At 45.2% G+C, this 56,069-nt stretch carries 66 protein-coding genes (2 of these 66 only partly in view); 17 read left to right on the forward strand and 49 right to left on the reverse strand.

The genetic code is table 11. From position 1 onward, the window contains the following. On the reverse strand, positions 1–365 hold the start of the coding sequence (locus FD975_RS07820) for a 3-hydroxyacyl-CoA dehydrogenase family protein (RefSeq protein ID WP_215301647.1). 577 nt of this gene lie to the left of the window's left edge; only the first 365 of its 942 coding nucleotides appear in the window; its start codon is at positions 363–365; its stop codon lies off the left edge, out of view. A gap of 85 nt (positions 366–450) precedes the next feature. Here FD975_RS07820 and FD975_RS07825 point away from each other — a divergent pair, with 85 nt between their 5' ends. From FD975_RS07825 to FD975_RS07840, 4 genes are all read left to right on the forward strand, one after another. Beyond that, entirely contained in the window at positions 451–1,380 is a 930-nt protein-coding gene (locus FD975_RS07825; protein WP_215301648.1) for a 2-hydroxyacid dehydrogenase, read from the forward strand. Between the two features lie 12 nt (positions 1,381–1,392). After that, positions 1,393–2,319 (forward strand): dihydrodipicolinate synthase family protein, encoded by a 927-nt coding sequence (locus tag FD975_RS07830; protein WP_215301650.1) that lies wholly within the window; start codon positions 1,393–1,395, stop codon positions 2,317–2,319. 29 nt (positions 2,320–2,348) lie between these two features. Then, positions 2,349–3,299, forward strand: a complete 951-nt coding sequence (locus tag FD975_RS07835) for a TAXI family TRAP transporter solute-binding subunit (RefSeq protein WP_215301652.1) — start codon at positions 2,349–2,351, stop codon at positions 3,297–3,299. A gap of 69 nt (positions 3,300–3,368) precedes the next feature. Further along, the gene (locus tag FD975_RS07840; protein ID WP_215301654.1) at positions 3,369–5,381 is read left to right on the forward strand and encodes a TRAP transporter fused permease subunit; all 2,013 of its coding nucleotides are present in this window, start codon (positions 3,369–3,371) and stop codon (positions 5,379–5,381) included. Positions 5,382–5,458: 77 nt separating this feature from the next. On the opposite strand, the gene FD975_RS07845 is transcribed toward FD975_RS07840, so the two are convergent. Further along, positions 5,459–6,592 (reverse strand): mandelate racemase/muconate lactonizing enzyme family protein, encoded by a 1,134-nt coding sequence (locus FD975_RS07845; RefSeq protein ID WP_215301655.1) that lies wholly within the window; start codon positions 6,590–6,592, stop codon positions 5,459–5,461. Between the two features lie 116 nt (positions 6,593–6,708). Between FD975_RS07845 and FD975_RS07850 the strand changes: the two genes are divergently transcribed. Both FD975_RS07850 and FD975_RS07855 read left to right on the forward strand, forming a co-directional pair. Further along, entirely contained in the window at positions 6,709–7,635 is a 927-nt protein-coding gene (locus FD975_RS07850) for a 3-hydroxyacyl-CoA dehydrogenase NAD-binding domain-containing protein (protein ID WP_215301656.1), read from the forward strand. A gap of 70 nt (positions 7,636–7,705) precedes the next feature. Continuing rightward, the gene (locus tag FD975_RS07855; protein ID WP_251371177.1) at positions 7,706–9,166 is read left to right on the forward strand and encodes a M23 family metallopeptidase; all 1,461 of its coding nucleotides are present in this window, start codon (positions 7,706–7,708) and stop codon (positions 9,164–9,166) included. A gap of 83 nt (positions 9,167–9,249) precedes the next feature. Here the strand turns inward: FD975_RS07855 and FD975_RS07860 are convergent, their stop codons facing one another. Beyond that, positions 9,250–9,690, reverse strand: coding sequence for a universal stress protein (locus tag FD975_RS07860; RefSeq protein ID WP_215301658.1), 441 nt, complete (start codon positions 9,688–9,690; stop codon positions 9,250–9,252). A gap of 88 nt (positions 9,691–9,778) precedes the next feature. On the opposite strand from FD975_RS07860, the gene FD975_RS07865 reads away from it, so the two are divergent. Together FD975_RS07865 and FD975_RS07870 are read left to right on the forward strand one after the other, a co-directional pair. After that, positions 9,779–10,180: a DUF2177 family protein gene (locus FD975_RS07865; RefSeq protein WP_215301659.1), complete on the forward strand. Its 402-nt coding sequence runs from the start codon at positions 9,779–9,781 to the stop codon at positions 10,178–10,180. A 13-nt stretch (positions 10,181–10,193) separates the two neighbouring features. After that, entirely contained in the window at positions 10,194–11,831 is a 1,638-nt protein-coding gene (locus tag FD975_RS07870; RefSeq protein ID WP_215301661.1) for a SulP family inorganic anion transporter, read from the forward strand. On the opposite strand, the gene FD975_RS07875 is transcribed toward FD975_RS07870, so the two are convergent. Further along, positions 11,828–12,556, reverse strand: a complete 729-nt coding sequence (locus FD975_RS07875) for a sulfite exporter TauE/SafE family protein (RefSeq protein ID WP_215301663.1) — start codon at positions 12,554–12,556, stop codon at positions 11,828–11,830. The two genes, FD975_RS07870 and FD975_RS07875, sit on opposite strands and share 4 nt — an antisense overlap. An 81-nt stretch (positions 12,557–12,637) precedes the next feature. Between FD975_RS07875 and FD975_RS07880 the strand changes: the two genes are divergently transcribed. Then, the gene (locus FD975_RS07880) at positions 12,638–13,405 is read left to right on the forward strand and encodes a helix-turn-helix domain-containing protein (RefSeq protein ID WP_215301665.1); all 768 of its coding nucleotides are present in this window, start codon (positions 12,638–12,640) and stop codon (positions 13,403–13,405) included. Here the strand turns inward: FD975_RS07880 and FD975_RS07885 are convergent. The 12 genes from FD975_RS07885 to FD975_RS07940 all read right to left on the reverse strand — a co-directional run bounded on the left by FD975_RS07885 (position 13,402) and on the right by FD975_RS07940 (position 24,717). Then, positions 13,402–13,662 carry a hypothetical protein gene (locus FD975_RS07885; RefSeq protein WP_215301669.1) on the reverse strand — a complete coding sequence of 87 codons (261 nt, stop codon included), beginning with the start codon at positions 13,660–13,662 and terminating at the stop codon, positions 13,402–13,404. The genes FD975_RS07880 and FD975_RS07885 overlap by 4 nt on opposite strands. Then, a complete protein-coding gene (locus tag FD975_RS07890; protein ID WP_215301670.1) occupies positions 13,659–13,862 on the reverse strand; it encodes a FixH family protein in 204 nt (67 codons plus the stop codon). Before FD975_RS07890 ends, FD975_RS07885 begins: the two co-directional genes overlap by 4 nt. Positions 13,863–13,892: 30 nt before the next feature. Then, entirely contained in the window at positions 13,893–15,350 is a 1,458-nt protein-coding gene (gene ccoG / locus FD975_RS07895) for a cytochrome c oxidase accessory protein CcoG (protein ID WP_215301672.1), read from the reverse strand. A 3-nt stretch (positions 15,351–15,353) separates the two neighbouring features. Further along, a complete protein-coding gene (gene ccoP / locus FD975_RS07900) occupies positions 15,354–16,277 on the reverse strand; it encodes a cytochrome-c oxidase, cbb3-type subunit III (protein ID WP_215301674.1) in 924 nt (307 codons plus the stop codon). Then, entirely contained in the window at positions 16,274–16,441 is a 168-nt protein-coding gene (locus FD975_RS07905; protein WP_215301675.1) for a cbb3-type cytochrome c oxidase subunit 3, read from the reverse strand. Before FD975_RS07905 ends, ccoP begins: the two co-directional genes overlap by 4 nt. A 32-nt stretch (positions 16,442–16,473) precedes the next feature. Next, on the reverse strand, positions 16,474–17,124 hold the full coding sequence (gene ccoO, locus FD975_RS07910) for a cytochrome-c oxidase, cbb3-type subunit II (protein ID WP_215301677.1): 651 nt from the start codon (positions 17,122–17,124) through the stop codon (positions 16,474–16,476). Between the two features lie 12 nt (positions 17,125–17,136). Then, positions 17,137–18,576 (reverse strand): cytochrome-c oxidase, cbb3-type subunit I, encoded by a 1,440-nt coding sequence (gene ccoN / locus FD975_RS07915; RefSeq protein ID WP_215301678.1) that lies wholly within the window; start codon positions 18,574–18,576, stop codon positions 17,137–17,139. 178 nt (positions 18,577–18,754) lie between these two features. Beyond that, positions 18,755–18,925 carry a cbb3-type cytochrome oxidase assembly protein CcoS gene (gene ccoS / locus FD975_RS07920; protein ID WP_215301686.1) on the reverse strand — a complete coding sequence of 57 codons (171 nt, stop codon included), beginning with the start codon at positions 18,923–18,925 and terminating at the stop codon, positions 18,755–18,757. Positions 18,926–18,934: 9 nt separating this feature from the next. After that, on the reverse strand, positions 18,935–21,373 hold the full coding sequence (locus FD975_RS07925) for a heavy metal translocating P-type ATPase (protein WP_251371178.1): 2,439 nt from the start codon (positions 21,371–21,373) through the stop codon (positions 18,935–18,937). A 10-nt stretch (positions 21,374–21,383) separates the two neighbouring features. Next, positions 21,384–22,625 (reverse strand): nitrate/nitrite transporter, encoded by a 1,242-nt coding sequence (locus FD975_RS07930; protein ID WP_215301688.1) that lies wholly within the window; start codon positions 22,623–22,625, stop codon positions 21,384–21,386. A gap of 5 nt (positions 22,626–22,630) precedes the next feature. Beyond that, entirely contained in the window at positions 22,631–23,386 is a 756-nt protein-coding gene (locus FD975_RS07935; protein WP_215301689.1) for a 2OG-Fe dioxygenase family protein, read from the reverse strand. A gap of 29 nt (positions 23,387–23,415) precedes the next feature. Next, positions 23,416–24,717 (reverse strand): TAXI family TRAP transporter solute-binding subunit, encoded by a 1,302-nt coding sequence (locus FD975_RS07940; protein ID WP_215301691.1) that lies wholly within the window; start codon positions 24,715–24,717, stop codon positions 23,416–23,418. A 116-nt stretch (positions 24,718–24,833) separates the two neighbouring features. Here FD975_RS07940 and FD975_RS07945 point away from each other — a divergent pair, with 116 nt between their 5' ends. After that, the gene (locus FD975_RS07945) at positions 24,834–25,595 is read left to right on the forward strand and encodes an SDR family oxidoreductase (protein ID WP_215301693.1); all 762 of its coding nucleotides are present in this window, start codon (positions 24,834–24,836) and stop codon (positions 25,593–25,595) included. Here FD975_RS07945 and ccmI read toward each other — a convergent pair whose 3' ends face one another. The 17 genes from ccmI to FD975_RS08030 all read right to left on the reverse strand — a co-directional run bounded on the left by ccmI (position 25,596) and on the right by FD975_RS08030 (position 38,026). Beyond that, a complete protein-coding gene (gene ccmI, locus FD975_RS07950) occupies positions 25,596–26,786 on the reverse strand; it encodes a c-type cytochrome biogenesis protein CcmI (protein ID WP_215301695.1) in 1,191 nt (396 codons plus the stop codon). Then, positions 26,779–27,279: a cytochrome c-type biogenesis protein gene (locus FD975_RS07955; protein WP_215301697.1), complete on the reverse strand. Its 501-nt coding sequence runs from the start codon at positions 27,277–27,279 to the stop codon at positions 26,779–26,781. Before FD975_RS07955 ends, ccmI begins: the two co-directional genes overlap by 8 nt. Beyond that, complete coding sequence (locus FD975_RS07960) at positions 27,279–27,803, reverse strand: DsbE family thiol:disulfide interchange protein (protein ID WP_215301698.1); 525 nt, start codon at positions 27,801–27,803, stop codon at positions 27,279–27,281. Before FD975_RS07960 ends, FD975_RS07955 begins: the two co-directional genes overlap by 1 nt. Further along, a complete protein-coding gene (locus FD975_RS07965) occupies positions 27,800–29,719 on the reverse strand; it encodes a heme lyase CcmF/NrfE family subunit (RefSeq protein WP_215301700.1) in 1,920 nt (639 codons plus the stop codon). Before FD975_RS07965 ends, FD975_RS07960 begins: the two co-directional genes overlap by 4 nt. Beyond that, complete coding sequence (gene ccmE / locus FD975_RS07970) at positions 29,716–30,150, reverse strand: cytochrome c maturation protein CcmE (protein WP_215301701.1); 435 nt, start codon at positions 30,148–30,150, stop codon at positions 29,716–29,718. The genes FD975_RS07965 and ccmE overlap by 4 nt, the downstream gene beginning before the upstream one ends. Beyond that, positions 30,147–30,335 carry a heme exporter protein CcmD gene (gene ccmD, locus FD975_RS07975; protein WP_215301703.1) on the reverse strand — a complete coding sequence of 63 codons (189 nt, stop codon included), beginning with the start codon at positions 30,333–30,335 and terminating at the stop codon, positions 30,147–30,149. The genes ccmE and ccmD overlap by 4 nt, the downstream gene beginning before the upstream one ends. Next, complete coding sequence (gene ccmC, locus FD975_RS07980) at positions 30,335–31,105, reverse strand: heme ABC transporter permease CcmC (RefSeq protein WP_174221125.1); 771 nt, start codon at positions 31,103–31,105, stop codon at positions 30,335–30,337. Before ccmC ends, ccmD begins: the two co-directional genes overlap by 1 nt. After that, entirely contained in the window at positions 31,102–31,767 is a 666-nt protein-coding gene (ccmB, locus tag FD975_RS07985) for a heme exporter protein CcmB (RefSeq protein WP_215301704.1), read from the reverse strand. The genes ccmC and ccmB overlap by 4 nt, the downstream gene beginning before the upstream one ends. After that, on the reverse strand, positions 31,764–32,411 hold the full coding sequence (ccmA, locus tag FD975_RS07990) for a cytochrome c biogenesis heme-transporting ATPase CcmA (RefSeq protein ID WP_215301705.1): 648 nt from the start codon (positions 32,409–32,411) through the stop codon (positions 31,764–31,766). Before ccmA ends, ccmB begins: the two co-directional genes overlap by 4 nt. Before the next feature lie 183 nt (positions 32,412–32,594). Continuing rightward, a complete protein-coding gene (locus FD975_RS07995; RefSeq protein ID WP_215301707.1) occupies positions 32,595–33,005 on the reverse strand; it encodes a carboxypeptidase-like regulatory domain-containing protein in 411 nt (136 codons plus the stop codon). Between the two features lie 150 nt (positions 33,006–33,155). Further along, positions 33,156–34,136, reverse strand: a complete 981-nt coding sequence (locus tag FD975_RS08000; protein ID WP_215301709.1) for a quinone oxidoreductase — start codon at positions 34,134–34,136, stop codon at positions 33,156–33,158. Between the two features lie 29 nt (positions 34,137–34,165). Further along, positions 34,166–34,618, reverse strand: a complete 453-nt coding sequence (locus tag FD975_RS08005; protein WP_215301710.1) for a DUF2452 domain-containing protein — start codon at positions 34,616–34,618, stop codon at positions 34,166–34,168. An 86-nt stretch (positions 34,619–34,704) separates the two neighbouring features. Continuing rightward, positions 34,705–36,231: a cryptochrome/photolyase family protein gene (locus FD975_RS08010; protein ID WP_251371179.1), complete on the reverse strand. Its 1,527-nt coding sequence runs from the start codon at positions 36,229–36,231 to the stop codon at positions 34,705–34,707. Between the two features lie 26 nt (positions 36,232–36,257). Then, positions 36,258–36,812 carry a DUF3833 domain-containing protein gene (locus FD975_RS08015; protein ID WP_215301713.1) on the reverse strand — a complete coding sequence of 185 codons (555 nt, stop codon included), beginning with the start codon at positions 36,810–36,812 and terminating at the stop codon, positions 36,258–36,260. Beyond that, positions 36,812–37,360: a chalcone isomerase family protein gene (locus tag FD975_RS08020; RefSeq protein ID WP_215301714.1), complete on the reverse strand. Its 549-nt coding sequence runs from the start codon at positions 37,358–37,360 to the stop codon at positions 36,812–36,814. The genes FD975_RS08015 and FD975_RS08020 overlap by 1 nt, the downstream gene beginning before the upstream one ends. A 4-nt stretch (positions 37,361–37,364) precedes the next feature. After that, positions 37,365–37,751 (reverse strand): thiol-disulfide oxidoreductase DCC family protein, encoded by a 387-nt coding sequence (locus FD975_RS08025; protein ID WP_215301716.1) that lies wholly within the window; start codon positions 37,749–37,751, stop codon positions 37,365–37,367. Continuing rightward, positions 37,748–38,026 carry a TIGR03643 family protein gene (locus FD975_RS08030; protein ID WP_215301718.1) on the reverse strand — a complete coding sequence of 93 codons (279 nt, stop codon included), beginning with the start codon at positions 38,024–38,026 and terminating at the stop codon, positions 37,748–37,750. The genes FD975_RS08025 and FD975_RS08030 overlap by 4 nt, the downstream gene beginning before the upstream one ends. 59 nt (positions 38,027–38,085) lie before the next feature. Here FD975_RS08030 and FD975_RS08035 point away from each other — a divergent pair, with 59 nt between their 5' ends. From FD975_RS08035 to FD975_RS08045, 3 genes are read left to right on the forward strand one after another with little or no spacing between them, the layout of a single operon-like run. Next, the gene (locus FD975_RS08035) at positions 38,086–38,781 is read left to right on the forward strand and encodes an SDR family NAD(P)-dependent oxidoreductase (protein ID WP_215301719.1); all 696 of its coding nucleotides are present in this window, start codon (positions 38,086–38,088) and stop codon (positions 38,779–38,781) included. A gap of 13 nt (positions 38,782–38,794) precedes the next feature. Further along, entirely contained in the window at positions 38,795–39,370 is a 576-nt protein-coding gene (locus FD975_RS08040; protein ID WP_215301721.1) for a histidine phosphatase family protein, read from the forward strand. A gap of 45 nt (positions 39,371–39,415) precedes the next feature. Continuing rightward, positions 39,416–39,793, forward strand: coding sequence for a DUF2237 family protein (locus FD975_RS08045; protein ID WP_215301723.1), 378 nt, complete (start codon positions 39,416–39,418; stop codon positions 39,791–39,793). A 7-nt stretch (positions 39,794–39,800) separates the two neighbouring features. On the opposite strand, the gene FD975_RS08050 is transcribed toward FD975_RS08045, so the two are convergent. Both FD975_RS08050 and FD975_RS10540 read right to left on the reverse strand, forming a co-directional pair. Next, entirely contained in the window at positions 39,801–41,054 is a 1,254-nt protein-coding gene (locus tag FD975_RS08050; RefSeq protein ID WP_215301725.1) for a DASH family cryptochrome, read from the reverse strand. A 3-nt stretch (positions 41,055–41,057) separates the two neighbouring features. After that, positions 41,058–41,237, reverse strand: a complete 180-nt coding sequence (locus tag FD975_RS10540; RefSeq protein WP_114653853.1) for a DUF2256 domain-containing protein — start codon at positions 41,235–41,237, stop codon at positions 41,058–41,060. 66 nt (positions 41,238–41,303) lie between these two features. On the opposite strand from FD975_RS10540, the gene FD975_RS08060 reads away from it, so the two are divergent. Then, positions 41,304–42,200 (forward strand): histone deacetylase, encoded by an 897-nt coding sequence (locus FD975_RS08060; protein ID WP_215301727.1) that lies wholly within the window; start codon positions 41,304–41,306, stop codon positions 42,198–42,200. Here the strand turns inward: FD975_RS08060 and FD975_RS08065 are convergent. Beyond that, positions 42,187–42,819: a hypothetical protein gene (locus tag FD975_RS08065; protein WP_215301728.1), complete on the reverse strand. Its 633-nt coding sequence runs from the start codon at positions 42,817–42,819 to the stop codon at positions 42,187–42,189. The two genes, FD975_RS08060 and FD975_RS08065, sit on opposite strands and share 14 nt — an antisense overlap. Before the next feature lie 110 nt (positions 42,820–42,929). On the opposite strand from FD975_RS08065, the gene FD975_RS08070 reads away from it, so the two are divergent. Next, a complete protein-coding gene (locus tag FD975_RS08070; RefSeq protein ID WP_215301730.1) occupies positions 42,930–43,808 on the forward strand; it encodes a transporter in 879 nt (292 codons plus the stop codon). Positions 43,809–43,810: 2 nt separating this feature from the next. Here FD975_RS08070 and FD975_RS08075 read toward each other — a convergent pair whose 3' ends face one another. Genes FD975_RS08075 through FD975_RS08090 form a run of 4 tightly spaced genes read right to left on the reverse strand, consistent with a single transcriptional unit; the run spans position 43,811 to position 45,866 of the window. After that, a complete protein-coding gene (locus FD975_RS08075; RefSeq protein ID WP_371743374.1) occupies positions 43,811–44,608 on the reverse strand; it encodes an ion transporter in 798 nt (265 codons plus the stop codon). A gap of 35 nt (positions 44,609–44,643) precedes the next feature. Further along, the gene (locus tag FD975_RS08080; protein ID WP_215301734.1) at positions 44,644–45,102 is read right to left on the reverse strand and encodes an ion channel; all 459 of its coding nucleotides are present in this window, start codon (positions 45,100–45,102) and stop codon (positions 44,644–44,646) included. Between the two features lie 37 nt (positions 45,103–45,139). Then, positions 45,140–45,544 (reverse strand): translational machinery protein, encoded by a 405-nt coding sequence (locus tag FD975_RS08085; protein WP_215301736.1) that lies wholly within the window; start codon positions 45,542–45,544, stop codon positions 45,140–45,142. A 55-nt stretch (positions 45,545–45,599) separates the two neighbouring features. Next, on the reverse strand, positions 45,600–45,866 hold the full coding sequence (locus FD975_RS08090; protein ID WP_215301738.1) for a DUF1488 family protein: 267 nt from the start codon (positions 45,864–45,866) through the stop codon (positions 45,600–45,602). Between the two features lie 534 nt (positions 45,867–46,400). Between FD975_RS08090 and FD975_RS08095 the strand changes: the two genes are divergently transcribed. Further along, complete coding sequence (locus FD975_RS08095; RefSeq protein WP_215301740.1) at positions 46,401–46,793, forward strand: dihydroneopterin aldolase; 393 nt, start codon at positions 46,401–46,403, stop codon at positions 46,791–46,793. Here FD975_RS08095 and FD975_RS08100 read toward each other — a convergent pair. The 6 genes from FD975_RS08100 to FD975_RS08125 all read right to left on the reverse strand — a co-directional run bounded on the left by FD975_RS08100 (position 46,790) and on the right by FD975_RS08125 (position 52,843). Further along, entirely contained in the window at positions 46,790–47,152 is a 363-nt protein-coding gene (locus FD975_RS08100) for a hypothetical protein (RefSeq protein ID WP_215301741.1), read from the reverse strand. The genes FD975_RS08095 and FD975_RS08100 overlap by 4 nt on opposite strands. A 24-nt stretch (positions 47,153–47,176) precedes the next feature. Then, on the reverse strand, positions 47,177–47,383 hold the full coding sequence (locus tag FD975_RS10545) for a glycosyltransferase (protein ID WP_371743406.1): 207 nt from the start codon (positions 47,381–47,383) through the stop codon (positions 47,177–47,179). 154 nt (positions 47,384–47,537) lie between these two features. Beyond that, a complete protein-coding gene (locus FD975_RS08110) occupies positions 47,538–49,331 on the reverse strand; it encodes an amidohydrolase (protein ID WP_215301746.1) in 1,794 nt (597 codons plus the stop codon). 111 nt (positions 49,332–49,442) lie between these two features. Further along, positions 49,443–51,149 (reverse strand): amidohydrolase, encoded by a 1,707-nt coding sequence (locus FD975_RS08115; protein WP_215301748.1) that lies wholly within the window; start codon positions 51,147–51,149, stop codon positions 49,443–49,445. Between the two features lie 25 nt (positions 51,150–51,174). Next, on the reverse strand, positions 51,175–52,032 hold the full coding sequence (locus tag FD975_RS08120) for a hypothetical protein (RefSeq protein ID WP_215301749.1): 858 nt from the start codon (positions 52,030–52,032) through the stop codon (positions 51,175–51,177). Between the two features lie 19 nt (positions 52,033–52,051). Next, positions 52,052–52,843 carry a hypothetical protein gene (locus FD975_RS08125; protein ID WP_215301751.1) on the reverse strand — a complete coding sequence of 264 codons (792 nt, stop codon included), beginning with the start codon at positions 52,841–52,843 and terminating at the stop codon, positions 52,052–52,054. A gap of 173 nt (positions 52,844–53,016) precedes the next feature. On the opposite strand from FD975_RS08125, the gene FD975_RS08130 reads away from it, so the two are divergent. After that, on the forward strand, positions 53,017–53,652 hold the full coding sequence (locus FD975_RS08130; RefSeq protein WP_215301753.1) for an NAD(P)H-dependent oxidoreductase: 636 nt from the start codon (positions 53,017–53,019) through the stop codon (positions 53,650–53,652). Between the two features lie 23 nt (positions 53,653–53,675). Here the strand turns inward: FD975_RS08130 and FD975_RS08135 are convergent, their stop codons facing one another. From FD975_RS08135 to FD975_RS08145, 3 genes are all read right to left on the reverse strand, one after another. Beyond that, positions 53,676–54,326, reverse strand: a complete 651-nt coding sequence (locus FD975_RS08135; RefSeq protein ID WP_215301754.1) for a cupin domain-containing protein — start codon at positions 54,324–54,326, stop codon at positions 53,676–53,678. A 114-nt stretch (positions 54,327–54,440) separates the two neighbouring features. Then, entirely contained in the window at positions 54,441–55,745 is a 1,305-nt protein-coding gene (locus FD975_RS08140; RefSeq protein WP_215301756.1) for a lipase family protein, read from the reverse strand. 59 nt (positions 55,746–55,804) lie between these two features. After that, positions 55,805–56,069, reverse strand: partial view of an amidohydrolase gene (locus FD975_RS08145; protein WP_215301758.1) — the final stretch only. 1,424 nt of this gene lie beyond the right edge of the window; 265 of the gene's 1,689 nt are visible here — the last part of the coding sequence; its start codon lies beyond the right edge, outside the window; the stop codon is at positions 55,805–55,807.

Consider the following 56,069-nt stretch of genomic DNA (forward strand, 5'->3'; position numbering starts at 1 on the left):
TCACTGATTGGAAAGCTAGTACTGTTACTTGCCAAGACTGCTTCCGGTTTTGCGTACTGCTCCAGTTTGGCAAATAACTCTTGCTTAATATCCAAGCGCTCGGGGACGCACTCAATCACCAAATCAATCTCGGACCAATCTATTTCCTCCAAGGAGCCAGCAGTTGTTAGCAAATGGAGACGATGCTCATAACCCAGATCTATCATGGTGTTAGCAAAGTAGTCTGGCAAAAGTGCTCGACGCTCCGTAGTAGGCTCCAGCACCTGAACAGCACAACCCCCGCGTGCGCATACGGCCGCTACATCAGCGCCCATAGTGCCGCCACCAACGATGACGACCTTTGTTTCAGACGGGGTAAACAGCATCTCAATTTCTCCTTCGGGGGGCAAGATAAGGATTACAAATCCTCTTACAATACCTTCATTATTCCAATAAAAAAGTAAGTGAGACATGATCCCAGTCAATTCAGTACTGCAGGTCGGACAATTTCCTGAGGTAATGCAAAAGGCAATTGACCAACGCATTACCCCGGTTCGCTACCCTGACCTCAACGCCAAGCTCCCCCCAGGCTCTTACGAGAGCATTTTGATTCGCTCAAACACTCAACTACCCGTCGCATTACTCGAGAAACTCCCCCTATTAAAGATGGTTGCCACTTGTGGGGTAGGCTACGATAACCTTCCCCTAGGCTACCTCAAGGCCAAGGGAATCAAAGCTAGCAATACCCCAGGCGTTTTAAATGACGCTGTTTGTGAGCTGGCGGTTGGCATGATGTTTGGACTACTGCGTCGCATACCCCAAGCGCATGAATTTGTTAAAAGTGCAGCTTGGTCAAAAGGTTTATTTACAGTTACCACTACTCTTGCCGGTAAGTGCGTCGGCATTGCGGGAATGGGTCGCATCGGACAAGACCTGGCTAAACGCCTAGAGGCATTCAAAGTCAAGATTGCCTACACTGGCCCAAGCCGTAAAGAGGTTCCTTATGAGTACTTTCCCGATATCCATTCTTTAGCAAAGGCATCCGATGTTCTTTTCTTGGCCTGCCCTGCTACCCCAGAAACAGAGAAAATGGTTAACGCTGAAGTCCTATCGGCCTTAGGCACTAAGGGCTTCCTCATCAATATTGCACGTGGAAGCGTGGTGGATGAGACCGCACTTTTAGTTGCACTGCAGCAAAATATCATTGCTGGTGCAGCACTCGATGTATTTGAAAATGAACCAAATCCAAACATCGGGTTTCTAAATCTTGATAATGTCTTATTAACACCGCATATTGGAAGTGCTACTTCTGAAACGCGACAATTGATGACAAATTTAGCAATAGATAATTTAGAAGCTTTCTATAATAAAAAAACACTTCTGACGGAAGTAAAAAATTAAAACGGAGTAAGTATGACAATTTCCCTACACCCTTCCACACTACCTGCAGTGCTCTCACCTGTATTGACTCCATTTAAAGAGGACGGTAGTCCCGATGCGCAAAAATTACTGAAGCAATGCCAATGGCTTGAGGCTAATGGTGTTGGTCAAGCGATCTTCGGCACGAACTCTGAAGCCAACTCTATGTCTGCCCGCCAAAAGATGGCGACCTTAACCTCACTAGTAGAGGGCGGCTTAAACCCAGCACACATGATGCCTGGTACGGGTGCCACATCTATTGATGCCGCGGTCAATATGACTCGTCATGCGCTTGAACATAAGTGCGCCGGCGTATTGATGCTGCCACCGTTCTACTACAAAGATATTACTGATGATGGTCTCTTTGCTTACTTCTCAGAAGTGATTCAAAAGGTTGGCAACGCAGCATTGCAAATTTACATTTACAACATCCCTCCTGTTACCAAGATCAACCTTAGCCTTTCTTTGCTGGAGCGCTTAGCGAAGGAATACCCCAAAACTGTTGTCGGCATGAAAGACAGTTCTGGTGATTGGGCCTACACAGAATCTGTTATCAAGCTGTTAGCACCATCAGGATTCCGTGTTTACGCAGGCAGTGAAACCTTCCTCATGCGCGCCCTTCGTGCTGGCGGAGTTGGCTGTATCTCTGCAACTGCTAACGTAAACCCTAGGGCTATTGCTGAATTAGCAGCCCATTGGAGAGAATCTGACGCAGATCAACGTCAAGCCGCCTTAGATCAAGTACGCTCTGTATTTGCTCAGTATCAAATGATTGCCGGTATGAAAACTGCAGTTGCCCATTTCAGTAAAGATCCAGAGTGGTTACGCGTACGCCCACCACTCATGCAACTCAGCGCAGACCAGCAAGCAAAGTTACTCAGCGAGCTACAAAAAATCAATTTCAGCATGCCAGGCCTTTAATGACATAGAAGTAAAACAGGAGACAAAAAATGAAGCTTATTAAAGTAATAGCAGTATCACTCACCATGTTGTTCGGTTCAGCACAAGCACAGAACCTCTCAATCGCAACCGGCGGTACTGGTGGCGTTTACTACCCTATGGGTGGTGGCTTAGCCTCAGTACTTTCTAGCAAAGTACCAGGCATGTCTGCGACTGCTGAAGTTACTGGCGGATCAGTTGACAACTTGAACCTAGTTGGCTCTGGGAAACCTTATGTTGGCTTCTCAATGGCCGATGCCGCTAAAGATGCTGAAGCCGGCCAGGGGAAATTCAAGGGTAGGCCAATCGATTTGAGCACGCTACTCGTTCTCTACCCAAATCTCATGCACGTTGTCACAGTGGAATCAACTGGCATCAAATCCATGAAAGACCTCAAAGGTAAGCGCGTTAGTACTGGCTCACCAGGTAGCGCTACTGAAGTAATGGCATTTCGCCTACTCGAAGCCGCTGGACTAGACAAAGACAAAGATGTTCAACGTGAGCGTTTAGGTGCAGCAGAGTCTGTTAATGCGATGAAAGACCGTAAGATTGATGCCTTTTTCTGGGTGGGTGGCTTACCAACCTCTGCTGTGACAGACTTGGCTAATAGCCCCGGCATGAATCTTGTCATGGTTGACAATGCTGATGAAGTAGCCGCTATGAACAAAAAATATGGCAATCTCTACTTCAAAGCAGTAATTCCTAAAACTACCTACAAAGGTATGGCTAAGGACAATCAGGCTGCCGGTGTTGCCAACATTTTGGTTGTTAACGCAAAAATGCCAGATGACGAAGCTTACAAAATTGTTAAAGCGATATTTGATAACAAAATTGATCTAGTTCGTACTCACAAGGAATACATTAACGTAACCCTTGAAAATCAGAAGCAGAGCTCCTCTCCAGTGCAGTATCACCCTGGCGCTTTAAAGTACTTCAAAGAAAAAAATATTAACGTAAATTAATGCAGTTAAAAAGAGCGAGGCATGCCTCGCTCTTTTTTTTGCAACCCCAAAAAAAATATAAGTAGAGACATGACTCAAAACGCAATAGACAACGAAACTCAAGCCAAGCTAGATGCCTTCATTAAAGAAGAAGAAGGTGACTCCAATGACTACAAAGGATTGCTAGCAAAATTTATTACTCTGGTGGCGGTGGGAATGTCACTCTTTCATCTCTATGCAGCATACTCAATTGTTCCAACCCAAGAATTACGCGTTATTCACGTTGCTCTTGTACTCTTTTTGATTTTCTTAAGTTTCCCTATTGCATCTCGCTTTAAGAACCGACTCATGTGGTGGGATGTCATATTTGCAGTTGGCTCGCTGTTAATTGCGTATTACATGCTGAGTAATGCAGATGACTTGTTTGACAGAAATACGTTTCCAACCCAATTTGATGTTTTTGTGGGGATTTGCCTAATCCTCATGATTCTCGAAGCAGTCCGAAGAACCAATGGCTTAATTCTAGTCACGGTAACCGTTCTCTTCCTCTTGTACGCTTTATACGGCAACTACCTTCCAGCTCCATGGACCCACAAAGGCTACGATCTCGATCGTTTGGTAGGTTACATGTACATGACACTTGAAGGCATTTATGGCACCGCAGTAGACGTGTCAGCAACCCTAATTATTCTCTTCACAATTTTTGGCGCCTTCTTGCAGTTCACTGGTGCAGGTAAATTCTTTATTGATTTTTCGTTTGCAGCTATGGGCGGCAAATCCTCTGGTGTTGGCAGAACTATTGTGATGTCATCATTCCTATTGGGCGGACCATCTGGTTCTGGTGTAGCTACTACCGTCACCGTAGGTTCCGTTGCTGCGCCTATGCTAGAAAAGGTTGGCTACGAAAAAAATGCTGCCGGGGGATTATTAGCTGCAGGTGGTTTAGGCGCTATCATTTCTCCGCCAGTTTTAGGGGCGGCAGCATTCTTGATCGCTGACTTCCTCAAAATATCGTATTTAGATGTCATCCTGATGGCTACCATACCAACCATCTTGTTTTACCTTGGCTTATTTGTCATGGTAGAGATTGATGTTCGTAAATATGGAATGAAGAACCTGCAATTCAAGGCAGCTGAAACTGCCTGGCAATTAACCAAGAAATATTGGTTCCACTTTTTCTCGCTAATCTCAATTGTTGTATTCATGATGATGGGATTCTCGCCAATCATGTCTGTCTTTGCAGCAACAATCGTGTCAGCCTTCTCAAGCATGTTGCGCGAAGACACCGCCATCATTCCATGGTCATGGTTTAGAGGTAAAGAGCCGTTTTGGTCTGGCCTTTATCAATCCAACCTAACAAAATCTCTTGCTGCTGGATCAACTGGGGTGTTAGCAATCGCAGCTACTTGTGCTGGCGCCGGTCTGATTGTGGGTACAGTTACCTTAACGGGCTTAGGACTTAAATTTAGCGCTATTGTGATTCAGTATGCTGGCGGTTCGCTACTGCTAACTGCCATTTTTACTGGCTTAGTTGTTTGGGTGGTTGGTCTTGCAGTGCCAGTTACCGCGTCATACATTATTTGTGCAGTGATAGCCGCTCCCGCCCTGATTAACTTAGGTGTACCTGATTTTGCGGCGCATATGTTCATCTTCTACTACGCCGTGCTCTCTGAGGTTTCCCCTCCAACAGCCCTCTCGCCATTTGCGGCGGCAGCGATTTGTAAAGGCAATCCTTACAAGACAACACTTCAAACCTGGAAGTATGTTGCCCCCGCCATCTTGGTGCCATTTATGTTTGTTTTAGATAAGTCTGGTGTCAGCCTTTTATTGATGGGATCAACCACTGCATTAGCTCAGGCTGATTGGAGTCAAATTGCATGGATCTCCTTTACGGCAGTCATGGGCGTTATTTGCCTTGCAGGTGGACTACAGGGTTGGTTTATCGAAAAAACCAATATATTTGAGCGAGTGGTGATGGTGGCTTCTGGTGTTGCTCTCGCCTACCCTGCAAATGAAGCTGATTTATTAGGCTTTGCAGGATTTGGCATCGTACTCCTCACGCAAGCGCTCAGAAACCGTAGGCTTCGAAGAATTTCGCCGTAAACTCAGCGTCATCAAACAATAAAAAAATCCCGCATCATGTGCGGGATTTTTTTATTGTTAACGAGCTACTGATTACATTAAGTAATCTTGGTCCAGGCAACTTTACCGGCATATTTTTTAATCGCAGCTTCATCAAACTCAAAACCTAAGCCTGGGGTCTTATGCAGAATCAAATCGCCGTTCTTAAAGGTCAGCTGTTTATTAATCAATCTACGGAAGTTTAAGACCTGATCATCCAAGAAGAACTCCACAAAACGCGCATTGGGGGTTGCGGCTACTAAAGGTGCATGCAAATCATGCATCCAATGTGGACAAACAATCACACCCTTTAAATCTGCATAGGCTGAAATACGACGCCACTCAGTAATACCGCCACACACCGCTGCATCCGACTGCAGAATAGCTGCACCGCCAGCGTCAATCAGCTCCCTAAAACGCCAGCGTCCAGCCTCCATCTCACCGGTAGCAACGTTGATCTTGGTTTGACGTGCCAGCGCCGCATGCAGGTCAATCGCATCGGGAGAAAATGGCTCCTCAATCCAGTATGGGTTGTAAGCCTCAAAGCGACGAATATATTCCAAGGCAGTTGGCAGATCACGCCAAGCATTGTTGGCATCCAAGGTCAGTAAAACATCGTCGCCTACAGCCTTACGAGCAGCCTTAACGCGCGCCTCTTCTTCTCTTGGGGATAGACGCCCCACCTTCATTTTGACGGCCTTAAAACCCTGTTTTACGTAAGACTCCATCTCCTTACCCAGCTTGGCAGGTGTTTTGCCGTCTAAATAATAGCCACCACTGGCATAAGCCGGCACACGGTCATCTACAACTGAGCCTAAGTAATGGTGCAGAGGTAGTTTTGCGGCACGGGCGTTTAAGTCCCAAAGTGCGGTATCCAAGATAGAAATGCCACGCATGACTGCGCCAGCGCGCCCTTGCAAAATAGACTCGTTATACATATCCATCCACAGTCCTTCGCTGCGATGACTATTTTGACCAATCAATTTTGGGGCCAGCAATTGCTCTACTGCAATCTTGGCAATTTCTCCGCCCGCACTACCAACGTAGCAAAAGCCAATACCCTCATTGCCATCTTTGCCACGTACCTTGACTAAGCAATAGTGACGCTCTGAAACTGTGCGCGTAGAAAAAGAGGTGACCTTATCTAGAGGCACCGCTACTGCAGCTACTGATACTGACTCAATAATTGGCATGAGAGCTCCTGTATTCAAAAAATTATTGTAGCCATAATTGGAGATGTATGACGGCTCATAAATAAGGAATAATGAGTCGCTAATTAACAGGCATCATTTACAAATTTGGGAAAGTTATGAGTAAAGTCATTGTGATAGGTACAGGCACCATGGGTGTGGGTATTGCTGCTGGCTTTCTGGCATTTGGTGCCAACACGATTTTGCTGGGCAGGGATCTTGAGAAAGCAAAGCTGAGTCTCTCCAAGGTGGAGGAATGCGCCGACTCTATTAATCCAGCATGGCGAGAAAGCGGTGCGCAACTCATTGCTGGCACTATCGCAGACTGGTCAGATTGGGAGAACACCGATCTCATTATTGAAACCATCTCTGAGCGCCTAGAGCTGAAAAAGGCAATGTTTAGCGAGCTTGATCAGCGTGTACCGCCTAGCATTCCAATTGGTAGTAATAGCTCAGGCTTTCCTATAAGCGATATTGCGCAAGGCCTTCCAACAAGCTACCGCATGTTCAATACCCATTACTTCATGCCCACTCATATCGTTCCTTTGGTGGAGGTGGTGCTGGGTGCAACATCAGATCCTCAAATGGCAGAGCAGATTTGTAGTCTCTATCGCGCCCATGGCAAAAAACCGGTATTGGTCAAGCGTGATATTCCAGGATTTCTGGCTAACCGAATTCAGCATGCCTTAATGCGCGAAGCACTCTCTCTGGTGCAAGAGGGAATCGCCTCGCCAGATGATGTTGATACTGCGGTGCGCTACAGTTTTGGCTTTCGTTACGCAGCAGTTGGGCCAATGACTCAAAAAGAAATCTCTGGATGGGAAGGTATGGCACTAGCCGCAGAGGTAATCTACCCTTCCCTATCCAACATTAATGCGCCACCTGCTTGCGTCATGGATCTAGTGAGCACTGGAAAAACGGGTATGTCCAAGGGCGCAGGCTTCAGAGAGTGGTCACCAGAAGAAGCGAGAGAAATGAAGCAAGTCTATGAAATACGTCTCAAGGCAGCATTTGAGGTATTAAAAATAGCCCCGGAACTAAATTAAACTCATATTGTTGCAGCACAGCATGCTTCAAATGCGCTGATCTGCCGCAACAATATTGGATAATTGATGAGTGAAGAAAAAAGTCTGTGAGTGGTCCCTGTTTTTAAAAAGGGTAATCAAAGTAACTGGATTTGCCCTAGTTGGGTTTATTCAACTGCCAGGGGTGGAGCTCGTCTCTAGCGCTCTAGCGCAAACTACGACTCAAAATAGTAAAGCCAACAAGGCACCTCAAGTCAAGCAAAAGCCTGTAGTGCAAAAGAGTAAGCAGGCTGGGCTTCAAGTGAAGAATGGCTCCCTAACTCAGCCTGCCAAAAGCATGAGCTTAAATCCTGAATTGTTCAAACAAATTGAGGGTGCACCTAACAATCAAGATATAGCCAACCTAGATTACCGTATCCAACGTGGCTGCCTTCGTCGAAGCTATAACGAAGAGAGTCTCCCAGCTAATTTAGGCTTAGACGATCCCAGCTTGAGTGATTTTTTTAAATCGCAAACTCAAGGTTTTTTTGATCGAATGCGGGGTGACTGCATTCCTTACGCTCTAGCTCTAGGAAGTCGTAACCGCTTTGAATCACTTAGCATCATGAATGGCCCCATACAAGATGCTAAGACAGAAATTTGGACTTTTACACCCTCGGCAGCTGGTAGCTTCTTGATTCAACAAGACTATCTAAGAGATGAATCCAAACGTTTTACAGAGATTCAACTACCGCTAAGCGATGTGTTGTATGACCCCAAAAAAGTGGGCGATAAATTACCAGTTGAACTAGTTTGGGAATTGAACTCGGTCATCAAGCAAATTTATCCAGAAGAAAATAATGCGCTTGAAAACACCAACAGCGTTGTTCGCCTGATTGTGGACTTTGGTGATAAAGAGCGTTGGGCGCAAATTTGGGCAGCAGAAATTATTGACCCAGCTAGCGGCGAAGTCTTTTCAAGTGCATTTTGGGTTGAAAGGAACGATATCCCGGGTGGTTTTTATACCGCCAGCGGTGAATCTATTGAGCGCACGTTTTGGACCAATCCCTTAAGCTATCGACGCATCTCCAGAGGAGTCGGTAGTGTGCGAGCATCCAGTAAGAAAGCAGCAGCACCCAAGAATGGCACTCCTGTAGCGGCCCCTAAACAGCGCTATCGAACACATATGGGCATTGACTACTCAGCACCAAAAGGCACACCAGTTTTTAGCGTAGCTACAGGCAAGGTAGTTCATCTCGGCTATAGCGGCGCGTTTGGCAACCTCATCATCATCGAACATCCTGGAAACTATCGCACCTACTATGCGCATTTAAGCGGCTACAACGTTGAGTTGCAAGTGGGCAACGAAGTCCGACGCGGTTTAGAGATTGGCTATGTTGGATCAACTGGTCGCTCTACTGGGCCTCATCTACATTTTGAATTAAGAAAAGATGGAGTCTATGTCGACCCCTATGCCTCAAAAACACAATTAGATTTATGGAATATGCGTGATAGCGATAGCGGCTTACTTACTAGAGAAATTCTCTTGCTAGGAACACCCGTAGTAAATTAATTTATTGGGTGAATTCATTTTTAGAGCATGTAAATGAATGTAAAAAGGGTCCAATTGGACCCTTTTGTTTGATGCTATCAACATCAGCCTATAACTAATACTGGCAACTTGGAGTGCACAATCACCTCATGTGTTTCGCTACCCAATAGAACACTCTTAATACCAGTGCGTTTATGAGAGGCCATCACGATGACATCGGCCTTGGCTTTCTTAGCCCCATCCAAAATACCTTCGGATAGATTGCTATTAGCAATATGCAGGGTATTGGCCTTAATAGCAGCGCCCAATACAACTGCGGACTTTTTCAGGATATCCGCAGCAAAGGTATCGCATACCTTTTTATGGTCCTTGAGAGAGATGCCATACCCCATAGTGCTATCGGAATACACCATCGGCGGCATTGGATCGGATACATAAACCAATGTCACAGCAGCCTTATCGGCCTTGGCAAGCTCAGCCACTCTTTTTAATGCCTTTTTGCTGACATCCGAACCATCAACTGGTACTAATAAGTGCTTGAACATATTAACTCCTGTTAAATTAAGCCTCGATAGCCTTCATTCCATCATAATCCTAAATACTCTCGTATAAAAGCATAAAAAGGAAACTGAATTGCTCAAGTATTTAGCGGTGTATTTTTCATTTCTACTGTCATTTGTCATCATTGACTTCATTTGGCTTCTTGGCATCGCCAAAAATCTCTACCGCGATGATATGGGCTCACTCATGGCCAGCGAGCCTAAGCTATTAGCTGGGCTTGGCTTCTACTTATTCTATGCACTTGGTGCATCGATTTTTGTCATCCTGCCAGCAATTTCAAAACAGTCGTGGTTATATGCAGTGCAATATGGCGCCCTATTTGGCTTCTTTTGCTATATGACTTACGATCTCACCAACCTTGCTGTGATCCGTGATTTCCCTATGCGACTGGCATTTGTAGATATCGCATGGGGCTCAGCGGTAACAGCGGCATCTAGCGCTCTAGCCTACTGGCTTGGTAGTAAGATAGTTTGAAAATCTTTTCCCCATGAATCTCTTTCACCCTAAACTACTCGATTCCTTTAAGGGCTATAACGGCGCCCTGTTTAGTAAAGATATATTAGCGGGCATCACAGTCGGTGTAGTTGCATTACCTTTAGCCATGGCCTTTGCAATTGCCAGTGGACTCAAACCAGAAGCAGGCATTTTCACAGCAATTATTGCTGGCGGACTCATTTCTTTACTGGGTGGTAGCCGCGTGCAAATTGGTGGGCCTGCGGGCGCGTTCATCGTCATTGTTTACGGCATTGTGGAGCATTACGGTCTAGCTAATTTACTCTTGGCAACCGCCATGTCTGGAGTGTTCTTATTTTTGATGGGACTCTTTCGGCTTGGAACCTTAATTCGCTTTATTCCAGTTGCTGTCATTATTGGATTTACCAATGGCATCGCCGTCTTGATTGGTCTCTCTCAAGTTAAAGAGTTTTTTGGCTTACAAATTACGAAGATGCCTGCAGAATTTTTTCAAGCAGTCCAAGCTTTGTATGCTGCTGCCGATACAGTGAATCCAGTCGCTCTCATGCTATCTATGGGCAGTCTGGCTCTTTTAATTACCTGGAGAACTTTTCAGAAACGTCTTGGCCACCTTAGTCATATCCCAGCAACAGTCATTGCGATGGCTGTTGCTACTATTATCACGAGCTTATTTAATCTGCCGGTCGATACTATTGGCAGTCGTTTTGGCGGCATTCCATCGGGGCTGCCCAGCTTTGAATGGATTCCAGTCAGCTGGAGTACCGCACAGTATGTCATTGCACCTGCTATCACGCTGGCCGTACTTGGAGCCATTGAATCACTCCTGTGCGCACGCATTGCTGATGGACTCATTCATGATCGCCATAATTCCAACCAGGAGCTGATGGCGCAGGGCGTAGCAAATCTAGTTACCCCATTCTTTGGCGGAATGCCTGCAACAGGAACTATTGCAAGAACAGTTACCAATATACAGAGTGGCGCCAGCACACCAATTGCTGGCATAGTTCATGCCCTTACATTGCTGGTGATTGTGTTATTCGGAGCTCCACTTGCAACCAATATTCCCTTAGCCAGTCTAGCTGCCATTCTTATGTTTGTTGCTTGGAACATGGGTGAGTGGAGAAAGTTTGCTGATCTCAAGCAATTCCGCATGCCCTACCGCTTAACAATGTTGAGCGTCTTTTTCCTAACAATCATCTTGGATCTCACCGTTGCAATCCAGGTAGGCCTCTTATTGGCATTCATTACTTTCATTTATAGAATCTCAAGTCTCTCTCGTTATGAAGCTGCAAGTGCAATTGATTTTCCAGAGCTACAAACACATCACGGGAAAATTGCTGTTTTCAGAATCTATGGCGCCATCTTTTTTGGAGCGGTCAAGCTTCTAGAAAATATCGAGAAGGAATTGCCTTCAAAAGCTTTGGTGCTTGATATGAAGAACGTGATCTATATCGACGTTTCTGGAATGGATGCTCTGCTTGAGCTTGAGAGTGTGTGCAAATCCAAAGTTATCAAGCTTGTGATTTGTGGTCTAGCACATCAACCATATGATATGGCAGTACGCGGAGGTCTATGCGATAGAGTGCCTCAGGATTGCATCCAACCAGATCTGCAGCAGGGCATCAGCACCGCAATCAGTCAGTCAAATTAGCTGATACAGAAACCGCCTTTTAGTAAATCGTCAGACAAATACCAGGCACGATAAAGACCAAAGATTCCCGCAGACAGTAGCAGTCCTGCAGCAATATATCTCACCCAAATATATTGACCAAACTGCGTCAAAGCAGCTGAGAATTTAGAAATCAATAAGAGATTAGGTAAGGTACCCAATCCAAACGCCAGCATGAGTGCGGCACCCGTCAAGACATCTCCAGACAAAAAAGCCAGCGGCAAAACACTATAGACCAGACCACAAGGAACTAAGCCCCATACCATTCCACTAAACCAGCGGGATGAACGTCCCGTGAAACCCCCTAAATACTTGGCCCAATAACTAGCCATCCGTGCACCAAGCCACTTGCCGACCAATAGAGGGCTATTCGATCTCTGACGCAAAAGACGCAAGCCCATCACTAGCAAAATCATGGAAGTCAAAGCAAACAATGGTCTCTGAATAGGCACTACGTTTTGCTGCCACAGTACAGCGCCTACCCACCCCGCGACAGCGCCTAGCAAAACATAAGTCGTCAAACGCCCAAGATGCATGATGAGTTGAAGATGAAAGAGCTCAGACTTGCTTTGCAATGGGATGCATACCCCCTGAGTGCTACCCTGGCGCTCAATTGCCGCAGCTATACCGCCGCACATTAAGGCGCAATGCCATCCACTGACTAAAGCCCCCAAAAATACTGCCAGCAACAAGCTAGTAGTCAGCATTTAGGCATCCAGTGCTGTAGAGAAATATTGAAATTACACATTATCCGAGTAGAATAAACTGAACTGGTAACTTGAACCAATATGAATTACACCAACTCAGATGTCCCTAGTAGCAAATGCTCAGTCTGTGTACTGGGTCAGTTTTGTCTGCCAGTCGGAATCAGTCCTAGCGATATTGCCAAGATTGATACGCTCGTCAAAGAACGTGTCCACCTACAAAAGGGTGAAAGCCTCTATCGTCATGGAGACCCACTCTCTGCGGTATACAGCGTCCGCTTTGGAACCCTCAAAACTGAATATGGCCTCGAAGATGGACGTCAACAAGTAATCGGCTTTCATCTTCCAGGCGAGATCTTGGGTCTGGATGGTATTGGCGAGGGTAGTTATCAATCTGAAGCTATTGCCCTAGAAGAGAGCGAAGTCTGCATCATTCGCTATGAAGCATTCGAGGATTTAGCACGCCAAATTCCAGTACTACAAAAGCAGTTCCACCGCATTCTGAGCCGTGAACTTACGCAAGACCAACGTCACCTACTTTCGCTCGGTAGCTTGCGTGCTGAAGAGCGTTTGGCGGCATTCTTATTGAATCTTTCTCAACGCCTTGCCGCTCGTGGTTATCAAAACAATGAATTTGATTTACGTATGAGTCGCGTAGAAATTGGTAGTTACTTGGGAAGTCAAATTGAAACTGTTAGCCGCATGCTCTCACGCTTTGCTGAATCAGGTTTGATTCAAATTAAGCAACGTCATATCAAGCTGATCGATATGGATGGTCTTTATGAATTAGCTGGGGTACCCAACCCAGAACGTAGCATTCCTATCAAGCCAGTTACAGCCCAAGAACTTTAAATCAAGCCCTGATCAGAGTCTTTGGCGGTGCCTGGACAAATTCCAGGAAGAATGTAGACAGTTAAAGCGCTGGAAATTGAACAGAAAATCCAGATTATGAAAAATCCAATCGTGTAAATTCCTTCATCAGAAATATTTGGTCGATGTCCAAAAAAAAGTAGTTCTGATGGATGAATCAAACTAAATAACAGCCCTTCAGCCAGAATAGAGACCAAAAAAGATGGCCACATAATCCAGATGAAGAGACGGTACTTCATTTGGCAACCTGCTCTACTTTAATTTGCTCAACCTTTAAACCACGTTTGACTACCCCATCTCTAACAGGCTTGTCGGCATATAGAGTAACAGCCAAATAGATGGTGATAATGCAGCCAATCGCCGCAACTGCAGGGCCACTAATTAAGAGCCAGGGCCATAGTTGCTTAAACCAAGGTTTGTTAGTGTGTTGATCAGACATATTCATATTCTCTTTACTCTACTATATATCTTAGCGGGGAATAATAAAGCTCGATTTTTCATCACGTTTTCGGGTAATCATCTCACTACCAGATAACTCATGTCCAACTACATCAAAGTGAATGGGGTAATTGCCAGGCTCATTTACACCTGTTGTGGTACTTACTTTAATAGGCATCAATAAATTGCTGGATGGCGCCACTTCAATCTCAGTAATTACCTGACCACGAGAATCCAGAATTCTTAAATCTTCCAAACCAGTGGCCTTAACTTGCACGTTCATATTATTTTCAGAGGCATTCATGATCTGAATACGATAAATATTTTCTATGCGTACCCCATCTACTTCACGCGCTAAAGCACCACGATCCCGCATAACATCAACACGCAATGGATTTCTAGTTACAAGAGAAATCAAGAAGATGCTCGTTAAAACTGTAAGCAATGCAGTGTAAATCAAGACACGGGGTCGCAAGATGTGCTTAATCGCACTTTGATTTGACTCCCTATCTTCAATAGCCCGTTCAGTGGTGTAGCGAATGAGTCCTTTTGGATAGTCGACTTTCTCCATGACCTGATCGCAAGCATCAATACAGGCGCCACAGCCAATACACATATACTGCAAGCCGTCACGAATATCAATTCCCGTCGGGCAAACTTGAACGCAAATACTGCAATCCACGCAATCGCCAAGACCTAAGGAAGAATGGTCAGCTGATTTACTGCGACTTCCTCTTGGCTCGCCACGCACTTTATCGTAAGTCACCAGGAAAGTATCTTTATCCACCATCACGCTTTGGAAGCGAGCATATGGACACATATATTTACAAACTTGCTCACGCATAAAGCCAGCGTTACCCCAAGTTGCAAAGCTATAGAAACAGAGCCAGAATGTTTGCCAAGGGCCTAATGAGAGATGAATTAAGGCTGAGCCCAGAGTAGTAATGGGGGTGAAATAACCAATGAAGGTAAAGCCCGTCCAAAATGCAATGAGTAACCATAAAAAATGCTTAGTGATTTTGAGGCGCCACTTACGCAAGCTCCAAGGCCACTCTTCGCCATCCAAACGAATCCGTGCAAAACGATCGCCCTCCACTTTGCGTTCGATCCACATAAAGATCTCGGTGTAGACCGTTTGTGGGCAGGCATAGCCACAAAATAATCGCCCTGCAATTGCCGTAAACAGAAAAAGAGCGAGCGCAGAGAGGATCAGCAAGAGCGTAAGGTAAATCACATCCTGCGGCCATAAGACAATGCCGAAGATATAAAACTTACGCTGAATTAAGTCAAAAAGAACCGCTTGTCGGCCGTTCCAATCAATCCACGGAAGACCATAAAAGAGTAATTGGGTAGCAAATACCAGTATGAAACGCCAGCGGGCAAATAGTCCGCTTACAGAACGCGGGTAAATCTTTCGCCGGACCTCATAAAGAGATTCCTCGATTACATCTATAGGAATAGGCTTCCCAACCGGCGAATTATTTGTCACTGATTACTTAGCTGCTGCAGTCTTATTATTAGATAAACCCCAGACATAAGCAGTCAAGAGATGGATTTTTTCTGGGCTCAATACCTTATCTTGAGAAGGCATCATCGCCATACGACCCTTAGTGAGAGTCTCAACTATCGCCGCCTCTGAACCACCATACAACCAGGTTTTATCAGTCAAGTTAGGGGCACCTAAAACAATATTGCCCTTGCCATCAGCTCCATGACAGGCTACGCAATTCGCTTTAAATACTTCTGCGCCGCGAGCAGCTTTCAAATCGTCTGCAGGTAAGCCTGAAAGGCTGCGTACATAGTTAGCTACATCCACGATTTGCTTGCTATCAAGCTGTGGAAATGGAGGCATTACACCTGCGCGGCCATTAATCAATGTGGTCTTAATATTTTCTGGTGAACCGCCATATAACCAGTCGCCATCAGTCAAATTCGGGAAGCCTTTTGCGCCACCAGCATCAGAACCATGGCACTGCGCACAAGAATTTAAAAATAAGCGCTGACCCATTTCACGAGCCTTTGGATCTGCAGCTACCTGCTCGATATCCATCTGAACATATTTCGCATAGACAGGCTTTAACTCTTCATTCGCATCTGTCATCGAACTCATCAATGCGCCATCGGTTGTATAGCCGAGAACACCAGGGAAAGATCCTAGACCAGGAAACAAGACCAGGTATACCAGAGCAAAGATACAGAAAATTAAATACATCCATGCCCACCAGCGTGGGAGTGGGTTATTCAACTCACGTAAATTACCATCCCATACGTGACCAGTATCTGCTACTGCGCCATCAGCCGTATGGATAACTTTAGCTTTACGCTGCGAAGCGAGTAGCCAGATACACCAAACAATACCAACCAATGAAACGAGTGCAATGTAATCACTCCAAGCACCACTAAAAAAGTCACTCATGATTTGTCCTTGCTAAATTCATCCGGAAGATCAAATGGAAGTTCGGCAGATTCTTCATTAGCCTTCTTTCTACCTGGAGACCAAGCCCACCAAACAATCCCAATAAAAACAACCAATCCAATGACTGTTGAAAATGCGGAGAGATAGGGGGCGATCTTTTCCATTTAATTTAAATAGTGTTAATTAATATTCGCGCTTACTTTGCTACTACTTCGTCTACGGTGATGTAACGACGTGAGATGCCTAAACCTTGGAGATAAGCAATCAAGGCATCCTCCTCCGTTTTACCTTCTAGCTCTTTAGGAGCATTAGCAATCATTTCATCTGTGTATGGAATGCCTAAACGGCGCATTGCAAGCATATGGTCTTGAATCGATGAAGTTTCAGCAGCATTTTTTGCTAACCATGGATAGCCAGGCATATTGGACTCTGGCACTACATCGCGTGGATTGCGCAAATGAATGCGATGCCAATCATCGGAGTAACGAGCACCAACACGGGCTAGATCTGGGCCAGTACGTTTGCTACCCCACAAGAATGGATGGTCATAAACAGATTCGCCAGCTAAAGAGTAAGGACCATAACGCTCTACTTCAGAGCGCAAGGTACGAATCTGCTGAGAGTGGCAACCAACACAACCTTCGCGTTGGTATACATCTCTACCGGCTAAACGTAAGGCGGTGTATGGCTCAATACCAGGACTAGGTTCAGTAGTGGTGTGCTGGAAGAATAAAGGCACAATCTGCACCAAACCAGCAATCGATACTACCAAAATCGTAGCAATAATTAACCAGCCAACATTCTTCTCAAGCGTTCCGTGGGAAAAGAATTTATTTTCGCTAGACATTTTCTTCTCCTTTTAGTGTTCAGCAACGGCCATTGGAATCGGCGCATTGACAAAAGTTTTACCTTGGACTGTTTTGAAGACGTTATAAGCCATCAAGAACATACCGCTGAGATAGCACAGGCCACCCATTAGTCGAATGACATAGAAAGGATAGGTTGCTTTTACTGACTCAACAAAGCTGTAAGTCAAAGTACCATCGGCTTCGAATGCTCTCCACATGAGACCTTGCATAACACCAGCAATCCACATTGCAGCGATGTAGAGAACAACACCAATCGTAGCAATCCAGAAGTGCAGTTCAATCCAACGCACGTTATACATTTCTTTCTGCCCTACCAAACGTGGAATCAAGTAGTACAGCGAGCCGATCGTGATCATCGCCACCCAACCTAAGGCGCCTGAGTGCACGTGACCAATAGTCCAGTCTGTGTAATGGGATAAGCTATTCACAGTCTTAATAGACATCATTGAACCTTCAAAGGTAGACATACCGTAGAAAGAAAGTGCCACTACTAAGAATTTCAGAATAGGATCTTGACGCAATTTGTACCAAGCACCTGACAAAGTCATAATGCCGTTGATCATGCCGCCCCAAGAAGGTGCCAACAAAATCAATGAGAACACAGTACCTAAAGATTGAGTCCAGTCAGGTAATGAAGTGTGTTGCAAGTGATGTGGACCTGCCCACATATAAGTAAAGTTCAAAGCCCAGAAGTGAACAATCGATAAGCGATAGGAATAGATCGGGCGATCAGCTTGCTTAGGAATGAAGTAATACATCATGCCCAAGAAGCTTGTGGTCAAGAAGAAGCCAACCGCATTGTGACCATACCACCACTGCACCATCGCATCTTGTACACCAGCATAAGCAGAATAGGATTTCCACAATGTTGCTGGCATCTCAAGGTTATTGAAGATATGCAAAATAGCAATAGTCAAGATGTACGCACCGAAGAACCAGTTCGATACATAAATATGTTTCGTCTTACGCTTCATGATGGTGCCGAAGAACACCACTGCATAGGCAACCCAAACCAGGGTAATGAGCACATCAATTGGCCACTCTAATTCAGCGTACTCTTTAGAAGTGGAGTAACCCAGCGGCAAAGTGATTGCAGCTAAAACGATTACCAGTTGCCAACCCCAAAACGTAAACGCCGCTAATTTGTCACAAAAGAGTCTTGCTTGACTAGTACGCTGCACGATGTAGTAGGAAGTCGCAAATAATGCCGAGCCACCAAAGGCAAAAATCACCGCATTGGTATGCAACGGACGTAAACGACCATAGCTTAACCAAGGGATATTGAGTGTGATATCAGGCCAAATGAGCTGCGCAGCGAGGATAACCCCCACGAGCATGCCCACAATTCCCCAAAGTACAGTGACAATGGCAAACTGACTGACTACCTTGTAATTGAAGGTATCTTGATTGTTCCCCACGGTAAGTCCCATGGTTTCTCCTTTTTGGTGACCAAACAGCGACATAATTCAAATAGACTTCGGCAATTATCGAAGTAAGCCGCATGAGGTGTTTTGATCTATGTCAAAAAGGATGCCTGCATTTACGAGACGTAGAAACTTCTGTATTGAGGCGTAATTCCTAACTAGCTAATAAATAAAGATTTTTTAGCTAGTGATCGCTAACATTTTTGGATTTAGGTGTATCGTCATCCATCAAAATCGCCTCACCTGGCCCCTCCAGGTCATCAAACTGACCCGCTTTCACAGACCAAAAGAAAATCCAGGCCAAAAGACCGATTACAAGCAGGGAGATGGGGATCAAGAGAAAAAGGCTTTCCATCCCTCTAGTCTAGGCCTTTCTGAGTCGCCAGGCATTTAATGTGACTGCCAAAGAAGATAGAGACATGCCGATGCCTGCAATCCAAGGGTTGACCCAACCCATCATGGCCACTGGAATAGCCAAGAGGTTGTAAAACAGAGCCCAAATCAAGTTTTCTTTAATGATAATCTGGGTTTTATCTGCCAGCAATAGAGACTTAGCTAGAGGAGCTAAGGAGCTCGCCGTCAAAATCGCATCTGCTCCAGCACTAACGAGTGGCGCCCCCGCCCCAACTGCAATCGAAACATCTGCTTTTGCTAGTAGAGGTGCATCGTTAATGCCATCGCCAATCGCCCAAACAAAATGGCCTTCCTTTTGCAAGCGCTCAATGTAGTGATACTTATCCTCTGGTGAGCAGGCACCCTTGAAACGGTCAATCCCAACATGATGCGCCCACCACAACACAGTTGTAGGATCATCTCCAGAAACTAAATGCACGGTGATCTTGCGCGATTTTGTAGCAGCCAACAATTTCTCGAGCCCCGCTCTTGGAGTATCTAAGAATAAAAAGCTCGCAATCAATCCTTTGTCATCAGCCAGATGCACTTGGCCATACTGCCCCTCTTGCTCAATCTGTTGAGCGCCAACCCAAGCTGCACTTCCTAGCCTATAAACCCCTGAGCTCAGGCCTTTACCTAATTGATTGGTTACAGGCTCAGGTAAGTTTTTCAGTGGGCAATTTTCAGTTTCAGCTGCACGCAATAAAGAAAGTGCTAAAGGATGTTTTTGACCAGCTTCCATTGCTGCAGCAATACTAAGCACATCTGCTCTAGAAAACTCTGCACGAGCAATCAACACCTCTTTTAATTCTGGCTGCCCCATGGTGAGGGTGCCAGTCTTGTCCAATACCAAGTCGGTAGCCTTGACTAAGCCTTCTAGGACATGGCCGCGCACAATTAATAAACCCAACTTAGTTACGGCACCTTGGGCTGCAGCCATGGCTGTTGGAACGGCAAGCGATAAAGCGCATGGACAACTGGCAACCAGCACCGAAACTAAAACTGTCCACGCTCTGCTGGGATCGACATACCACCAAATGGCTGAAGACAGAAATGCAGCAATTAATAAAAAACCAACAAAATATCCAGCCCACTTTTCTGCCAGACTGACCATGAGGGGCTTAGCTTGTAGCGCTTGATCCAGTAATGAGGCAATGCCAGCGATACGAGTAGATTGACCAACTGCATCAATTCTCATGAGCATAGGGTTCAGAATGTTATGCGTACCTGCATATACACGATCACCAATCTTTTTATCAATTGGTTTTGATTCGCCAGTCAGCAGTGACTCATCTAAAGCGCTCTCACACTCAATCAAAATACCATCTGCTGGGACCACATCACCAGGTGGAACACGAAGAACCTCACCAGGGTTGCAATTAATGACCGGAACAATTTCCACCCTCTGAGACTCTGGATAGTTCGGCACTCGCTCGCAAGTAGCAGGCAATTGTTTTGCTAAAGCCTCCGCCCCACCCTGCGCATCTTGACGAGCCAATAACTCCACATAACGTGCTGCCAAAATAAAGGCAACAAACATAGTAATGGAGTCAAAGTATCCTTGGCCTGAACCGGTAGCAAGATTCACGGTACCAGCAGAAAATGCTAGAGCTAAAGCTAGGGCAATAGGAACATCCATACCCAACATATGCGTCTGACGAAATGAGGCAACACTTCGCCATGCAGCCTGAAAAATCGGACCAGCTGAATACACCATCACTGGAACAGTGAGAGCCCAACTAGTCCAACCCAGTAAGAGGTCATACTCAGCGGTAATATCACTATCACCTACGTATGTTGGCCAGGCATACATCATGACTTGCATCATTCCCAATAAAGCAACTCCAAGTCTTGTCAGTAGCTGACGACGTTCTTTCTTGGATTTTTCAATTGACAGTGAAGGCTCGAATGGCCACGCCTCGTAACCAATACGCTCCACCTCAAATAATAAGCGAGCTAAGCTAGTTTGCCCAGGTGAAAACTCTGCCTTGACCTTTTGACTTACATAGTTAATCTGCACATCTTTCACACCAGGAATACGCCTGAGATGTTGCTCACATAACCACACACAAGCAGCACAGCGAATCTTCTCAAGTCGTAAAGTGGTTTCTAGATTACCGTCCTCACCACTGGGCCGAGTGTATCGACCAAGCAAAGAAGGATCATCGTAAGGAGCTAGGTTGTCAGGAATTTCATTTGAAGCAAGGTAAGCAGCAGGCTTATCACTTGACTGTGCACGACGTGCATAGAACACTTCCAAACCTTCGCCATGAATAGTTTGCGCAATTGCCATGCAACCAGCGCAACAGAATTTTCTATTGACGCCACCCAACTCAATCTCATAAGAGTCGCCTGGAAGAATAAAACTTCCGCAGTGATAACAGCTATTGCTTGGCATACTAGTGCTCATATGTGCATTATTAATTGCGAGTGAGAGACTTGCTTACCCAGCCATTACGTCGTTCATATAGAACAAATAGAACACCCCAGATCACTATGGCGAAATATGCCGAAACCCAAGCAATTTGTGAGCTACGTGAGCCTGCTAGATCAAGCACAAATCCAAAAATCGCCGGGCCTAACAGGCCGCCGCCAAAGCCCATTAAAGAATGGAGACCCATTGCAGCACCTTTAATATTTTCTTGCGCGCTCACCACCAAACCCGCAGTTAAAGTGGCGGAGTCAGCCATAATAAAAATCGCGTGCCCCGTGGCCAATGCAATAATTAACCACCAAGATTGTCCGGTTGATAAAGCCAGCGCCATACCAAATGCTGCACTAGTCAGCATGACAATGAAAATCCATTTTTGACGCCCTATTCTCAAGGCAATCTCATTTCCGGTAATGGATGCTGGAACACCAAAAAAATTAATGACGCCAGCAAGGGTGGTAGCGGTTAAGAGAAAAGAGTCGCCAGTCATGATTGCACAGAAAGCAAAAAAGGCGACCAACCAACTACGAGAAGCAAATAGTTCGATCGAATGTACGGTGTAACCAAAAATGAAGCCTGAAGCTGTTTTATCTTGCAAAACTAAACGCCATTTGTCCACTGGAAAAATGTCGTGCAATCGAATATGAATTGGGCCATGCCATTTTTCATGAGTCAGCGCAGGAATAAATATCAGCACAATCAATAATGCGGTAAATGGGCCTAAGGCGATTATTCCAAAAACATAGCGCCAGCCCAAACCATCCAAGATCCAGCCAGAGCAAAGATATGAAAAGCCAGTACCAATGCCAAAGAAAGCCGTATAGAAAGCAATATGACGACTCAATTCTCCGGTCTTAATACGATCAGAAAGAATCTTTAAGCCAGGCATATAGGTACCCGCTAAACCAGCCCCATTAATCGCCATAAAGATCAGGGCAGTCCAAAAGTTTTCAGCAAGGATGCCCATGCCAAGCAATCCACTTGTAGCCAAAAGACCACCTACAAGATAGACTTTTTTTGCATCGACACGATCCGTCAGAGCTGTTGCCAACGGCACCATCAGCATATAGCCAAAGAAAAAAGTGCTCGCAATTAAACCAGACTGCAAATTACTGAGATGCCATTCGTCTTGCAATGTTGTTAACACGACAGCGTAGCAAGCAAAACCAAGCAGCGCGCAGGTTTGCGCCATGAGCATGAAAGGGGTGTAACCGGTAGGTTTAAAGCGCATAGGACTTACTGCTGACTACGACCTGGTGAATCCTGAAAACCATTCGAGCGAAAGGTGAGCACCAAAGTATCTCTGTAGCCGTGAGGCCCTAAGGGCTGAATCGGGGTGGACTCATGAATCATACGTTCATCATTCATCAACAATAAAGACCAAGGTTCAGAAAGTGTAAATCTCAAACCAGCAGAACCATTTGCATCAAAAATGCGAGTCTCACCACCCTTAATGCCAACTCGATTGAGCAAAAAGACAGCTACAAAATCCACGCCATCACGATGCGCACCTTCGGGAGTTGGGCGACCAATTCCATCAGTCGTATCAATCCGAAATTGATGCGCCTCAACAAACCAAGTATTCACCTGCTTTACGCCGCTTAATATGTTGGCCAGCCCCAGCAAAAGAGATTGCCAGACAGGATTGTTAGTAAGCTGAGCCTGCGAGGGTTCAAACCAGCGCTCGATGCCGCCATGCAAGGCGTTGTAGTCAACTGACTGCCAATGGGCACGATGCGGCACTATGGTCAGACTTTCACCCTTCATCTCGAAGCTTGAATGGCGTCGAAAGCGGTAGCGCCCCCCATCCTTTAGATACGGATCGCGTGGCAAACCTTCCCAAAACTGGTTGAGGCTTAAGAGCTGCTCTAGATCCACATGCGCTATTTTTGCCACATCCTGTGCGGATAACACTGCATAACCCTGATCTCGCAAAGATTGAGGTAATTCCTTAACGGGAGTCAGCGGGGGTAAAAGGCTTGAGAGAGTCATGGGCTTATTTTAGGCTTTTAGCAATCAACTTAGGAATGCAAATTCAAACGGCCACGCACCTCTCCTACATGCCCCTTTAAGTCATATAACTCTTTTGCGTCCAGCATAGAAACCTTGATATTGCCCACCCTTCTCTCAATATCCTCCAATTCCTTAAAGTTCTTTTCTTTCAAGTCTGGATTAGCAGCGTTTTTTTCTATTAACTTCAGCTCTTCATAAACTCTAGATAGCTTGAGTCTTAATAATAAATTCTTGGCCGCGGGAATGTAGGTAAACAGGGGAATAAAAATCACCAACAGTGGGATGACGATTTTTGCGAACCTCCCAATCCATACCGCAGTCCAGAAAGGTAAATGGCGATGCAATAAAGAAGGTCCGTCTTTTAAATAGATTTCTGCATCCACATGCAAAGGAAAATCAAGGCCAGTACCCGATGGAAACTCTCCCGGCTTTTGTAGATAGGCATAGGATTTCAGAATATCGTAAGTATCGCCAAGTAATAATGTCACTAAAGCAGGGCTAATACCTTCCTTGCCCACCAAGGTAGCTGTTGCTGCCAACACCTGAATATCTTGACGAGGCAAGTCATACGCAATACTGACCATCCCACGTGGCACCGTTACCTTAGAAAGAAATGGAAATAAATGAACATAAGCTTCAGCCTGTTCAAAACTCATTAAGCGAATGCCGGGCGTTTCATAAAAACTTTTAAGTAAAGGCGCTTCGGCAGCACTCACTAAAAAAATAGCGTCTAACTCCCCTTTTTTAAATTTTTCCAATGCTTCTAAGGGCTTGAGCTTTTCAGTGCGGATATCATTCATGCTTAATCCGCTTGCCTCGAGCAATTGCGAAGCTAAACTCAAGGTACCACTTCCCTCATTGCCAATGGAAACGCGCTTACCTTTCAGCTGACTCAATAAGCCCAAGCGCCCAGATTCATTCGGAAAGCTAGCCTCTCGATACCAAACCCATACAGGCTCATAAAACACTCCTGCAATAGAGACCAGTTTGGGATGCTTGGATAAGTCTGCCACTCCACCTTGAACCATTGCAAAATCGACGCCTGAATGCGGATCATTCAATAAGGCCAAGTTATCACTTGTGCCGCCAGTCGTTCTTAAGCGTAGAGAAATTCCTTCCTCCGTAAGCTCTTTCTGAAGTCTTTCACCAAACTGCTGATACAGGCCAGTAGGCAAGCCCGTTGCCAACTGGATGGACCTGGGCGGCGGGGGCACCAAAACCCATAAGGTAGCAAAAAGTATCGCCACCAGAACCAAAAAGGCTATGCCAAATGCGATAGGGTTGTAGATATTTTTGCGTATGAAGTCCATAAGAATTCTTCTTGTTTTTGCCATTATGCCCCTAGCCCAAAGATCAAGAGTGGAATGAATTCATCCCGAATCATTTAGGATAAGATGAATGTTTTCAAAGAACCCTTAGGATCAAAATGAACTCAAACCTCAATAAGGTAGCTCTGGTTACGGGAGCTGGAACGGGTATCGGCAAGGCAGCTGCAAAAGCACTGCTCAATGGCGGCTTTCAAGTTGTCTTAACCGGTAGAAACCTTGAGAAACTGAATAAAGCCATTCAAGATATTGGCGGAAATAGCCAAAACTGCTTAGCTCTTGCCTGCGACGTGGGTAGACCAGAACAAGTAAAGCAGTTATTTTCAGAGATCCAAAAACACTTTGGTCGTATTGATGTGCTCTTTAATAATGCTGGTATGGGTGCTCCAGCAATCCCGATGGAAGAGATCAGCTACGAACAATGGATGAACGTGGTCAATGCCAATCTTTGCGGGGCTTTTCTTTGCTCACAAGAAGCAATTCGCATGATGAAGGCGCAGTCACCTCAAGGTGGACGCATCATTAACAATGGCTCCATCTCAGCACATGCACCCCGCCCGATGTCTGCCCCATACTCATCCACCAAACATGCCATCACTGGATTAACCAAGTCCATTGCATTAGATGGTCGTCCTTTCAACATCACCTGCGGTCAAATCGATATTGGTAATGCCGGCACTGAAATGACCATCCCTATGGCCGCCGGAATTTTGCAAGCCGATGGGTCAAAGAAAGCTGAGCCATTAATGGATGTGGATCATGTTGGGCAAGCAGTGCTACATATGGCTCAACTACCTCTAGAGAGTAATATTCTGACGATGACCATCATGGCAAGCAATATGCCATTTGTTGGTCGAGGTTAATTAAGGTCTAACTTGATCGACCATCAAGCGGGCATCTGTCGTGCCCACTTTGATGGTTTGCGCAGAAGAAATCAAATCGCCAGATTCCGGCATTGCCATACCCGTTTTAGAGATACGCACCTCAACTGACACCTCAGGTAATTGAGAGATCAAGGCATTTGGGCTCATTGCCAAAGCATCATTTAAAACAAAACTCACCGGGAATGTAGTCACCGGGGTTTTGAGAACTGCTACTGGCATACGTTCACCAGGCTTACGAGCAATCACCATCAAAGTGTCACCCGCTTTGACTTTAGATTGAAGCGCGGAAGATATTCCCACTCGCCCACTCACCCCTCGATTATTAATCGCTGGTGTAGTAGCTGGCGCTAACCCACCTTTGCTACGTGCTTCAGCAATAGAGCCGGCAATCGCTCTCGCCTCATCTGTTTCAGGGGGTAATTGCTTTTCTAGTTTTTCCCAAGATTGCACAGCGGCTTTGTAGTTTTGCGCATTAAAGGCTGCAGTTCCAGAAAGCCACAGTGCCAATAGATTATTTGGATCTAGCGCCAAAGCTTTGTTAATTAATTGTTGTGGTTTACCAGCAAAATTACCATTTGCATTTGCCGCCAATACATCAGCATAGTCAGCCAACAACTGTGGGTCAGCATCCACAAAAGAGCCTGCACGAGCATAGGCTTTTGCGGCCTCAGCATTCTGACCCAAAATTCGGTAGGAGCGTGCCAGCATAGCCCAGCCCTTTAAATTATCAGGCTCCTTCTCCATCTTGGCAGCAAACTCAGTAACCATCTTTTCAACAGCTTCTTGAGTCATTGGCTGCTCAGCACTCTTTTCGGCAATTCGAGCAGCATCACCAAGATAGAAATAAAAACCTGCTGAAAGCAAAACTACAAAAAGACAAATTCCAACAATAGTTTTCTTTGGGGAACCCAATACAGCAAGATCATCCGCCTCATCCGTATCTTGAAAAAGGCGCTGACGCATTTCTGCATGAGCTTGCTCGTAACTATCAGCATCAACCGTGCCCGCCAAACGATCAGCCTCGAGCTTATCGAGCTCCTCGCGATAAATAGCAGCATTCATCTGACGACGAGAAGTCTCAGATTCTTTAGCTGGGAAAAATAATGGGCGAAGCAATAAGACCAAGACCAAAATCAACAAAAGGAGGGCGGGTATTAAAAAACTAGTCATGTGCATTTTCTGTTGAACTGGATTTTGCATCCCGAAGTAGTGCATCAATACGACGATTGTCCTCTGCGGACAGCGTAGTACTTGGCACTCTTTGATTTCTGCGGCGTAAATACACTGCCAGGCCAATAATGCCAACAAGCAAAATCACAAAAGGGCCTATCCATAAAATCCAAGTGATTGGCTTTACGGGTGGGCGATATAAGACAAAGTCGCCATAGCGCTCCACCATAAACTCCCGAATTTGTTTGTCGGTTTTACCTTCACCAATCAAAATCCGAATTTCTTTACGCAAATCATTCGCTAAATCAGATCGTGAACCCGCAAGAGATTCATTCTGGCAAACCAGACAACGCATTTCTTCTGAAATTGCAATCAAGCGCTGCTCTGTGACCGGATCATCTGCGAGCGGAGTGGCGTCTTTAGCTAAAGCAACATTCATCGCACAAGCAATCGCAATACTTGTAAGACTAGCTAGGATCAGCTTACGCAACATCACTTAAGCTCACCCAATAGAGGAATAATCTTCTTATTCAATAGCTCCATTGTGATTGGGCCGATATGTTTGAACCGAATCACCCCAGCCTTATCAATAACATATGTCTCTGGAACACCATACACACCGTAGTCAATACCAACGCGACCGTTCGCATCAAAGGCAGATAAAACATAGGGATTGCCTTGGCGAGCAAGCATCGCCATCGCATCTTCACGCTTGTCTTTGTAATCCAAGCCAATAATTGGCGCGACACCCAACTTACCTAACTCAACCAAAACGGGATGCTCTTCACGGCAAGCAACACACCAAGAAGCCCAGACGTTCAAAATCCAAGGCTGACCTTTCATACTGTCTGGTGAAAAGGTTTTTTGAGGATCAGCTAATTGAGGGAGTTCAAAAGCGGGAGCTTGCTTGCCAATTAGTGGCGAAGGTATTTCATGTGGATCGCGATTCAAGCCTATCGCTAAAAATCCAACCAAAATTACAAACAAGAAAAGTGGAATTAAAAACTTGGCTTTCATACTGCTGCCTTACGTAATTTCATACGATAGCGCTTATCTGACATTGCCAAAACGCCACCCAGAGCCATCAATAGACAGCCGCCCCAAATCCAATCAACAAATGGCTTGTAATAGACGCGAACAGCCCATGCCTTATCTTCGAGCTCTTCACCCAATGAGACATAAATATCTCGAGTCAGGCCAACATCAATTGCAGCCTCAGTCATTGGCATAGTGGAAGAGAAGTAGCTACGTTTTTCTGGGTACATCGTAGCTTCCAACTTCCCATTACGAGAAAGCAAGAAGGTACCTTGCATTGCGTTGTAGTTTGGGCCAGGCACAGCAGAGACGCTTTGAAGTTGAATTTGGTAACCACCAACGCTAACACTTTCACCGGGAAGCATACGTACGTCCCTTTCTTCTTGGTAAGTACCCACCATGGTGACGCCAATGACGAACACTGCTATACCTAAATGCGCTAACTGCATGCCAATAAAGGAGCGGGTAGGCTTACCTGCTTTAGCTTGACGAATGATCTGCAAAACACCTGAGGTAATTACCCAGAATGCTAATAAGAAGCCAAGACTGCTCAGCCAAGTAAATTCGCCCATGGTGAAGGGAATCAAAGCGGCGGCAATCACTGCCACTAGAGCTGCAATCCATAAGCGCTTAATGACATCCACGAGATTGGAGTTCTTCCAATTGGTCCAGGGCCCAATTCCCATTAAGACCAGCAAAGGAATCATGATGGGTACAAATACGCTGTTGAAGTATGGAGGACCCACTGAGATCTTTCCTAGGTGGAGAGCATCGATCAGCAAGGGATAGAGCGTACCCAAGAGTACTGATGCAGCAGACACAACCAAGAAAACATTGCCGAGCAAAATAAAGGTTTCGCGGGAGGTGAAACTGAACTTACCACCCAGCGTGCTTTTGGGAGCGCGCCAAGCATAGAGAGTTAAAGAAGAACCCACTACCAGTACCAAGAAAATCAAAATAAAGATGCCGCGCTTAGGATCAGTCGCAAATGCATGCACTGAAGTCAACACTCCAGAGCGTACTAAGAATGTTCCGAGAAGTGAAAGTGAGAAAGCCGTAATTGCCAACAGCACCGTCCAACTCTTAAATCCACCACGCTTCTCAGTAACTGCAAGAGAATGCAACAAAGCGGTGCCAACTAACCAGGGAATGAATGAGGCATTTTCAACAGGATCCCAGAACCACCAACCACCCCAACCCAATTCGTAATAAGCCCACCAAGAGCCTAGCGCAATACCCAGAGTTAAAAATACCCAGGCAGCCGTTGTCCAAGGACGCGACCAGCGTGCCCATGCAGCATCAAGGCGACCAGACAATAAAGAAGCGATTGCAAATGCAAAGGCCACTGAAAAGCCAACATAACCCATATACAACATTGGCGGATGAAATACCAATCCCGGATCTTGTAAGAGCGGATTAAGAGATCGCCCTTCCTGAGCAGCTGGCAACAATCGCTCAAAAGGGTTAGAAGTTAAGAGAACAAATAAGAGTAGCCCTGTGATAACCAAGCCCAAAACCCCAATGACACGAGCCACCATAAACTCATCCAAAGCTTTGGAAAGTTGAGCCACTAAGAATGTCCAAGTCGATAGCAAGAAAACCCACAATAATAGGGAGCCTTCATGACCACCCCAGACAGCACCCAAGCGGTAAATGACTGGCATTTGAGAGTTGGAATGATCTGCAACATAGAGTACAGAAAAATCATTCGTATAAAAGCTCCACGCCAAGATGACGAAGGCAATAGCAAGTAATAAGAAAACAGTTTGCGCAGCTGGCCTAGCTAACAAAATCCATTCACGGCGACTTTGATGTGCGCCGACCAATGGAAGAATTCCCTGAAGAATGGCAACACATAAAGCGAGGATTAACGCGTAATGCCCAAACTCAGGAATCATTGTTTATTTCCATTTTTTTGAGCCTGATCCAAAGCATGCTTGGCCTCTGGAGGCATGTAGTTTTCATCATGCTTGGCCAGCACTTCGCTAGCAACAAATTGTCCATCCGGATTTAAGCGGCCTTGGATAACTGCACCCTTACCTTCTTTAAACAAATCCGGAAGAATGCCTGTATAGGCAACAGGAATATCTTTCGCCATATCGGTAATCACAAAATGCACAGTCAAACCATCTCGCTTCACCGATCCATCTTTGACCATGCCGCCAATCCGGAAGACTTGACCAGCCGGTGACTTACCAGCAGCAACCTCACTGGGGGTGACATACAAAGCAATATTACTATTGAGCGCATTCAAAATTAATACTGCCGCGATGCCAATCGCAATGAGTGCGCCAACAATAATGGCGGCCCGTTTATGTCTTGGTTTCACTTACCGCCCTTTTGATCAAACTGTTCCGCCATGACTTCACGCTGAAGTCTTCGCACAATCACTCTGTGTCGTGCCCGAACAGCCAGAGGCTCAAGCAAGAGTACCAAGGCACAAACGCCGAAGCTACTCCATACATAGAGCGCATAACCCCCCATTGCAAAGAATTCCGCCGGACTATTCCACATTAACGCTTTACCTCGTTTAATTGCTTAACCCAGTCAGTATGGGCCTCACGCTCCAAAATGATGGCACGTACACGCATTAACCCTACTGCTATTGAGTACATCCAGAAGCATAAAGCCATTAATAACATTCCCCACAACATGGTCTGGGCCATGGCCGGAGCCTTAGTTAAGGAAACAGAGGCGCCTTGATGCAAGGTATTCCACCATTTCACTGAAAAATAAATGATGGGGACGTTTACTACGCCGACTAAAGCCAAAATTGCCCCTGCTTTATCGGCTCGGCGAACATTATCAATCGATGCTTGTAGGGCAATAAATCCAAGGTATAAAAAAAGCAGAATTAACTCAGAAGTTAAGCGTGCGTCCCATACCCACCATGCGCCCCACATAGGCTTACCCCAGAAGGCTCCAGTCCATAGAGATAAAAAAGCCATCCAAGCACCAATTGGTGCAAGCGCCTGAGCCATCATGGCCGACAGACGCGCATTAAATATCAAACCTAATCCAGCCCAGGCAGCCATCACTAAATAGATGAACATCGACATCCAAGAGGCAGGTACGTGAACAAAAATAATGCGATAACCCTGACCTTGAACAGCGTCTACCGGTGCCACAAAAAAACTGACCCACAATCCAGCAAGACCAAAAATGACTGTTAACGCCCAAAACCAAGGGATCATTTTTCCAGCAAGCGGATAAAAGGTACTCGGGCTCGAGAATTTGAACCAGTTAATAATGCGACTAGAGGATGGATTATTTACATTACTCATTCGATAGCAATCTTTACTGCAATAGCACTGACCCAAGGTATAAATGCTAATGCCAAAATCAATAAGGCGCCCAATAGGGAGAAATGCCCCGTAATATCGAGCCCTACGCTGCTGGCGTACACAGCACCAGCACCAAAAATCAATACGGGAATATACAGTGGCAAAATCAGCAGGCTCATTAAAACACTGCCACCCCTTACCCCAAGAGTTAAAGCCGCTCCAATCGAACCCACTAAAGATAAAACCGGCGTTCCCAACAATAAAGATGCCATCAAGACCTGCAAAGACTGGGCATCTAAATCAAACTGAATGCCAATCACAGGCGCCAGCAAGACTAAAGGCAGTCCGCATACCAACCAATGGGCAAGCACTTTGCCAAACACCGACACTGTAAAGGAATTCGGAGATAAGACCAATTGCTCTAAAGTGCCATCGGCATAATCTGCTGCGAACATCCGCTGCAAGCCAAGCAAGGTGGAAAGCAAGGCGGCAACCCAAATAACGCCGGGCGCAATTTTTCTTAGTAAAGCAGTATCGGCACCGATTCCTAATGGGAAGAGGCTAGTCACTATGACAAAGAAAAATAACGCCGTTAAGACCTCGCTCTTGCGACGCATCACCAGCAATAGATCACGATGAACGATGGCTACAAAGGCATTCATAGATCCAACACTCGCAGATTCGGAATAGATAAGGGTTGATGACTTGTCAGGACTACCAAACCGTTGCCCTCAAGATGCTCTGCTATCAAGCCTAGCAACTCTTGGGTCGCATGAGTATCTAGGGCATTAAAAGGTTCATCCAAAATCCAGACTTGTGCTCGTCGCGTCACCATGCGAGCCATCAAGACACGCTTTTTTTGACCTGCAGACAAGCAATTGACAGGCAGATCTTCGCGCCCTTTCAGACCAAATCGCCATAGGGAGGTAAAAACATCTTGATCTGAAAGCAAGATGCCATCAATCGCTGCAAACATGCGCAAATTTTCAAGGGCGCTGAGATCTTCTTTCAAGGCATCGCGATGACCTAAAAATAAAAGCTTGCCGTGATACTCCGATGCCGCTTCTTTGATGGAATTGCCATTCCATAAGATGTCACCAGACTCTGGGGAAGCTAAGCCCGTCAGCAAACGCAAAAGGCTCGTCTTACCAACCCCATTCTCACCCCGAATATGGAGACACTGACCGGCAAGGACCTGTAAATTCAATTTTGAAAACAGCGTCCGCTCGCCTCGCACGCAAGTAATCCCCCTAGCCTCAAGAGCTGCATTTGGAGATGCTGGGAAGGAAGAATAAGTGGCTGTCATTGGAAGAAATGGCTTGAATCAAACCACCCTAGGCATTGTCCAAGAGCCACTAGGGGCTGTCAAACAACCTAAAACAGTCATCAGAGAATAAATCTCTTTCAATTCAATCGCTTAGCCAATTATAAAGGCTAATCAAGCAGAATGATCTGAGCCAAACACCAGGGTTTGTCTACGGTAAGCGCCTTATTTCCAAAAAATAGCCAGTTTTTGGAGTCCAGAACCCTGAATCAGCACAGACTTTTTCTGAATGCTTCCTTGGTAGGAGGCCTCAATCTGATACTGACCTGCAGTCAAATTAATCAAGATATAGGGTCCATCGGCCTGCGCATCAAAAATCACTTGATTCATAGTATTCAAAATTTTGATCTTTGCACCAAAAATCCAAACGCCACGACCATTCTCTAATTGCGATAACTCTAACAATAAAGGCCACTGCTTTGACTCCGTCAAAATCGCCTGAGATTCTTCCTCGCCAACCCCGCCAGAAATATAAGAGATTCCTTGGGAATATTGAGTATCTGGTAACTGCGCAAATACCATTGAAGAAAACGTGAGACAAGCTGCGGAAAGAATCAACTGGATATAGAAGTTCATGTGAGTCTTATTTAATTAGTATCAGTGCTTGTAACTTATTCTACAGTCAAGTGCATCACTCAAGTAAGTTAAAGGGTAAGTAAAAAAGCCCCGCGCAAACGGGGCTTTTCAGCAAACTACTTTAATACAACTACTGATCAGTAATCCACATTAAGGGATCATGATGATTGCACCCGAGACTTTTCGTCCTTCGGCTGCTTTATGTGCTTCAGCAGCTTGTTCAAGCGTGAACTTAGCACCAATTTGCACCTTCACTCGACCTTGTGCAATCGCATCAAACACTGCACGAGCATTTTCTTGAAGCAGCTCTGGAGTAGCGTTATGCGGAAATACAGAAGGTCTGGTTAAAAAGAGGCAGCCTTTCTTATTCAGAATCTCCGGCTGAATCTCTGGGGCTGGGCCTGAGGCAGCACCAAATAAAGCAACCATGCCAAATGGTGCAGCACAATCGAGCGATCCCAGGAATGTCGTTTTAGCAACGGAGTCATAAACCACATTCGCCTTACGCCCACCTGTTGCCTTGAGTACTTCTTCCACCCAATTAGGGTTTGAATAATCCACCACAGCATCGCATCCCGCCTCCTTAGCTGCTGAAAACTTGGCTTGAGAACCAACAGTCCCAACCACAAAAGCACCTAATGATTTTGCCCAGCCAGCCAAGATTTGACCAACACCACCGGCAGCAGCGTGCACTAGCACGACATCGCCAGATTTCACCTGATATGTTTTCTGAATTAAATACTGCGCAGTCATTGCCTTAAAGAACACAGCTGCAGCGACTTCATCGGATACATTGTCTGGCACTGAGACCAACTTATCTGCTGCGACATTACGTGCACTCGCATAAGCACCAATACCAGCATTGATATACATCACACGATCACCGATTTTGAATCGAGTGACACCTTCACCAAGCGCCTCAACTACACCAACTGCTTCATGACCCAAGCCTGTTGGCAGCTCGAGTGGGTAATAACCAGAGCGCTGATAGACATCAATAAAGTTAAAACCAATCGCAGTTTGACGAAGCTGAACTTCCCCTTTTCCTGGAGCTGGAAGCTCTTTATCAATTAACTGAATCACATCAGCATTGCCGAGTTCTGAAAGATTAACAATTCGAGCAGTTGTCACAAGTCACCTTATTATTTTTATAGAAAAATTTATCTTACTGCAACAGCAGAAGAGACAAGCTCTTCATCCTCAACAACAGCCCAAGTGCTATCACCGAGCTTTTTGACCGCCATAGAATAAGTCCAAGAATCAGGGATGCCGCAACTCCATTGATCTGGGCCATTCTGAATCAATACATTGGCACCAATGCGGCTATCAAAATACAAATGATATGTTTTGCCATGCAGGGGATTAAAACTGAATTTGGCACTATGCACCATCTCAGTGGCATCCAATCGTGCTTGAAGCGAGCGTGCTTGCTTCATTAATACTTCAGCCTGCTCCATAATGCGATCGTATTCAAGCTTGGCATTTTGACGAGCCACATTGACTGCCTTGTCTTTTTCTTCCAAGACTTTAATCGGCGCAAATACGGGCGCACCCACCTCCATAGGATATTCAATGCCGGCATGCCGTGCTGGATCGGTGTCTTCTATTCTCATGGCTTTTTAATCTACTGATTTATATGGCGAAAGTGTGACACAAATTCACAAAACACGTTGTAGCAGCCGACAAGCAGGACAAACACCTAGAGGGAGTTCAAATCCCCCAAAAGTGCTTTGGCATGTATCTGAATGGCCTGCTGATCAGCTTCGCTAATGCGGGATAAGTTGGCGGTCATCAATCGGGTACGCGGACTTGCCTCAAACTGTTGACGATGCTTTATCAAGAAATTCCAATAGAGATTGGTCATCGGGCAAGCACCTTCCCCAAATCGGACATCGGGCTTGTACTGGCAAGATCCGCAATAGTTACTCATTCTCTTAATGTAGGCACCGCTGGCAATATAAGGCTTGCTAGTGAAACGACCACCACTCGCGAATAAGGCCATGCCCGCCGTATTGGGGAGTTCCACCCATTCAATCGCATCAATATAAATAGCCAGATACCAATCACACACCTCTTTTGGCAGAATTTCTGCAAGCAAGGCAAAGTTACCAGTCACCATGAGTCGCTGAATATGATGGGCATAGCCATACTGTAGCGTCTGCCCAATCGCCTCTTGCATACACTTCATATTCGTTTTGCCAGTCCAATACCAATTGGGCAATGGATTGCGATGGTCGTAAAAATTATCCTCAGCCATTTGCGGCATATCAAGGTAGTACATGCCGCGCACAAATTCTCGCCAACCTAGAATCTGACGAATGAAACCCTCTACTGTTGCAAGCTCTAAGTTGTGCTTTTTCCAGGCAAGCAAAACGGCATCAATGACTTCTCTCGGATTGAGTAACTTTAAATTCAGCGAACTCGACAACAGCGAGTGCCAACCAAAAGGCGTATCTGTCCACATCGCATCTTCATAGATACCGAAGGTCGCTAAGCGGTGCTCTACAAACCCCTCGAGTGCTTGAAGCGCTTGTTGGCGCGTCACCGGCCATTGAAAGTTGGCCAACGACCCAGGGTGATCTGAGTAGCGCTCCTCTACCTCAATCAATACAGCTTTAGTAATCGCATCTGGTTCAAATAATTCTGGAGGCGGAATAAGGCCCGGGCCCTTCTTGGGAAAGGGTTTGCGATTATCTCGATCGAAGTTCCACTGCCCACCCTCTGGATTACCTTCTTTATCAACCAGGATGTTGTGGGTCTTGCGCATGAGTCGATAGAAATACTCCAAACGCAATTCTTTTTTGCCTGCAACCCAGTTAGAAAATTCATGACGTGAGCAATAGAAATGGGGGTCTTCCTGCATTTCTAATTCAATACCTAGTTCAGAGGCTAATGTTTCAATCTCACACTTAAGCCGATATTCCCCGGGCTCAAGACAAACTAAGTGAGTACATTGATCTTTTTTCAGAATTTCCCGTAATGTGTCAGCAATCGATTTAGGAGATTGCTTGATATATTGCAGCGGCATACCAAGCCCTTCTAACTCCTTAGCGAAGTGACGCATAGCCGACAAAAACAGAGCAATTTTTGCCTTATGTGACCAAACATACTGAGCCTCATCCGCAGACTCAATCATGACTACCTGATCAGCCTGAGGATTGAGATTTTTTAATACTGGATTATTGATATCTAGCTGATCACCCAGAATGAGAACAAGCTTCTTCAAATCTCTTTCCTCGCCAATCGCTGGGCTTAGCGCTTGTAAAAGCTCAGGGTAACCTCACCAAGATCAATTCCAAACTTACTCATCTTGGCTTTATTCAGCATGACCTTAGGCGTTACAAGATACATCCAATCGTTAAATTGCACGTGATAAATTGTGCCGTCTACTGGCAATGCCAATGTGTAAGCCCAGTTAAGGGCATTGCCCGCCGATTCACCCAGCGCCTCACCCACCACATCATCTGCCCTGCCAATATATTTACCCGGGGCAGTTTCAGTCAAAGTCCAGATACGCTTTTGCTTCGTGCCATCGGAATATTCAAAACTCTCATCGAGAGTACCCACTTTTTTACCATCAACGACTTTCCACTGCGCCACCAAGAGAACAGTAAATCGTTTTTTAACTTCACCACTGCGATCAGTAAAGATTCCATAGGCATCTATCGTGCCGTTGAAGTATTCACTCAGATCTAAGTTGGGCTTCTCGTTAGCGTACTGCGTTACTGAAGGCGAAGAACAGCCAAATAGACCGAATGCAATCAAGCAAACACCCAAACACTTTGAAACGAAATGGATCTTGCGCATTAACATGCTCCTGAAATAAGTGGTGGCGGGCAGCCCTGCCCTAAGAGCTCAGCCCTGAGTTTTGGGACGCTTGTTTTTGAATCTAACCAAATACCAAAAAAGGCTTTTGCAAAATCGGCACCCTGAATTTGCGATATCTTCTTACCTTCATAGAAGAAACTGGTGCCCTGCTTAGGAATATAGACAGCGGCAATAGTCTGGCCAGGCTCTACATTAGGAAGAATACTTGCAAGCTCCTTACCCCATGATGATGCTTGAGCATCGGCAACACCGATGCTTTTCATTTCATCTGATGTACGGTTGGCGATCGCCTCACCTGAGAATGCCCTCTGATACTTCAGCTCGAGTGCGAACTCCTGAGAATCCTTAGTGGTACCACGATATAGATTGGCATCATAAACATGAAAGCCCCAAAAGTTCAGTCTGCCTAGCCCCTGTAATTGAGCTTGACCCATCATACTTTTAATGTGCGGCGGCTCTTTAGCAAAACTCATCGGAGTGGCCATAGCCAGGGTTAAGGTGATGACTAATACACGAGAGAGTTTCATATCCTTATGCCTTTCTATTGACCAGTCGTAAAGCAAGCGGTCCCAGTAGTGCTGAGATGGCATGGCGATGCTTTGCGAAGAATCGATAGCCCACATTCCAAATCGGTTTGAGTGTTGGCCTAGAAAATAGCCATGCCAATTTAGGAAGATTTGCCCGGCTATAGGCCGCTGAAAATACCTCAACCCCTTGGATCAGCTCACCATCATCATATTGGGCACACATAGAAGCCAAAGCTTGGTCGCAAGAAACACCGACATGATCAGGGGCATATTTGTCAGAATTAATATCCACGAAGCTGAGCAAACCTGCTTGATTACGTCCAGAAAGAAACTGGATTTCTGCCTGACATAAGGGACAAAGGCCATCATAGAACATGGTCAGCTTTTTCATGATGCCGATTTTTGCTTGTACTGGGTTGCGCAGTAAGCGCGGTTAACCAATTTACTGCGTAGAGCAACATGCTTAGTTGCCCTGCCAGTTACCCGCTTACGCCACAATTCAAAGGAGTTGCGTTTCAGCTGTTTTCTCATCAAGGCGATCACTTGGGGCTCGGAATACCCGAAAGTAGATTTAATAGCATCAAAAGGCGTGCGATCCTCCCAGGCCATCTCAATCAACCTTGAGAGGTCTGCTTCTGAAAGCGTTTGGGGCAGTCGAGTCGTCATCGAGCAAGTTTAAGACTTATTCAATAAACTGGCTGAGACCCCATTCATTTACCCTATTCATGTCATTAATTCCCAATTCCTTCCGTGCACTCGTGATTGGCTCCTCTGGAACCATCGGCTCTGCTTTCATGGAATTGCTGGAACAGCATCCCGCATGCACGAAGGTAATAGGCATACATCGAAACTCTGCCAATCCAATTGATTATCAAGATCTCAACACCGTTGAAGACGCAGCAAAAGCCCTTTCAGGAGAGGCGCCCTTTCAGCTGATCATCAATACCATCGGCATATTGCACTCAGCTGATTGGATGCCAGAAAAGAAACTGGATGATCTCAATGCCGAGCAATTGCAGCTATTGATGCAAATGAATGCTATCGGGCCTGGATTGACAATCAAATACTTTTCAAAGTTACTGGATCCAGCCAACTCGGTCATGGCAACACTCTCTGCCAAAGTGGGCAGCATTGAAGACAATCGTCTCGGTGGCTGGTATAGCTACCGCGCCTCTAAGGCAGCACTCAATATGCTGATCAAGACAGCATCGATTGAATTCTCCAGAACTAAACCCAACACTGCACTTGTGGCACTTCATCCAGGGACAGTCAATTCTCGCTTATCAAAACCGTTTAAAGGAGAGCAAATTGGCAGGCCACCTTTAGATGCTGCCAACGATCTGCTCAATGTTCTTTTCTCGCTCAGCAAAGAAGATTCAGGTAGCTTCATTACTTACTCTGGCGAGAGACTGCCCTGGTAACTCACACTATCTGATGACCTATTTTTCTCATATTTTTCTCGCACTACTCATGCTTGTCGGGGTGCAAACTTCTCTCTTCGCGCAAACTGAGTTCGCTAAGGCTATGCAAGATGGCCAACATGTCTTACTCATGCGTCATGCTGATGCGCCGGGGTTTGGTGATCCTCAGGGTTACCAGCTAAGCCAATGCTCCACGCAACGCAATCTGGGTGAGCGTGGCAAGAAACAGGCTAAAGCTACTGGCGATTGGCTGACCAAACAGGGCATCACTAAAGCGCAGGTCTACAGCAGTCCTTGGTGTCGCTGCTTTGATACTGCAAGCCTGCTGAATAAGGGCGAGGTTAAAAAGGAGGCCGCACTTGGGTCTTTCTTTGATGATATGAGTCAAGCTCAAAAGCAGACCGAAGCTTTAGCGAAGCTCATTCAGCTTGAGCGCATTCAACATCCAAAAACACCAATCATTATGGTCACCCATCATGTCAATATTGAATCCTTCACTGGCCAGGTTCTCAATTCGGGTGACATGATCTTGGTCAAAGTAGATTCTTCAGGCAGAGCGCTATCTCATACGCGATATCCAAGCCCATAGCGTCTTTTTTATTTAACAAACTTCACGCAATCGAAAGCATCCATCATGACTGACTTACCTCTGAATGTTTTAGGACAACCACTGGTTCCCTGCTCTTTTGATCCTTTGACGGGATTTTTTAGAGATGGCTGCTGCAAAACAAATGAACAAGATCTCGGCAGCCATTTGGTCTGTGCGATTGTCAGCAATGACTTTTTGCAATTTAGCCTTAAGCGCGGCAATGATTTGATTACCCCAAGACCGGAATACCAGTTTCCAGGTTTGATTGCGGGTGATCAGTGGTGTCTTTGCTTGAACCGTTGGATCGAAGCTCTGGAAGCCAACTGTGCGCCGATGATTAAACTGGAAAGTACTCACATCAAAGCTTTGGAGAAAGTCTCTCTAGAAGTACTAGAGCAATACGCAGCAGTGGAGCAGCTATAAATCTCTACTAGGGCGATAGCCAAAGCTTACGGTAGATTTTCTGGGGGTCGTGGTCTTGAGCTTGCTTGGCCACATTAAAGGGTCTACCTCCCCTAGGATCAGTACCGCGCCCAGCTATATAGAGCCAATTACCTTGATTGCTATAGACGTCATAGTCTATTAGTTGAGACTCAAACCAAGCAGCACCTGCGCGCCAATCACCCTGCATGTCGTATATCCAATAGCTAGCCACAATCTGACGCATCCGATTGGAGAGATAGCCGCTCTGATAAAGCTCACGCATGCCAGCATCCACCAACTCAGAACCAGTATTGCCAAAGCGCCATTGCTCAAAACTAGCCTGGGACGATGGCTTTACAGGGAGTCCTGTTAAGCCACTGGCACGATACAAGTTTTGACGATACTTAAAGTGAATAAAGCGGAAATAATCTCGCCAGAGTAATTCAAACCAAAGCCAATAAGTGCCATCATTAGCACCATAGCGATTTTCATAATCGCTTAATTGCGCCGCTATCTCACGCGCTGAAATACAACCCAAGGCAAGCCATGCTGAAAACTTACTGGAGTAATCCATACCAATCAGTTGATTGCGGGTCTCTTTATAACTATCTGGCAAACGCCGCTCTAAGTATTGCTTCAGATGGGTCTGCGCATGACTAGGTCCTCCCACAAAATACGGGTGTGCAACTGATTGAGTGCTAGAAGGTGCTACTGAGCGCTGAGGTAAAGTCCCTGGTAGCAAAGGAATCTTCTTGGGCGCATTGATGGGCTGTGCAAACTTGAGCTGTGCTCGCTCGACCTCGCGTCTAAATGCCGTAAATACATCAGGCATTTTTTCTAATACAAATGGCAAGGCTTGCGGCTCCAACATACTTGATTGCCAGAACTCCTTAACCTCAACTGCCTGCTCTTGCAAAATTCGTACTTGCTCTACTTCTTCAGGCGCTTCAATTTGCTCGCAATAAATTGCTGTTGCAGCAGTATCTTGAACTAGCTGCAACAATATCTTTGTCGACTTTCCAGCAAACTCAAAAAGATCTGATCCCTGGGCTTGTAGCTGAGTCTTTAAGTCATCCAATGAGGCTCGCAAGAAGGCTTTTCGATGCAGTCCTTGCCTCTCAAAACCATAAACCATGTCTTGCTCTTTTGAATCATGGATGTACACAGGCAAAAGATAATCTGCATTTGAGCAAGCTTGCGCAAATGCTGGGTTATCCGCCAATCGCAAGTCATTTCGAAACCAGTAAATCAAGGTGCGCATCGATTACACCTCCGCCTTACTGCCGGACTTTTTGGAGCGACAGGCATCAGAGCAATATTTGACCTCATCCCAATTTTTAGCCCACGACTTACGCCACGTCATCTCCTTGCCGCAGACCAGACAGGTCTTACTGGGCAAAAATGATTTATTCCCCTTAAATCCTGCTTTTTCAGATCGAGCCATACCTACCTATAAAAAAACGAATAGACTATTCGACACACGTAAAAGTCAAATGAAAACAAGATTGCTTTGAAAGCTTTTTATACCGACCACTATGTTTTACCACTTCCACCGGGACACCGCTTTCCGATGCAAAAGTACAGCCAGTTGCGCGACCTCGTTACACAACTTGAAGGCATCGAACTCGTAGAGGCACCTGCCGTTACCGATACACAAATTCTGTATGCACACGACCCTAGCTACCTCATGAAAGTCATTGCGGGGGATTTAAGTACAAAGGAGCAACAGGAGATTGGCTTTCCTTGGAGCGAGAAAATGGTGGAGCGATCACGCCGTTCTGCTGGTGCTACTGTAGCAGCCGCAAAGGCGGCACTAGATGAAGGATTAGCAGTAAATCTAGCGGGTGGAACGCACCACGCCTATCGGAATATGGGCAGTGGATTTTGCGTTTTTAATGACTCCGCGATTGCAGCGAGAGCCTTACAAAAAGAAGTGGGCTCAACACTGAAAGTAGCCATCGTAGATTTAGACGTTCACCAAGGAAACGGCACGGCATCCATTCTTCAACATGACAAATCCATTTTTACGCTATCAATTCATGGTGAAAATAATTTCCCATTCACTAAAGAGCAGAGTGATTTAGATATTGGCCTGCCCAATGGGTGTAAAGATGAGAATTACCTAAAAGCTTTAGACCAGGGATTGGAGATACTAGATAGATTTAAACCTGACTTCATCATTTATCTAGCTGGTGCAGATCCCCACGAAGGCGATAGACTAGGAAAGTTAGACATTAGTAAGGCGGGCATGCGCCAAAGAGATGAGCGTGTCTTTCAATATGGCGCAGACCGCCAGATCCCAATTGCCTTCTCAATGGCAGGTGGCTATGGAAAAGAGATTTGCACTACCGTAGACATTCATTTCCAGACCATTCAAACCGCACTTCAATTTACTACTGCTTCTTAGGTAAATTATTAATAGTCTTGACATCATTAAGCTGTTGATCAACAAGATACAGCGTTCCGCCATAGTTGGCTTGCAAGTCGTAGCCTTTAAGTCCAACCGTATAAATTGTGATGTAAGGATTAAATGAGCGAATAGTGCCGCCAGATCCAGCAGAAAAGTTTGCATCCACATCCATGCCGCCACGCTGTCCATCAATTGAGGTCAATAAAAACTGGTCGATTGCATCCGTATTTTTAAAAAGAATAATCTGGTACTGATCTTGATATCCTGCACCAATCCCTTCGCCGGTTTTCATGGCTTGCATAAAGATAGGTTCTGAGCGACGCTTATCAAATAAGACGCCCTCACCCCTAGCCACCACCAATAACACCACATTGACATTGGTAGTGTTAAAGACTGCATATCCTGGGGAGGCTTCTATATCCTTCCTGATTGCGGGATTTTGCTTAATGAGAGCAGCCAAACCCACCTTAGACATTGCAAGTGTCGCCTCTCTTTTCTGCGCAATCTCTTGAGCAGTTAAAGGCTTTCCATCCGCACCTGTCGACTGACAGCCAGATAGCATCAATAAGCTAAACACCATGCATAAGACTGGGAATATTGATGAAGGGTGGGTCATAGCCGCCTAAGAAAGGTTCAGTATTGAAAAATAAGGTCTGAAAGACACATTTTATAGGCTTAGATCAGTTTTATAAAAGATCTAGAAATGCACATTAGAATCCTCGAATTATGTTTAGGATTAAAAATCTCTTCCTGCTAATAGCTTTTGGGCCAGGCTTAGCATGGGCGATTGATTTACAGCCTAACGATATTGTTGCCCCTGCACCCAATAAAAACTACTTAACTTTAAGTTACATCAATTCAGAGAATACTACCCAATACAGAAACGGCTCCGCGCAACCCGGCAATCCAGTGATTGCTACGCAAAGCGCAATTTTGCGCGGCTCTCGCACCTTCAATATAGGTGAATTGCCCGCAGTAAGTTATCTTCAGTTACCTTATGGAGCAATCAGCCCCGCCGGTTCTTTTGCGAGTGCACCTGGCGATACCGGTATTGGTGACCTCAGTTTTGCAACAGCGATTTGGCCTTATGCCAATAAAAGCACTAGAACCTATTTAGGAATAGCTGGATATCTGATTGCCCCCACTGGAAGCTACTCTAGCCAAAGAGCATTTAATCTTGGTGAAAACCGTTTTCGAACAGACTTGCAGATCGGTTTTCAGGCTCCAATCACTTCAAACGTCGATGGCATGATTGCAGTCGACACCATGTGGTTTGGAGGCAATAGTCAGTGTGGGGCAGCTTGCGGGCTCAGCACCAATGGCGCCTTAAGCCAAAAGCCACTCACCACCACACAGCTTGGCCCAATTTATCGTATCAACCAAATCTTTACTGTTGGCGCCTCCTATTTTTATGTAGCCGGAGGTGCAACATCAATCAATAACAGCTATCAAAATAATGTGGTGAATACCCAAAGATTTTTGCTTAGCGGTCAGGCGCACACGCCCATTGGCAGATTCTCCCTGCAATACGGCAGGGATATGGAAATCAAAAATGGGTTTGTACAAACTCGAGTACTTGCAGTAAGACTCGCGAAAGAGTTTTAAAGCTATCTTGCGGGCGGTAATGGGGAGCCACAAGAAGAACAATAATGATCCTCACGGCCATATCCATCGCGCATACAAATCAAACAGGCGCGATCTCTATTTCCTCGATGCGACCTTTTTGTATAAGACATTTCTGCTGTAACAATTCCGGTTGGCACTGCTAGCGTTCCCCATCCCATTAGCATCATGAGTGAGGCAATCAACTTGCCTAAATCCGTTTGCGGGGTGATGTCTCCAAAACCTACCGTGGTCATTGTGGTGATCGCCCAATAGATCGAAACTGGGATGCTCGTAAAGCCGTGGACTGGCCCCTCAACCACATACATCAATGTGCCCATGACCATCACCACCATGAGAACAACAGACAGAAAGACCAAAATTTTTCTTCTGCTAGCTGCCATCGCATCAGCTAGATGCTGATATTCGGACATGTATTGAGTCAGCTTAAAGATTCGGAAGACCCTAATGAGGCGCAAAATTCTGACATCAATTAAGGCGTGCAACTCTGGGAAGATTAAAGCCAAATAGGTTGGCACGACGGCAAGAAGATCGATGATGCCAAAAAAACTGGTGATGTATTTAATGCGATTCGGGGCACAGTAGATTCTGACAAGATATTCCACTGTAAAAAGACCAGTAAAGACCCACTCAAAAAAGGAGAGTTCTGTATGGAAGTTTTTCGATACCGACTCAATACTATCCAATACAACGACTAGCAGGGAAAGTAATATGGCGAAAATTAATACCTGGTCAAATCGAAGACCCAAAGGAGTATTTGACTCAAAGACAATCTTTCTCATCTTTTCTTTGAAGGATATCTGTCTAGGCATTTTGTCTATTCCACCCTATTTGATTTATATACAGTCCAATACTTTTGCATCTCAATAAAGAGAAATGAAGCGGACCAGGTAATCAGGGTGAAGCCTGTTAGCGCCTCTACTCCGGTCAAATAACGTAAGTAGCCTTGTGCCACGATCTCACCATAGCCTAATGTCGTAAAGGTAACAAAGGACAGATAGGCGCAATCTAACAAGATCCCATGGCCGGAAAGCTCACCAACAAGCCCACCCATAATGGGGAACTGCAAGGTAAAGAAATAGCCAAAAGCAAACAGCCAAATCTCCACTATATGTGCCATGAAGATAGCGCCAACGCCTATTAAGACCCGAAAACGCGGCGCAATATGGGCTATCTTGGGAAGCAGCTTATCAAGCTGAAAAAGGGCTTCGTAATGCAAGAGGATCGCAATAAGTGCCAGAGATCCATTAATGATGAAGGCAGTGATGAGCAACATCGTTAAATTATCCCCCATTTTCAGGGGGATAAAAACATCAACCAGTAATAACGGTATCGCCTTTTAGAGCATCGACTTTAGCAAAGTACTTTTTAGCGTAAGCCAATAATTGCCCATCAGTAGGATGGTCTACGGTTTCAATGCCAACTACCTTTTCGGCAATGGTGTGATCGTGCTTAGTGGCATGCTTCATCAAATCCAATTTTGCAGAACCAGGGCCCACAATCAAAATCTCTTTAGATTCCATCACCGCTTGAATCACTTCATGCAAGTAATGCTGATCTGGTTCAGCACGTGCGCCACTGACAGAGCCACTTTTGTGATGAACGTTCTTATGAGTAGATCTAGTTTTAATGACTTCACTCTCACTTGCAGTGGGGTTGAAGTAAATAACGTGCGCCTCTTGATGATCGATCCAAATTACTGAGTGATTAAATGACATACTTTCTCTTTCTAATTAAAACAACAAAACATTAAATGCAGTAAATCAGGGGTGTTTAATCTAGAACTAAGTCATGACTAAACACATGTACTGCACCATCTATAGCATGACCAGCTAGAATTTTATTTTCCGCAATCGATAAGAGCTTTAGCTGATGATTCTGGAATAAACGTAAAGAATCCTTTTCAACTCCATCTACATCCAAATCTTGCAGCGCTTCAAAGCTAAAAACACATTGCATTGGCTTAGCATCAAGCAATGCCGGAAATGCCACATTGCCGTTCCCTAATAGGCTGGCAGGGCCAATAAACTCAAGCTTCATTATATGACTCACTTTATTTAGATATATACAAATCGCTTTCTTATTGTGGTCTTATTTGACGTGGAAGTGTTGATATATATCAAAGATCTATCTATCGCACTCAGAAAGGGTCAAATTTCTTTGTAATAGAAAATTCTGCGCCGTTCTAGGAAGATGAATTTCATGGGATTTACTGAGCTGGGCAGATCGGCGCAATAAATCCCCTTTACAGACAAAGAGAATTTGATTCATTCGATCATCCTCCATGAAGGCGATGGCTCAATATTCAAAAAAGCGATCACCACATAAATCTGTAAAGTAAATTGCCTGCTATATCTTTAGCGTAAATTTGCTTTAATCAAGCTGATAATGTCGTCATAGTAATGACGAAGCTTTTGCCAAAGTATTTGGACTAATCTCAATAGATTCATGCCCTCATACTAATCGGCATTGGCAAAGTCGCGTAGCCTGCGGCTGAACCCCCTCACTTTAAAGCCCAGCAAAAATAGGCAATCTAAGCTACATTGCCTAGAGAATCCATCAAGAAAGCCCTATATGCCATCAAATGCATTTGTAGAAATAAAGGATCTAGTGCTAAATACCCAGATAGGGACTTATGCTACTGGAGCTGTAGTTCCCGATCGCCACCTACTGGATCTCATTCTGGCAATTGATCCTCAGCTTGTCATGATAGCTAACGATGTCATGACAAGCGTCTTTGACTATGATCCACTTGTTTTACAAATAGACCAGCTTGCACAGGATGGTCATTACGAAACCCAAGAACGCTTAATGACTAGAATTGTTGAGGCTTGTGCAAAATATCCACAAATTCAGTCCGTGACGATGAGTCTACGCAAGACTCCTGTTAGGCACTGCTCAGGCGTCCTTGGGATACGCCTAGAAGCTGATACTCAAACCCTTGATCAAATGAGATCAAAAATCTAGGAAGCCTCTTCAACTTCCTCAATAAGATGATCATACTTTAAGAAGTTTTCACGATGTCTTCTGTAATAGAGCAGACCTTCTTTGAGGCTAGAAACACTAGCACCCTGCTCTAACATTTTTTCCCATAGATTCCAGTCTTCTTGAGCATGCACTCCATCAGCGTATCTGCGCTTGTATCCAATTTTTTGAGCTAACTCAGTGCGATACATCATGGAGCCATGATGCTTGCCTTCTCGATCCCAATACAAGTCACCTTGATAAGGAACGGTTTCACCAGGCACTCGATCATGAATCTCTTCCTTGAGCTCGCCGGTGACCACGATGTCATAGGTCACAATATCAGAGCTCGCCTGGGACAATAGCTCGATTGCATCTGAACGTAGCTAATTATCAGCACCAACAAACAAAGCATATTCCGTATCAATTCGAGATAACAGATCATGAAAATTATCGACCGTGCCTAAGTTTTGTGGCCTGAAGATATATTCAACCCCAGGATAGAAATTTGGCAAGTGCGCGCAATCATGAGCACCATCATCAGCAAAAATAATGCGGCTAGGTGCCACTGTTTGTGAGAGTAAAGACTCAATGCAGCGGGCTGCAAGGTGGCCATACTGTTAGGAAGCGATAACGACTGTAATCATAGTGCTGGCATTAGAGCACGGATAGAAGTCATTTGCATTTTGAGGGCAAAAAAAATGCCAACCCTAGGATTGGCACTCTTAACCTTAAATGCTTTTGAAATTAATCCATCGGCCTTGGTTTTTTAGTCTCTGAAACTGGAATAACCTTGCCACCCAATACAGTGGCATGTACGGCAACATCTTTAATCTTGATTGCGGGAATTGCCTGTGGATCGGAATCTAAGACGGCAAAGTCAGCAAACTTACCTGCTTCTATTGAACCCACCTTACTCTCCACTCCAAGAGTGTAAGCAGCATTGATGGTGATCATCTTCATTGCATCTGAAGCCGTTACTGCATCGGCTGGTGCCCAGACCTTGCCATCGCTATAAACGTCCCTACGGGTAACCGCGGTCCATGCTTCTTTTAATGGTGCAGGCGCTGATACAGGCGCATCAGAGTGGATAGATGTCACAATGCCACTACGTACTAAAGCACCAAGACGCGTTGCGTAGGATGCGCGATCAACGCCCAACATTGGATACTCTAATTGGGCGCGCTCTGAGATATAGGACATATTGGCACTTACAACTGCGCCCAATGTCTTAATCTTCATCACCATGGCAGTCGATGGAATGCCAAAATGATTAATGGTGTAACGATGATCGAAGCGCGGCTTTGAATCTAACAGCAATTGCAATGAATTAATTGAATGGGCATTACCGACATCCCCGTTGCTATGAATGTGAATATGAAAACCCGCATCCCACCATGGTTTCATTGCACCAGCAAACTCTTTAGCCGACTGGTAGTTAGTTGAACCTATTGTGCCGTTTGTATAACCGGGGCTCTCCATCCGCATAGTCTCAGGCAAATAACCACCATCGCTATAAAACTTCACACCTTGGAAAATGAGGCGATCATTGTCTTGCTGTGAGAGATTCTGAGCCTCAGTAATTGCCTTATCACCATACTTTTGAATGAATGGCTCTGCATAAACAACTGGGACAAGGCGTAATGCGGTATTAGGTGATTGGGTATATGCCTTAGAAATCTTGGTTTCCATATCAATGTTCAGGGTTCCAAACGCCAAATCTCCCGATGTCGTAATGCCAGCCTGCTGCATCAAGTCATTGATGTACATAAAGTCGTTTGGAATCTCATTCGGCTTCAGAATATCCTTGCCTGCAATCTTCAGAATAAATTGCATGGCTGGAATCTCTAAAAATTGACCGTTTAATTGACCGTCTTTATCTAAGCCGACGCCTTTAACATTCTTCACCATATCTGGCGTAATTCCGTAATGTTTGATCATGGCTGTATTGACGTACATGTCATGGCCAGAGATGTCCCATACGATAATAGGCCTTGTAGTGGAAGCTTGGTCTAAAAGCTGGCGATCAGGTCGCTTACCCATTGCCACTACGTCATAACCCCAAGTCAGCAAAATCTCTTCGGGGTCCTTGATAGCATCTGAATACTTCTTTAACTGCGCCATTGCAGCCGGCAGATTTGGTACACCAGCAAATGGAGTGCCCCATGGATTAGGCATGGGTGACGGAGTCAACAGCGGCCTATTAAACAGAAGACCCGCAAGCAAAGGATGTGCGTGCGGCTCAACAAATCCTGGATACATAACCTTATTAGCAAATTGACGATCAATCCTTGTTGGGTACTTATCAGTCCAAGGCTTCATATCTTCTAATGAACCCACTGACAGAATGCGTCCGTCAGATACAGCAACTGCAGTAGCATTTGGAATAGAGGGATCCATCGTGACAATCTTCTTTGCCAAAAAAACAGTGATCTCACTCACCTTAGGTGTTGATGGTGGATCAATTAATTGAACAGCTGAAGCAAAGCCTGAAACAAGCCCCAGTGCACATAAATAAATAATTTTTGATTTTAGATTCATAAAAACTCCATCAGATTCTTCATCTCAGAAGAAATAAATTGTCACCCATTCGACAAAAAGAAACACCCGCATCAGCGAGTGTTCTCATTTACAAACTGTCTTGATTAAGAATTACTTAAGGCTTACCTGCTTACCATCAACCCAAGTTTCCTTGACCTTGATATTACGAATTTCTGCAGGCGGTGTCTTACGTGGATTCTTCTCCAATATCACTAAGTCAGCCTGCTTGCCGACTTCTAAACTACCTACAATATTGTCAGCAAAGATTTGATATGCGGCATCAATCGTAATTGCACGAATCGCATCGTCAACAGTAACAGCTTGAGTTGGTCCAAGCACTTTCTGCGGAGGCAGTTGCCATAAGCGCGTTACCTCTTCGCTCACATAGTTCAAAGGGCCGACATTGGATACCGGTGAGTCGCTATGAAGCGTAAATTTACCGCCCGCACGTTTAAAATCTCCAGCTGGATCAATTCGCTCGGCGCGCTCTGAGCCAATGATGTGATCATTAAATGCCGCACCCCAATAATTGACATGACCAATAGTAAAGCTTGGTATCACGCCTAATTTCACTGACTTTGTAACGTGATCTAGACGATTAACTGTGAAATGCTCAATACGCAAACGACGCTCTTGCGGCTTAGGATTACCGGCCAATAATTTAGCGTAGCTATTTAAAGCCTGATCAATCGCCTTATCACCATTTGAGTGGGAAGAAATTTGCCAACCTTGATCAAAGTATGACTTCATAGATGCCTGTATATCAGCATCCTTATAGTTGAGTGAGCCACTCCACTTGCTATCTTTGGGATAACTATAGGGCTGATTGAGTGCAGCAGTTAAACCCTGGGTAGAGCCATCGGTAATATATTTAATACCAATGAAGCGTAGCTTATCGTCACCCTCATTTGGCTTAATAGCCTTATATCCAGGAGGCAAAGTTTCACTAAATAAGTATCCACGGACTCGAATTGGCGATGCATTCTTTGCAAAAATTGCTTTATAAATTGCGATCTCTTTATCAACACCAAAATTACCACCAACACTCATCTCGGAGGCAGTAGTCACCCCTGTTGATGCCATCTTCTTCATGGTGCCTTGGATAGCAGCAAACAATTGCTCTTCTGTTGGGTTTGGCATTTTGGCCATAAATGGCAAATAAGTTGGTGGCTCTACTAACTTACCCGTGAGTTGACCCTTTGCATCTTTCACATAAATACCGCCGCCAGCAGGATTTGGAGTTTTATTGGTAACGCCAGCAAGCTCTAAAGCCTTGTGATTCACGTAGCCGATATGACCAGATTGATTGACGATAAAAATAGGAACAGTAGTTGATACCTTATCCAAATCATCAGCGGTGAGTTCCGCCATAAATGGCGTTGTACGTGATGGATCTACACCGAAGCCAAATAACCAACCACCAGCAGGAACATTCTTTAATCCTGCCTTCATTTTTTGAATTAGGGTTTCTTTAGTGTCATAAGGCAAAGTGAAGTTACTTAAATTCAATCCTAAGCCTTCAAAGACTGCAGTCACCATGATGTGCACATGAGGCTCCACAAATCCTGGCATCAGAGTTTGACCTTGCAGATCAATGACCTTAGTATTGCTGGCCTGCCACTCCTTAGTAACTGCATCCTTAGGCCCAACAGCAACAATCTTGCCATTCTGGACAGCTAATGCTTGAACTTCTTCGTTCTTCGCATTAACAGTGACGATTGGACCACCATAAAAGATGGTGTCAGCATTACGTTTAGCAAACGCAATGGCGCAATGAGCTATCAATAATGTGGCTAGTAATTTTGGTGCAAATTTCATATTAAATTCCTAATTTAAGTGGAAATTACTTCAGAATGACGAGAGTGGCGGTAGCACGAGCACCCCAACCAGATGGGCCACCAGGCGTGTTGCTGACGTAATACATTGGGCCAGCACCAAACTGAAATGGCACTCCATCAAACAACATGAGCTTGGATACCCCTGCATATAAGGGATTTGAGGTACGGCGTGCATCATAGTTATATTGCGCTTCCATATTGGCAGTGATGGTCCAGGCTGTCTTAGTCGTATAGGCTACAAAAGGCTGGCCATAGAGATTGTTTTGGGTGCCAAAGCTTGGATTACCGCCAACACTCCAAGATTGATAACCCAATGCACCATAAGTCCAAGGCCCAGCACGATTGAGGACAACTGCAGTCACACCAGCGCCGGTTTGTTGAGATCCAAATTTGCCGCTATTACCGGAAGGTGATTGGGCATAAGGACCAATACCCCAGATCCACGAGGAGTTAGTGTTGGGCGCATAAAAGGATTCGAGCGTAACACTTGCAATACCGTAACCCGAAAATGATTGGCCCGCTGCATTTTGAACACTAGTCTCTCTCACACCTGCTACGATCGGTCGAACGATAAAAGTATCGCCACCACCCAAATTAAATGGCATAACTGGTTGAAACAGCAAAGTTTGCTCTGAACCACCTTGATTTTTTCCAACACCTCGACTGAACTGATACTGGAGAGGTACTGAAATCATATTGGCGATTGGGTTAGCCAATTTTTTAGCAATGCCGACCTTATCCACATCACCACCAGGCACCGATACAGCAGAAGATTTGCTCGTTTGTGTAGCTTGACCTAGCACAGGAGTTGCACAAGGAAGTGCCAGCAATAGAGTGGCTAAAATTTTAGAGCAATGATTCATAAGGTATCTTTAGAGGCAATTAGAATTTAAAGGTGATGGCAACTTGAGGACCTTGCATAGTAGTCTTTTGCAAAACACCACCAGCTTTCATATCGTAATAGAGCGCACGATACGTTAGCGAAGCATCAACCAAGCTACCAAATGATTTACCTACGCCAGCCATTACTTGCCATGTTAGGTTAGTAGTACCACCACCGCTACCAATATCAGCGTAGGCAGGAATGTACCAACTAGAGTCTGCAATACGGTAGCGCCCCTTAGCACCAATAATCGGATCAATTGTGGAGGTCGTTTTGGAAATAGATTCCTTCTCAGATGTACCAACAAGGTTGCCAAAAAGTGTAGCGGTAACATTGATTGATCGAACGCCAAGCAAAGCATCTACGTAGGCATCTTTCGTATTAGCTAGCGTATAAGTAGCAGCGCCTGTTAAGACAGTCTGCTGCACAGTAATCTTATCTGCAACGGTGGCTTCTCCTCCCGATACAGGAATCGAACCTGAATTTTGCAAGGTTGCAGAAATGAGGTCGCCCATGATTCCCCAATTACCTTTATGCGCCTCGGCTGCAATCATGCCGCCGGACTTCAGATTGCTAAGAACATCGCTAGAAGTGAAATCCGCAGATTTAGCAAGGCCATTATCAAAATTCATAGTGCCTTTGATCCCAGTAAGCCAAAGATAAGGGGTTACTTCAAAGCGCCATTCATTTGATGCCTTAGGGATTGGAGAGACTTCTTGGGCAAGAGCAAAACTTGAGGAAGCCAGTAGCGCGAGGATTCCAAAGAAAGTCTTAAAGAGGGGGTTTTTCATAGTGGGCGAATAATTCAGAATTAAAAAGGTAATAAAAATAACAATCGTTATTTTAAAGGGCTTTATCTATTTAAAAGCTTATTGGAAACCCCAATAATGAGTGTTTCTGCAATTCAATCCAGCCTCCACTAAACTCACCCAAAACAACCCCGAATACCCTAAAAGGATAACAAATGAGCTTAATTGATAAATTGCAGTGGCGCTACGCCACTAAAAAGATGGATTCCGAAAAACTGGTTCCAGAAAATAAGGTCGAGCAAATCCTCGAGGCTATTCGCCTAACTGCAAGCTCAAGCGGACTTCAGCCCTACGAGGTGATTGTCATTACCAATAAAGATATTCGCCAGAAGATTAGAGCAGTTGCTAATGATCAGTCTCAAGTCACTGATTGCTCTCATTTACTCGTTTTTGCTGCATGGGATAACTACACCGCAGACCGCATCAATGCTGCCTTTGATATGACTGAATCTATTCGTAACTTTACTAGTGAATCTGGCACTGCATACCGCCAAATGCTGCTTAAAGCATATCCGGCTCGAGACGCTGAAACAAACTTTACTCATGCTGCCAAGCAGGCCTATATTGGTTTAGGTACGGCATTAATTGCTGCCGCCTATGAACAAGTAGACTGCACTCCTATGGAAGGCTTTAATCCACCAGCAGTAGATGACATTCTGAATCTGTCTGCCAAGGGCTTACGAAGCGTCATCTTGCTCCCCTTGGGATATCGCAATGCCGATGAGGATTGGCTTGTCAAACTCAAAAAGGTGCGGAGAGCGAAAGAGCAATTCATCTCTTGGATTAAATAAAGCAATATCAGTTTGCATTCAATCTAGATTAAATGCCCGGTCTTCACAAAGATCGTGCAACCTTCTTTACTAAAAGGTTGATGCAAGCTCATATGGGGGCTGCGAATCCATGAGCCAGCTGGATAGCGTCCATGCTCATCCTCAAATACGCCATCCACTACAAAAATCTCTTCTCCGCCATAATGCTTGTGTGGGTTGAAGTAAGTTTGAGGCGCCCACCTAACCAATGTAGAGCCCGCACCCTGTCTCATCAGCGGCATTACGGTTAAACCAGGCACCATCCCTTGAAACCATGGTGCAGAATGGGTATCGACAATCTCACGCTCGATCTGCTCAGGCCCCAAGTGTCGTAACTTGACAAAAAGAGTGCAGCCATTCTCGCTAAAAGGCGCATGAGACGAGCCAGGAGGATTCATGATGTAGGTGCCGGCTGGATAGTTGCCAGTCTCATCACTAAGCACCCCATCTAACACCAGGATCTCTTCTCCAAATTCATGGGTATGGGTTGGAAACTTCGCACCAGCTTCGTATCTAACGATCGAAGTAGCTCTAGCCACCTCATCACCCTGACGATCAAGCATGCGCCTCTCAATACCTACGGAAGGACTTGAAATCCACGGTAGGTCCTGGTGATTCAGCACTACACGCTTACTGTAGTCAGAATGAATGTCCATATAAATCTTTTCAGTAATAAATTGTTAGATACAAGAATAACAATGGATTGAAATTGTTGCTCAAAAGAAAAAACCACCAAAAGGTGGTTTTCTTACTGTAGATAATTACTAAACCTACTTTTGAGGGCAACCATTTGCCAATGGTTTTCCAGCAATACGATCCTTGACCCAGTCAAGATACATCGGGGCTGAAACCCCAGGAGTCGTAAAGTGTGTTTGCTCTCCTGGCAGCTGAATTCTTCCTACATTTGCCCCCATACCGCACATTTGCTTCTGATAAAGCTCATGCATGATTGGAGGGACTGCAGTATCTTTTGTACCCCAATAAATCACAACAGGTGCAGTAGGTTTTACCGGCTTGACACTACCATCAACAAATGCCTTGACCCATGCCAAGGAGTTGCTGGGTTCTGGCTTCAAGAGAGTTTTATAGTTATCTCCATAAGCATAGCTAAAGGTATCTGCCAGTACATGCATACATTTGTTGCGAGATAATTTATCTACAACTTTTACACCCTCATCTGTCAGTACATCGGATAGCTTTAGATCAGGAAAAGCTGCCTGCGTACCCCAAAGTCCCATCATATAGTGGGCGAATAGAAATACATTTGGGACATTAGCTTGAGTAAAGCCATTCATGAGCTTTTTCGCACCCGCCTCATCAGCCGGCACATTAGGAAGCATGGCTGCTACATCTTCTGGTGCCAACGCAACAAATCCTAGATATTGCAGGTTATCTGCTGCAGTACCTTGAAGTGCCTGGTAATCTGGCAAGCTTGCGGCAGCAATAGTAGCGCCACCACCCTGCGACCATCCATAAACTACGGTCTTCTTACCTGCGCCAACTTCTTTCATGGAGCTGGCAGCTCTTGCAGAGTTAATAACGTCTCTACCATTTGTTTGTGCCACAGCATATTGATGCTTACCTCCACCACCCAAACCTTGATAGTCGGTAGCAACGACAACATATCCTTGATTGATGAACTCTTGACCATTTGGAATTCCGTAATCGGTCCAAGAGTTCCCACCCATTAGAAAATATTCATTTAAAGCCGCTGTTGGATCAATGATTTGGGATGGTCCACAGTTTTGCGCTGAACCTGTTGTGCCATGTGCCCACGCCAATATGGGCCTTCCTTCTTTTGGGCTTGGTCCAACAGGTGCGATGATGGTCCCTGTAGCAATCGTTTTACGGCCCGCCACATCAGATGAGATATAAGCAATCTTCCAAGCCTGTACACCTTTTAAGGATGTTGCAATTTTCTCTTTAGAGATAATTTGACCCAACTTACCTTCAGGCGCCATTTTCATGACAGAGGCATAAAAAGGCGGCATTGGTGGATCAGCATAAACAGCAGTGGAGAAGATGCCAAGAGCAGCGCTAATTGCAATAACTGAAAGACGTGAAATTTTTTTCATGATCTAGAGAAATAAAAAAGATATAAGTTCAATATAAAACGATAACTTTACATACTAAATTAGGGACGAACATACAGATCCTTACCATTTTTAATAGTCTTCACAATCTGAATATCTTTAATCTCCATTGGATCTACTTTCAAGGGATTACGATCAAGGAGCACCATATCTGCAAGCTTTCCAGGGGTGATGCTACCCTTTGATCCCTCTTCCTTATATTGATAGGCAGGTACAGAGGTAAATGCACGGAGAGCAAGATAAGGGTCGATACGTTGATCAGGACCCAAAACTCCCCCTCCGTAGATATTACGGTTTACAGCAGTC

The sequence above is a fragment of the Polynucleobacter sp. AP-Jannik-300A-C4 genome (assembly GCF_018688335.1).
Lineage (GTDB): Bacteria > Pseudomonadota > Gammaproteobacteria > Burkholderiales > Burkholderiaceae > Polynucleobacter.

Coding starts and splice junctions, on each gene's coding strand:
- FD975_RS07825 (WP_215301648.1), top strand. CDS start 451: ATGATCCCAGTCAATTCAGTACTGCAGGTCGGACAATTTCCTGAGGTA.
- FD975_RS07830 (WP_215301650.1), top strand. CDS start 1,393: ATGACAATTTCCCTACACCCTTCCACACTACCTGCAGTGCTCTCACCT.
- FD975_RS07835 (WP_215301652.1), top strand. CDS start 2,349: ATGAAGCTTATTAAAGTAATAGCAGTATCACTCACCATGTTGTTCGGT.
- FD975_RS07840 (WP_215301654.1), top strand. CDS start 3,369: ATGACTCAAAACGCAATAGACAACGAAACTCAAGCCAAGCTAGATGCC.
- FD975_RS07845 (WP_215301655.1), bottom strand. CDS start 6,592: ATGCCAATTATTGAGTCAGTATCAGTAGCTGCAGTAGCGGTGCCTCTA.
- FD975_RS07850 (WP_215301656.1), top strand. CDS start 6,709: ATGAGTAAAGTCATTGTGATAGGTACAGGCACCATGGGTGTGGGTATT.
- FD975_RS07860 (WP_215301658.1), bottom strand. CDS start 9,690: ATGTTCAAGCACTTATTAGTACCAGTTGATGGTTCGGATGTCAGCAAA.
- FD975_RS07870 (WP_215301661.1), top strand. CDS start 10,194: ATGAATCTCTTTCACCCTAAACTACTCGATTCCTTTAAGGGCTATAAC.
- FD975_RS07875 (WP_215301663.1), bottom strand. CDS start 12,556: ATGCTGACTACTAGCTTGTTGCTGGCAGTATTTTTGGGGGCTTTAGTC.
- FD975_RS07880 (WP_215301665.1), top strand. CDS start 12,638: ATGAATTACACCAACTCAGATGTCCCTAGTAGCAAATGCTCAGTCTGT.
- FD975_RS07885 (WP_215301669.1), bottom strand. CDS start 13,662: ATGAAGTACCGTCTCTTCATCTGGATTATGTGGCCATCTTTTTTGGTC.
- FD975_RS07890 (WP_215301670.1), bottom strand. CDS start 13,862: ATGTCTGATCAACACACTAACAAACCTTGGTTTAAGCAACTATGGCCC.
- ccoP (WP_215301674.1), bottom strand. CDS start 16,277: ATGAGTGACTTTTTTAGTGGTGCTTGGAGTGATTACATTGCACTCGTT.
- FD975_RS07905 (WP_215301675.1), bottom strand. CDS start 16,441: ATGGAAAAGATCGCCCCCTATCTCTCCGCATTTTCAACAGTCATTGGA.
- ccoO (WP_215301677.1), bottom strand. CDS start 17,124: ATGTCTAGCGAAAATAAATTCTTTTCCCACGGAACGCTTGAGAAGAAT.
- ccoN (WP_215301678.1), bottom strand. CDS start 18,576: ATGGGACTTACCGTGGGGAACAATCAAGATACCTTCAATTACAAGGTA.
- ccoS (WP_215301686.1), bottom strand. CDS start 18,925: ATGGAAAGCCTTTTTCTCTTGATCCCCATCTCCCTGCTTGTAATCGGT.
- FD975_RS07925 (WP_251371178.1), bottom strand. CDS start 21,373: ATGAGCACTAGTATGCCAAGCAATAGCTGTTATCACTGCGGAAGTTTT.
- FD975_RS07930 (WP_215301688.1), bottom strand. CDS start 22,625: ATGCGCTTTAAACCTACCGGTTACACCCCTTTCATGCTCATGGCGCAA.
- FD975_RS07935 (WP_215301689.1), bottom strand. CDS start 23,386: ATGACTCTCTCAAGCCTTTTACCCCCGCTGACTCCCGTTAAGGAATTA.
- FD975_RS07940 (WP_215301691.1), bottom strand. CDS start 24,717: ATGGACTTCATACGCAAAAATATCTACAACCCTATCGCATTTGGCATA.
- FD975_RS07945 (WP_215301693.1), top strand. CDS start 24,834: ATGAACTCAAACCTCAATAAGGTAGCTCTGGTTACGGGAGCTGGAACG.
- ccmI (WP_215301695.1), bottom strand. CDS start 26,786: ATGACTAGTTTTTTAATACCCGCCCTCCTTTTGTTGATTTTGGTCTTG.
- FD975_RS07955 (WP_215301697.1), bottom strand. CDS start 27,279: ATGTTGCGTAAGCTGATCCTAGCTAGTCTTACAAGTATTGCGATTGCT.
- FD975_RS07960 (WP_215301698.1), bottom strand. CDS start 27,803: ATGAAAGCCAAGTTTTTAATTCCACTTTTCTTGTTTGTAATTTTGGTT.
- FD975_RS07965 (WP_215301700.1), bottom strand. CDS start 29,719: ATGATTCCTGAGTTTGGGCATTACGCGTTAATCCTCGCTTTATGTGTT.
- ccmD (WP_215301703.1), bottom strand. CDS start 30,335: ATGTGGAATAGTCCGGCGGAATTCTTTGCAATGGGGGGTTATGCGCTC.
- ccmC (WP_174221125.1), bottom strand. CDS start 31,105: ATGAGTAATGTAAATAATCCATCCTCTAGTCGCATTATTAACTGGTTC.
- ccmB (WP_215301704.1), bottom strand. CDS start 31,767: ATGAATGCCTTTGTAGCCATCGTTCATCGTGATCTATTGCTGGTGATG.
- ccmA (WP_215301705.1), bottom strand. CDS start 32,411: ATGACAGCCACTTATTCTTCCTTCCCAGCATCTCCAAATGCAGCTCTT.
- FD975_RS07995 (WP_215301707.1), bottom strand. CDS start 33,005: ATGAACTTCTATATCCAGTTGATTCTTTCCGCAGCTTGTCTCACGTTT.
- FD975_RS08005 (WP_215301710.1), bottom strand. CDS start 34,618: ATGAGAATAGAAGACACCGATCCAGCACGGCATGCCGGCATTGAATAT.
- FD975_RS08015 (WP_215301713.1), bottom strand. CDS start 36,812: ATGCGCAAGATCCATTTCGTTTCAAAGTGTTTGGGTGTTTGCTTGATT.
- FD975_RS08020 (WP_215301714.1), bottom strand. CDS start 37,360: ATGAAACTCTCTCGTGTATTAGTCATCACCTTAACCCTGGCTATGGCC.
- FD975_RS08025 (WP_215301716.1), bottom strand. CDS start 37,751: ATGAAAAAGCTGACCATGTTCTATGATGGCCTTTGTCCCTTATGTCAG.
- FD975_RS08030 (WP_215301718.1), bottom strand. CDS start 38,026: ATGACGACTCGACTGCCCCAAACGCTTTCAGAAGCAGACCTCTCAAGG.
- FD975_RS08035 (WP_215301719.1), top strand. CDS start 38,086: ATGTCATTAATTCCCAATTCCTTCCGTGCACTCGTGATTGGCTCCTCT.
- FD975_RS08040 (WP_215301721.1), top strand. CDS start 38,795: ATGACCTATTTTTCTCATATTTTTCTCGCACTACTCATGCTTGTCGGG.
- FD975_RS08045 (WP_215301723.1), top strand. CDS start 39,416: ATGACTGACTTACCTCTGAATGTTTTAGGACAACCACTGGTTCCCTGC.
- FD975_RS08050 (WP_215301725.1), bottom strand. CDS start 41,054: ATGCGCACCTTGATTTACTGGTTTCGAAATGACTTGCGATTGGCGGAT.
- FD975_RS10540 (WP_114653853.1), bottom strand. CDS start 41,237: ATGGCTCGATCTGAAAAAGCAGGATTTAAGGGGAATAAATCATTTTTG.
- FD975_RS08065 (WP_215301728.1), bottom strand. CDS start 42,819: ATGACCCACCCTTCATCAATATTCCCAGTCTTATGCATGGTGTTTAGC.
- FD975_RS08070 (WP_215301730.1), top strand. CDS start 42,930: ATGTTTAGGATTAAAAATCTCTTCCTGCTAATAGCTTTTGGGCCAGGC.
- FD975_RS08075 (WP_371743374.1), bottom strand. CDS start 44,608: ATGAGAAAGATTGTCTTTGAGTCAAATACTCCTTTGGGTCTTCGATTT.
- FD975_RS08080 (WP_215301734.1), bottom strand. CDS start 45,102: ATGTTGCTCATCACTGCCTTCATCATTAATGGATCTCTGGCACTTATT.
- FD975_RS08085 (WP_215301736.1), bottom strand. CDS start 45,544: ATGTCATTTAATCACTCAGTAATTTGGATCGATCATCAAGAGGCGCAC.
- FD975_RS08090 (WP_215301738.1), bottom strand. CDS start 45,866: ATGAAGCTTGAGTTTATTGGCCCTGCCAGCCTATTAGGGAACGGCAAT.
- FD975_RS08095 (WP_215301740.1), top strand. CDS start 46,401: ATGCCATCAAATGCATTTGTAGAAATAAAGGATCTAGTGCTAAATACC.
- FD975_RS08110 (WP_215301746.1), bottom strand. CDS start 49,331: ATGAATCTAAAATCAAAAATTATTTATTTATGTGCACTGGGGCTTGTT.
- FD975_RS08115 (WP_215301748.1), bottom strand. CDS start 51,149: ATGAAATTTGCACCAAAATTACTAGCCACATTATTGATAGCTCATTGC.
- FD975_RS08120 (WP_215301749.1), bottom strand. CDS start 52,032: ATGAATCATTGCTCTAAAATTTTAGCCACTCTATTGCTGGCACTTCCT.
- FD975_RS08125 (WP_215301751.1), bottom strand. CDS start 52,843: ATGAAAAACCCCCTCTTTAAGACTTTCTTTGGAATCCTCGCGCTACTG.
- FD975_RS08130 (WP_215301753.1), top strand. CDS start 53,017: ATGAGCTTAATTGATAAATTGCAGTGGCGCTACGCCACTAAAAAGATG.
- FD975_RS08135 (WP_215301754.1), bottom strand. CDS start 54,326: ATGGACATTCATTCTGACTACAGTAAGCGTGTAGTGCTGAATCACCAG.
- FD975_RS08140 (WP_215301756.1), bottom strand. CDS start 55,745: ATGAAAAAAATTTCACGTCTTTCAGTTATTGCAATTAGCGCTGCTCTT.